This window comes from Bacteroidota bacterium, from assembly GCA_020402865.1.
Lineage (GTDB): Bacteria > Bacteroidota > Bacteroidia > Palsa-965 > Palsa-965.
The window spans coordinates 1-57671 of sequence record JADBYT010000028.1 but is presented as its reverse complement, the minus strand read 5'-3'; the positions used below and the strand labels follow the sequence as shown (position 1 = coordinate 57671).

The window sequence follows — 57671 nt, the reverse complement described above, 5'->3', positions numbered from 1 at the left end:
GAAGCGCATCGCTGTGCCGGTATGCGCACTGTACTTACGGTGTCGCAAAACGGACAAACGCTTTTTTCGCAGCCGCTTACGCTTACCGGCGATCCGTTTTCGACCACCATTCCCGTGCAGCTTGATGCCAAAGCCGTAGGTTTGCAGCGTTACCGCGTTAGTTTGACCGCTGTTGACGGTGAGCAAAACCTGCGCAACAACACGCGCGAAATTCTGGTGGATGTGCTCGACGGACGGCAGAAAGTACTGCTGGTAAGCAATGGGCCGCATCCCGACATCGGCGCATTGAAACAAAGCATTGAAACCAGTCAGAACTACGAGGCCGAGGCCTTCACACTCGACCAGTTTACCCAGCCTGTGGGCCAGTATAACCTGGCTGTATTGCACGGAATTCCGTCGCAAAGCCTGCCCGGCCAAAAGCTGCTGGCTGATCTGGAAGCGGCAAACATTCCGGTGTTTTACATTACCGGTTTGCAGCCGCAATACACGTATTTCAACAACCTCAAAGCCGGTGTGCGCATCACCAGCCGCGGCGAACGGGCCAACGAATGTGAAGCAGTGCCGGTAAACGGTTTTCCGCTTTTCAGCCTCGGCGATAACGTACTGAAATACATTCCGCAGTTTCCCGCCGTGCAGTCGCCGTTTGCCGATTTTCAAAGCTCGCCGGGCGCTACGCCTTTTCTGCGTCAGAAAATAGGCGCACTAAAAACCGATTATCCGCTTTGGGTGTTTGCCCAGCAGGGCGACCGCAAAACGGCGGTGTTTGCCGGCGAAGGCCTGTGGAAATGGCGCCTGCGCGACTTTGCCGATCACGGTAACCACGATATTTTCAACGAAATTGTTTCCAAAACGGTGCAGTATCTGGCCGTGAAGGTTGACAAGAGCCTTTTCCGCCTGAGCACGCGCAACAGCTGGGACGAAAACCAGCAGGTGAGCTTTGAAGCCGAGGTGTATAACGAAAGCTACGAACTCATTACCGAGCCCGAAGTAACACTCTCCATTACCAATGCCAAAGGAAAGCAGTTTCCGTTTACATTCACAAAAACAGCCACAGCCTATCGCTTAACCGCCGGACAGTTTGCGCCGGGCGATTATAGCTACACCGGCCGTGTAACGGTAAACGGCAAGGTATTTACACAAAAAGGCTCGTTCAGTGTAGCTCCGCTCGTGATGGAGGCGGCCAGCCTCACAGCCAATCATCAGTTGCTTTACAACCTGGCGCAAAGCCACAACGGTGCAATGATTAATGCGCGCGAATTAGATAAATTAGAGCAACTCCTGCTGGCGCGCGAAGACATACGCCCCGTAATTTACAATCCGCAGCAGCTCAACGATCTGATTACGCGCTGGTGGGTGTTTGCTGTTCTGCTGCTTTTGCTGGCTGCAGAGTGGTTTTTGCGCAAACGAAACGGGGCCTACTAAGCACACGTATTAATCGTCAAGCCCTTTTCCGCTCAGAATTTTCGGAATACATTTCTCCACACGTTCCACACGCGTTTTAGCTTGTCTGGCCGATGAGAAATGCATCAGATAAGCCCGCTGCCGGCCCGGCGTGAGTGCATCAAAGGCTTTTTTCAGTTTGGGGTTTGCTTTCAGCTGCACGGCAAACTCATCGGCCATGATAAAATCTGTAGTTTTCTTTAAAACTACTTTCTCGCCATTTTTTTCAGCCGTAATTGCTTTTTTGATGAACGACCGGATGTCGGACTCACGTTCAATTATTTCGCTGAGGTGCGTAAACCGCATTTGGCGGGCGGCCTGCACGTTTGGCGTTTGCTGCACAAGTAAACCTTTCGGATCGGGCAGGAGGGCACCATTAAAAAAAAGAAGGGCGCAGTAATTTTTAAAGGTGTGAATTAATACAATGTTTTTTCCTTCAGATACATAACACGGACAGCCCCATTTCAGTTCTTCATTTACCTGCGTTTGCAGTACAATTTCGCGGAGCCTGATTATTTCATCTGTCCAACGTTTTTCCTTCTCGAAATAAAAATGGACTTTCGGATTCATGGCGGCAGTAGTTTGAGTGCTGTTTGTATTTCCGTTGCGCAGGCTGGTAAATTAAAGCACCCGCAAAATAAGCATTACCCGCCATTACGGCCGGTTGATGCTGATAAAGGGAGTAATCCCTTCGTAATCAATGCAATTTGAAAATACGGTGCGGCGTTTTAGGTTTAAATCATCAGGTATTTGTTTATGTGCCAAATTGTGATATACTTGTAAAACCATTAACCGAAAAACCCATTTTAAGTCATGGCAAAACACCTCAGCCGTTTTATTACAGGCAAGTTCATTATCCTCGCACTTTCGTTTGGTGCAGTAACACTTGTAGCAGAAGCCTGCGGGCAAAAGCACGCCTGCGGTTCGAAAAGCCAGAAACGCAAGAAAAACAAACGCGTGAAAAAGAGCACGAATTTTATGACCTATTAACAGGTATGTATATAATTCAAAAGCCGGAGCAATCCGGCTTTTTTGCGTTTATCCCAATATGTTTTTGATGATGCGCAGGTTGTGAGAGATTAACTAAATGTACACGCGTTTAGTCTTTTGTAATTTCGACTTTTTGTCATATTATTTTTGTACACAAACAATTAAAAAAAATAACCATGTCAGAAGACGCAGAAGGTATGAAAGGCAATAGGAGCCGAAATCAAAATGGACAACTTCGAGATAAAAGAGATGATGTTCATATTGGGACTATTGAACAGCAATATGGAAGGAATTTCAATGTTAGAAGTGATATGCACCTCAAAACATTCCTTGAGAAGAATAATATTAAGTCCTTAAGTAAATTAATAAAGGGGAAATATTGAACGCAGATGTAAATTGGAATAGAGTAGAATTTATCCAAGTATATTTTTGATGATGCGCAGGTTGTGCGTATATCCCCCGCGTTCGGGCGTAAAAATGCCGTAATGGTCGAACGGATCGATGCGTACGCGGCCGGAGGCGTGAATGATTTTGTTCTGGTCGATAACCATGCCTACGTGGATGATACGGCCTTCTTCGTTATCAAAAAAGGCGAGATCGCCGGCCTGGGCTTCTTCCACAAAGCTGTGCGCAAGGCCGGGTTCCACCTGCTGGTAGGCATCGCGTTTGAGCTGCATACTGTTGGCCTTAAAAATAAGCTGCACAAAGCCCGAACAATCAATACCCAGCGGTGTGCGGCCGCCCCAGAGGTAGGGCGCATTCATAAACAGCAGGGCCGTTTCAACCAGCGCCTGCCTGTCGGGCACGGCATCCTGCTCAAACGGCTTTATGTTGCCGTCAACCAGAAACACGCGGTCTTCAATCTGGCATTGCCCGCTGTGGTAGTAGGGAAGTGAACTGCCAAGTGTGACCGGAAACGAAATTTGTGTTTCGGTATCGGTAATGATGGTGATAAGATCGGTAGTAACCGGGGCCGGATTGCGGCGGAGATTGTCGAACGTGGCTTTGCTTACGGGCAGGTACTGCTTGCGGTCTATCCAGCATTCGTAGTGATCCCAGGCGGTGATGATGCGGTGCCAGCTTTCGCGTTGTTCCACTACTTCAAACGCATCGCCGAAGAGCAATTGCGTCACCATCTCACTCCGGTCAGAGGATTCGCGGCGGCAGGGAACGGCGCTGAGGTGGCAAACTCCGTACATACGGCACAAATGTATAAAAACGAACGCGGCCGCCATAAAGGCAGCCGCGCTCAGTTTTCAGCATAGTTTTACACGCTTTCGATGACCATGGCGCTTCCGCCGCCGCCGCCGTTGCAAATGCCGGCCGCACCGTAGCGGGCGCCGTTTTGCTTAAGCACATGCAGCAGGGTAACCAGTATGCGGGCGCCAGAGCAGCCGAGCGGGTGGCCCAGCGCCACCGCGCCGCCGTTTACGTTTACGTTCGAGGCGTTGAGGTTGAGCAGCTGCAGGTTGGCCAAAGCCACTACTGAGAAGGCTTCGTTGATTTCGTAAAACGAAATGTCTTCGGCTTTCAGACCGGCCTTTTCAATGGCTTTCGGAATGGCTTTTGAGGGCGTGGTGGTAAACCACTCGGGCGCCTGCTCAGCATCAGCGTAACCGCGGATGATGGCCAGCGGCTTAATGCCAAGTTCCTTAGCCTTGTCGGCGCTCATGAGCACCAGCGCGGCGGCACCGTCGTTAATGGTTGATGCGTTGGCGGCGGTAACGGTGCCGTCTTTCTGAAACACGGGCTTGAGGGTGGGGATTTTGTCGAAGAACACGTTTTTGTATTCTTCGTCTTCGCTGATCACCACTTCGCCCTTGCGGGTGGCCACGGTTACGGGTACAATTTCGTCGGCAAATTTACCCGCCGCCCAGGCTGCCGCCGAGCGTTTGTATGATTCAATGGCGTAGGCATCCTGTGCTTCGCGGCCAATGGAGTAGGTAGAGGCACACAGCTCGGCCGAGTTGCCCATCAGGTTATTGTGATACACATCGGTGAGGCCGTCTTTCACAATGGCGTCGAGCAGCTGACCGTGACCGTATTTGTGGCCATAGCGGCCTTTTTCCACGTAATAAGGTGTGGCCGACATGTTTTCCATGCCACCGGCCACCACCACGTCGTTATCGCCGAGCAGGATGCTTTGCACACCAAACATCACCGATTTCATGCCCGAAGCACACACTTTGTTCACCGTGGTGCAGCGCACATGGTCGGGCAGTCCGGCAAACTTGGCAGCCTGACGGGCAGGCGCCTGACCGAGGTTGGCCTGCAGCACGCTGCCCATAAACACTTCTTCAATCATGTTCGGGTCGATGCCGGCACGTTCTACAGCGCCTTTAATGGCCGCCGCGCCTAATTTGGTGGCCGGAACATCGGCAAAAGCCCCGCCAAAAGCGCCAATGGGTGTGCGCACGGCAGAAACGATATATACTTCTTTCATACGTTGATTTTTTCGCGATTTAGAAAACGGGGCAAAGGTAAGGATTTACTTTGGGAGGAAGCAGGCGAGGTATATCTGCGCAAAACTTCATGCGTAATTGCAAAACAATACAAGCAGATTAATGATAAAGTGGTCAAATTCGACCACTTTAAAGCGGCTTGGCTGGTAAATACCGCTTCACGTCGGCTTTTGTTAAAATTCCCGAATAAACCGCCCTGCCGTTTTCCACTAACCAGGAAGCGTAGCCGCCCGTCACATTTGCCCGCCGTGTTACCGCGCAGCCTATTTCTTTGCGCTAAACAACACCGCTTTATGAAAAAATCAACCCGCTACATCCTCGCCACGGCATGGATTCTCGTTTCCCGCTCGTTTGATGCCTACGCCACCTGGCAGCACACGCCCGATTTGCAGAAAGAAGCCAGTCCGCTGGCCAGCGTTTTTGGCCTGAGCTGGCTGCCCATTTTGCTGTTGCTGGGAGCGGTGTGCGCTTACGTGATGTTTGCCTACTACAAAGCCCTGTTTGGCAAATACCGCATTTTCCCCACCGAAAAAGGCTACAGTTTAAGCCAATTTGCAGGCTACATGGCCACCGGCGCAAAAGCACCGTGGTGGAAAATGTGGGTGCAGTTTCCGAAGAAAGCGGCACACCTGCATGCGTATTTCGGGTATTTAATGGTCATCAGCCTTTCGGTGGCCGGTGTGTTTTCTACGGTAATGTGGGTGTTGATCTGGACTTCGGAGTTTTACCGGAGTGTGCATTCGGCGGGGTTGGTGTATGGGGGGATTTTGGTGAGTGTTAGTGTGGTTTATTATTGGTGGGTGAGGAGGAATTATTTGGGGTATGTGAAGGCGTAAGGAAATTGTAAACCCTTTGTGCAGATTAGTTTAAAGTGGTCGAATTCGATCACTTTATAATCGGGTTTTATTTGAATTTATTACTGTCTTTTATCTGTTGGTATATTAAATCCGTTCTAACTTTTCCAAAAGTGATTTTTGCCGCTTAATAATTTCATCTATCTGATCTATTTGAGAAGTTATTTCCGATAATTTGAAAGAATGTTGTTTTGCTGATCTCAAAACTTTTCCATATTGAACCTTTACCTCTGTTATCTTGAACTCGTAACAATCAATAATGACATCATTATCTTTTTTATATGGCTTTCCCCAAATTCCATGGATGAATAGATTTCTGTTTTTTCTTATGCACGAAATCTTTTCAATTAACCTTTCTACTTCTGTCTTTTCGAAATCTTTATATAGATTCACTTTTTTCAAAAGATCAATATTAAAACTCAGTGAATTTTTTTCAATGATTGGATTGATTAGAAATAGATCATCCGTAATATGACCGCCTAAGAGGGAAACCACATTCGCTTCCATTTCAGCAAACATTGTTGATAGTAAACCTAAATGAAAGTAAAATAATTTTTCATCATCATTGCATGTTTTGTATTCGATTTTCATTTGAAGAATGATATTTATTTAGGTGGAGTCTCTGTTTTTATTTTAATGAAAGTTTCATTTTGGGTCATTTATCTTTTCCCTTCCTTAACTCTTTTTTCTTTTTCGTTTCAGGCAAATAGTTTTCAGATGTTACGACTTGCTTGCCCGTTTCTATTTCCAATGCTTTTCGCGCATCACCTGCAATTTTTCCACCCTGATGAGCAACTTTCTTATTTTCAATAAAGCCAACAGGGTTTTTCTCCTTGACAATTGCAGTAGTTGACGCTTCTCCCAACATCGAAAAAATCAACTCAAGATCAGTCATGTGATCCCGTAAATTCTGACTTTTAAGCCCTTTGACTTTTTTGTATTCAGAAGGTGTAAATCCGAATGTTGCTTTCGAGATTTCTGCTGTGAGAATAGAGTACTCAATCTGTTCTTTTACACCCCTGTTTTCCATTCTTCGGTTAGTTCTTCACGAATGGCAATACTTCTCATTCGTTTTTCAATCCACCCGTCGGGATAACCTTTCTGCTTGTAAAGCGCTCTTGTTCGCTGAGTGGCTAATTCCGGGTTCTCGATTTCCTCCAGCCTTTCTGCTCCAACCTGAGCAAGCCAAAGCTTGAATGGTTCTGCTTTGGGTGAAGGAATGGATTGTATTACACGCAGAAGCCCTTTTGTATCAGCAGCTTGTATTTTACGTCTTTTGCCGTCAGCCGCTTCCATTTCAACCAGGGGACAAATTGTCCCCCAGTTGGAGTTTAGCTGGGCATCACGTTTTTTCATCTTTTTAATGTAGTCCTTTACATTTACGGTATCAGTAAGGACTTCAATTACATCTTGCACTGAAAAGTACCATTTCTGTTCATGCGCGTTCCATTCAGAACGAACCTTTTTGTTCTCAAAAAGTTTAATGCTTCCCATTGGGTTAAGATATGCAAATAAGCAGTTTAATAAATTATATGTAATGAAATTGATAACTCAATAGACTTGCTTTCCACATCCTCACCCCAAAACCGCCCACCGCAACTTAGCCGGTTTCGCCCGCGGATTACTTGCACACTCCGCCGCCGAAGGCCGCACCGGCTCATTAGAAATTTCGGAATACACGCCTTCGCGGAAGAAGCGCTGGAATGACTTCTTTACGCGGCGGTCTTCGCCGGAGTGGAAGGTGAGTATGGCTACACGGCCGCCGGGCTGGAGTGCGCCGGGGAGTTTTTCGAGGAAATTGTCGAGCACGCCGAATTCGTTGTTTACTTCGATGCGCAGGGCCTGGAATACGCGCTGGCAGGCTTTTTTGATGTCGGTGTCCTTGTGCTCGGGCGGGAGGAAGTGCAGGGCTTCGGCAATGAGCTGGCGCAGTTGCTGGGTGGTGGTTATTTGCTCGCCTTTGTGGCGGCGGTGGGTGATGGCGTGGGCAATAACCTCGTGGTGGGGCTCGTCGGCATTTTCGAGGAGGATTTCTTCGAGGTCTTCGCGGCTTATGGTTTTGAGCAGGGCGCTGGCGGGTTTGCCGCGCCAGGGATTGAGGCGGAGATCGAGCGGGCCGTCAACCCGGAAGCTGAAGCCACGGTCGGGATTGTCGATCTGCATGGAGGAAATGCCCAGATCGGCCAGCACAAACTGCAGCGGGCCGGAGAGCGCCACCACTTCATCTATTTGCTCGAAATTGAAGGGCAGGGTGGTGAGCACGTCTTCGCCAAAGCCGGCGGCGCGGAGGCGTTCGGTGGTTTTGGGCAGTTCGAGCGGATCCACATCGGTAGCAAAAAGATGGCCGCCGGGTGTGATGCGTTTGAGCAGTTCGGTGGTGTGGCCGCCGTAGCCGAGGGTGCAGTCCAAGCCGGTTTGCCCGGGCTGTGGTTGCAGCACGTCGAGTATTTCCTGCACGCAAATGGGGCGGTGCGTGCCCGCCGGTGTGTGCCCGCGCGCAATTACTTTGGCGGTGTGGTCGGCATACTGGTCGGGCTGCTGCTCTTTGTATTTTTCTTTAAACGCTTTGGGGTGCGTGCCTTTGTAGCGCGGGCGGCGGCGGGGTTTATCGTGGTTGTCTGCTGGTTCCATCTGGTGTACGAAGGTAGGAAATAGCGCCGCCCTGAATAGTGGCCGGGCAATAATGCTGGCGGTGAATTTATTTTGCCAGGCAGGGACACGCCTCAGCTGCCGCGCATTTCCGCACCAGTATAGCGCCTTTCAGGAATTTACTGCCAGCGGATATTGTACCACGAGGTATTCCAAAACAGCGAAGTTACCAACGCGGCATACGAAATATCATAGCTGAGATCGCCGTTGGCTATTGCGCCATTGGCTACATACGGATCAAAACCGGTTACGTAGTAGGGATAAGGGTCGTTGACTTTCAGGATGAGATTATTTCCTGAATCATAGTAATACCCTTTTATCAGCGCCACATGCTGCGAATTTCCGGGCAATACAAACTGCTGACCGGGATTGATGCCTGCAATAACCGGGCGGTTCTGATTCAACTCATTTACCAGATCAGATGGCTGTAAACAGCCTGAGAGGAAAGTATTGCTTAATGTGCGGTTCTGGTTGTAAAGCTCGCGGCAGGCTACTTTGGGATAATTGGTAAGCATAAAGGTAATCATAGATGCTGAGCCGGCCGGTCTTACGCAATTGCCGCAATTGATATTGCAGGCGTCGCAGGCGCCGTATTGCGCATACCCGACAGCGCCGATAATGCCGCACTGATAATCGCCGCCCGGATTTACGGTGGGCAGGCCATAGTACCTGAAAATCATTTCGCCCACGGCCAGCCAGCACCATACTTCGGTTTCCTGCTGCACGGGGGGAATAACCATTGTGGTTGGATTAAGTATGCCGCAGCCATTTATCACCCCGTCGTAGCGGCACGCGCAGTTATCGGCTATGGTGGCTGTGGCATCGTAGTTTGTGGCCTGAGGATTGAGGCAGCCGGCTTTTTCGCGGCAGTTGCATCCGCTGATCAGAATAAAAAGCGAGAAGCAGGCGTATAGAATGAAACGATTGCGCATGTTGCAGGGTTTTGGAAAGAGGAAAGATGGCAAAAAAAACCGGAACAATCAACCTGCAGGCACAATAGCGCCGAATCTTCTGTTTACTCCTCAAAACCTGCTATCTTCACCGGCTCAACGCCATGCTTAAACGCTTTCTTCATTTCATCCGCAACCGGCATTCGCTGCTGTTTAAAGGTGTGCTGTTTCTGATCAGTCTGGCGCTTATTGTGTACCTGTTTCCGCACAATCTGCGTTTCCGCTACGACCTGAGCAAACTGCAGGGCAAGCCGTGGCCGTACGACAAGCTGGTGGCGCCGTTTGATTTTGCCATCAGCAAAAGCGGGGCCGAGCTGGATACGGAACGCGAGGAGTTGCGCAACAGCCGCAAGCTGTATTTTCGTGTCGATTCGGTGGCCGTGACTCAGGCGCGTAAACTGGCGGCCGGTACTGCTGCAAAGTCGTTTTGCGATTCGGTTTACCGCAAAGGCGTAATTGCCTGGCCGCAGCAAATGCGTGCTGAAGAAGCCATAATGCTCATCAACGGCAGCGTGGCCGAAGAACAGCCTGTTGCGCAGTTTGTGCCGCTTACGGCAGCACGGGCAAAATTCAGAAGCCAGTTTCCAGCCCTGCCGGCCGATTCGCTCATTGTGGCCGGTGTGCGCTACGATCAGGCACTGACAGAACGTTTTCTGAATCAGTCGCTCAGCAATATTTCCTCCACACGCGGCGCCGTAAGCCGCGACGAGCTGCTGGTGGATCGTGGCGAAATTGTGGATGAGAACATTTACCAGCGCCTGCTTTCGCTGCAACAAAACATCAATTCGCGCGGGGCGGGCGATAGCGGCTACCTGCAGCTTATTGGCGGACAATTGCTGCTGGTGGCGTTTTGCCTGTTTGTGCTGTTTCAGTTTCTTCGGCTGTTCCGGCGCGAAGTACTGGCCAACGATGCCTGGCTGCTGTTTATTTTGCTTTTTGTGGTACTCACGGTGTGCATGTCGTACCTGCCGGTGCTGTTTGAAGGCATTCCCATTCTGGCGCTGCCGTTTTGCATTCTGCCCGTAGTGATGCGCGCGTTTTTCGATACGCGCATTGCGCTGTTTGTACACCTGCTCACCATTTTTATCATCAGCATGACGCTGCCCGGCGATCAGTACGAATTTGCCATGATTCAGATTCTGAGCGGTATTGTAGCTATTTTCAGCATTGCCAGCATGCGCAACCGTTCGCAGCTGTTCTTTTCGGTGGTGATTATTCTGGGCGCGTATGCTACGTTGTTTACCGGCTACAAATTTATTACCGAAAGCGATTTGCGGCTGGTTGACTGGCGCGTGCTTACGCAATACACCATCAGTGCGCTGCTGGTGTTGCTGGCGTATCCGCTCATTTTCACGTTCGAGAAACTGTTTGGCTTTGTATCAGATGTAACGCTGCTGGAGCTTTCCGACACCAACAACCCGCTGCTGCGCGAACTGGCCGAACGCGCGCCGGGCACGTTTCAGCATTCGCTGCAGGTAGCCAATCTGGCCGAATCTGCCATACGCAGCATTGGCGGCAGTACGCTGCTGGTGCGCACCGGTGCGCTTTATCACGACATTGGCAAGGCCGACATGCCGCTTTATTTTATGGAGAACCAGACCACGGGCGTTAATCCGCACAACGAGCTGAGTTTCGAAGAAAGCGCGCAAATCATTATCGACCACGTGATCCGTGGCATAGAAAAAGCAAAAGCCGCCAAACTGCCCGATATCATTATCGACTTCATCCGCACACACCACGGCACCACCAACACGGCCTATTTCCTTACACTTTACAAGCGCAACAACCCCGATGTGGTGGTTGACGAAGAATTGTTCCGCTATCCCGGCCCGGAGCCGTATTCGAAAGAAACAGCGGTGCTCATGATGGCCGATGCCACGGAAGCCTCATCACGCAGTCTGGCGCAATATGATGTGGAGAGTATTGATAAATTAGTGGAAGATATTATCGACCATCAGGTGGAACAGAAGCAGTTTAGTAATTGCGACATTACGCTGAAAGATATTTCCACCATCAAAAAAATATTCAAGAAAAAGCTGCGCAGCATTTACCATGTGCGTGTGGCTTATCCGAAGTAATTGCGTATTTTTGAATTGATAATCAACGATATGATTAAGTCGGTTAACCTGAATAATTTTATGAATTACGAGAATTTTTCAAGCGAAAAATTCTCGGGAATTAATGTGTTTATTGGTAAAAATGATACCGGGAAAACCGGCTTGCTGAAACTATTGTATGCCTCGGCAAAAAGTGTGGAAGAGTTTTCACTCAAATCACGCACAAACGATCCGGTACTGAAGAAAATTCTGGCCGAAAAACTTCAAAATACATTTCAGCCCGGCAAAAAAGGCCTTGGCGAATTAGTTAGAAAGCCCGTAAAAGACAAACTTATTACCGATATTGAATTCAGGCACCCATGGACAAATTACCGCGACCGTTTGCATTTTTCATTTGGCGAATCAACCACCACCACGATAACCGATTGTCAGGATAAAATTTCTGAACTCGACTCCAGATGCAAGGTGCTTTTTGTTCCGGCTAAAGAAGTGCTGACAGCTTTAAAAGCCATCCGCGCCACGCGCGATAATTTGCACATGACCGGGTTTGATGATACATATCTTGATTTGATTCGTTCATTGGTGTTGCCTCCTGTTTCCGGTAAAACAACTTTCGAACTTAAAGATGTAAAATCGAAACTCGAAGATTTGTTTGAAGGACATATTGAACCTGATAGTGATGATGATTTTGTGTTTGTGAAAAACAGGAATCAATTCCCGATGCAACTTACCGCAGAAGGCATAAAAAAAATAGGTATTCTTCACGTACTCATCCGAAACAGACAATTGAGCCAAAACTCAATTTTGTTTATGGATGAACCCGAAACTGCTCTTCATCCAAGTGCAATAAGGGAATTGGCCGATATGCTTATGCTTATGTCGAAGGCCGGGGTTCAAATTTTTCTGGCCACACACAGCTATTTTATGCTCAAACAACTGCATCTGTCTTCGAGGCAATTTGAGGTTGACTCATTATGCTATGAACTAAGACAGTCGCAATCGGGTATAGTTTCACAAAGACACGACCTGAGAACATCCATTCCTGAAAATGAAATCTCAGAAGAAGCCATAAAAATGGCCGATCAGCAACTTGATCTCGATCTTAACTCTTGATTATGGCTTTTCTTACTGAAAGCGGAACCACGCTAACTTTTCCTGATGCAAACGGTTTCAGACTTGGTAATTGCCTTGGCTATCAAACACTTAGTGGTAATTATTTTAAAGAAATGGATGCTGGTTGGATTGATACTAATAACAGCCGGGTGCTTCTTTTTGAATTAAAAGACTTCTCTTCTCCCGGTTCAATTTCGGGTAAAATCAACGAACGAATATTCAATCTGACTAAAAAGTTTATTGATGTACTCCAAATAATGCTTTGTGTGCAAAAGCAAGGAGCATTGGCTGCCGATTTTGAAACTTGTTTACCGGCTCCGATAGCAAATTATGAATTAGAGTTTTATGCTGTAATCCACGCTCCCAATCAGGAGGCTGATATTCAGCTTATTCACGATAAATTCAGAACTATTTTTTCACCGTATGCCCGAATTTGGGGAATCAGAAAGTATGCCGTAATGGAAAAACAACAGGCTGTAAATAGATTTACAGGTATTGTATCTTAACAATACTGCGGCAACAGTTTGATTTTACTAAATTTGTCTTTCATTCATTCGCATAAAATAAACCCACTATGGGCCGTATTTTCGAGAAACGCAAACACAAAATGTTTAAACGCTACGCCACCATGGCGAAGCAGTTTACCAAAATCGGGAAAGAAATTGCCATTGCCGTGCGTGCCGGCGGTCCCGATCCCAATACAAACGCCCGTCTCCGCCTGGTAATGCAAAACGCCAAAGCGGTAAACATGCCCAAAGACCGCGTGGATAACGCCATTGCGAAAGCGGCAGGCAAATCGGCCGGCGATGATTACCAGGAAGTGGTGTATGAGGCTTACGGTCCAAACGGTGTGGCCATTGTGATTGAAACCGCTACCGACAATCCGACCCGCACCGTAGCCAATGTGCGCATGCACCTGAACCGCTGCGGCGGCGAATTGGGCAAGTCGGGCTCGCTCGATTTTCTTTTCGACCGTAAAGGCATTTTCCGTATCAACACCACCGGCCACGATATTGAATCGCTCGAACTTGAACTCATCGACGCCGGTCTCGAAAGCATTGAACCCGGCGACGAAAACGATGCGATGGTCTATTGTGCCTTTGCCGATTTCGGCGCCATGCAGAAAGGCCTTGAAGCGCAAAAAGTAGAAGTACTTGAAGCCAAACTCAGCCGCATTCCCACTACCATGAAAGACACGCTCACCGGCGAAAACCTCGAACTCTTCCACAAACTCATTGAGCGTTTGGAAGAAGACGAAGACGTGCAGGAGGTGTTTCACAACATGAGCGAAGGCGACGACGAATAAGCACTGTTCCTTCCATAACACAAGAGGCTGTTCCTTTCATCGGGAACAGCCTCTTGTGCTTTATTCGTTGCAGGTTTATGCGCCAATAAACATGTTGCGGTTGTACACTCCAAACACCTTACCCGTAAACGCCGTGCCTGTAAACGGCGTGTTGGCCGAAAGTGAGCGGATATGCGTTTTATCAAACGTCCAGTTGCTGGCGGGGCAGAAGAAGGTAAGGTTTGCTGCTGCACCTTCTTCCACAACGGGCACAGGCAATCCGGCAATGGTGCGCGGGTTAATGCAAAGCAACTCCACCAGCTTTCCGGTTGAAAGTGCGTTTGTTGTAGCGGCCAGTGCGTAAGCTGTTTCGAGGCCCAGCATGCCGAAATGCGCCAGATCAAACTCCACCACTTTTGATTCGGCATCTTCGGGCAGGTGGCCGCTGGTGATGCAGTCGATGGTGCCGTCGGCGAGGCCGGCAAGCAGGGCCTGGCGGTCTTCCTCGCCGCGCAGGGGCGGATTTACCTTGTAGTTTGTATCGAAATCGGCCAGCGCGGCATCGGTAAGGAAAAGGTTTACGGCATGCACGGCGGCGGTTACCGGCAGTCCTTTGGCTTTTACTTCGCGCACTAACTGCACGCTGCGTGCGGTGCTGAGCGCCATAAGATGCACGGGCGTACCGGCATACTCGGCTAAATAAATGTTTCGTGCCACCATGAGTTCTTCGGCCAGCGCCGGAATGCCTTTGAGGCCGAGCGAGGTGCTCATTACGCCTTCGTGCATTTGCCCGCCTGCCGAAATGGATTTATCGTCGCAGCGCACATGTATGCGGCCGCCAAAGTTGTGCGCATACATGAGTGCGCGCACCAGCAATCCGGCATGATGAACGGGCTGATTTCCGTCGGAAAATGCTTTGGCGCCGGCCAGGTGCATGTCGTAAAGTTCGGCCAGCTCTTTGCCTTCGAGGTTTACCGAAAGTGCGCCGGCGGGCACCAGTTCGGTGGCAAAATGCGCCGAGCGGCGCAGTACATATTCAATACCGGCTTTGGTTTGCGTAACCGGCAGCGTATCGGGCATTACCAGTGCAGCCGTAAAACCACCGGCTGCAGCGGCTGCAGCGCCGCTTTCGAGTGTTTCGCGATGTTCGTAGCCGGGGTCGCAGAGGTGTGCCTGCAAATCCATCCAGCCCGGCGATACATGCAGTCCGGTTACCTCGTGTACAGTGGCGCCGGCATGTTCAATGGCTCCGGCAATGCGCGCAATGCGTCCGTTTTCGATGAGCAGATCAGCTGTTTGCAGGTGGTGTTTACTGCCGGGCGCAACAATGGTTACTTTGCGAAAGAGATGGCTTTGCATAGTTATTATGTTCAAACAGGCTGTGTGCCTGCCGTGGTGGGCGAAACAGGTTTGGGCGATGTATTCCAGAAACGCAGCAGCAGCACTTCGGCCAGCAAAAACGCCAGCGCGAGCCAGATACAGGTTTTCCAGAGACGGATGCCGTAGTCGCGTTCGGTGAGTGTTTGCGTAAGTCCTTTGCCTTCGTCTTTCAGCAGCGAGAAGTGGGTGAGGCCGGCTGCGGCAATGCTTTCGGTCAGCAGTTCTTCGCCGGCGGGCTGCATGTCTGATTCGAGGCGGTTGAAGTTGAATGCTGCGCCGGTAAGTTGTGTGGTGCCCTGCATCACAAGGTAGTTGCCCGATTCGCGCAGGGGCGGAAGATCAAGTCGTGTGCGACCCTGAAACACGCTGTGCGAGGGAATAATATCGAAGTTGCGCGATTTCTCGGTGAGGTGAAAAACCTGATCGCCGCTCACTTTTACATCGCCCAGATCAATTACGGCATTGCTGCCAATGGTGTAGAACAGCGGGCGCCGGGCCTGACTGAACAACGCGGCCTGATAGAGTGTGGGCACAAACACGGCATGGCGCGGAAAGTTGCTCCACGCGCTGCTCAGCGGCACCGCGCAAAGATAAACCATGCCCGAACCGGAGGAAGAAGCCGCGCAAAACACTTCGCCTGTGCGCAGGCGCAGCAGTTCGGTCTGGGTAGTGCGTACGGCGTTGCCAATGCGGTAATGATCGTTTACCATGGGCAAATCAATGTTCTGATCGGTGCGGGTAAATACGCCCTGATAAAGCGGATGCGCGTAATTGATGCGGTCAACCGCAGTGCGCACGGTGTCTTTGCCGCCCAGCGTGTTTGCACCGAGGCTGGTGAGCAGCTGGTTCCAGCTTTCTACCTCGGCATCGGTACCCGGAAAGGCAAACAGGCTGCCGCCATTGTCCACAAAGCGTTTCAGCTCAACCGCCAGACCGGTGGAAATGGTGTTGAGCGAGTTGAGGATGATGAAACGTTGTGCTTGCAGCGAACCGTAATCGAGCTGTTTTTCGCTGGCGGCGGTGTAAATAAACGAGGAGTCGCTGCCGAAGAGTGTGCCGAGAAATGCGGCGCCTTCGCTCTGCAGTTCGCTGCCTTCGGGTGTGTTGTGTATAGCCAGCACGGGCATGCGGGCAGCCACATCAAACGAAAACCAGAACCGGTCGTCGAATGTAACCGGGTAGTCGTTTATTTCAATAAGCCCCTGCTGCAGGCCGGTTTCGCGCACGGTAAAGGCTATTACCGTGTCTTTTGTGCTGCCGGCCGCAATGCTGAAACTTGAGGGTGTGCGTGCTTCGCCGTTGATATACAGGCGCATGGGCACGTTTTCCATGTCTTGCGTGCTGCGGCTGCGCAGGCGCACATGAAGTTGTTCGGTTTGTCCGGCGCGGCGCACCGGCGTATCAAACCATACTGAATCCACATACACGTTGTTGCGGTTTTGCGCCACCACAGGCAGCAGGCGCACGCGCAGCGAGGTATCGGCATTTATGCGTGGTACATCGCTTATGCTTTTCTGGAAATCGGAAACGAGAAAAGCCTGCCGGTTTCCGCTGGCAATGCCGGCAACGCCCATGAGCACATCCTGCTGGCGGGTTACTACTTCCGAAAGCTGCCGCACAGCCGGCGAAGTCTTTACTTCGTCAAGCAGCTGCAAAAACTCATCGCGCGAAACAAGACGCTGGTGGCGGCCTTCAAAATCGTTGGTGAGGAGCTGGAACCTGTCGGCTGGCGTATAGGCAAGCGCAATATCGCGGGCATTTTTCTTTGCTTCGTCAAGCAGGGTGCCGCTTTTGTTTACGGCATCCATGCTGAAGGAATTGTCGATCCAGATACTTACCAATTTCTGACCGGCACGCAGGTTCACATTTTCTTTGGGCAGAAAAGGCTGGGCAAAAGCCAGCACCAGAAAAGAAAGCGCGAGTAAGCGGCAGGCCAGCACCAGCAGGTGTTTCAGTTTCGATTTCGACTGTGTTTCGAGCTGTACTTCGCGCAGAAAGCGCACATTGGTAAAGTAAACCCGGCGGAATTTCCGAAAATTGAAAAGGTGAATAATAATCGGAATAGCTAAAGCCGCAAACGCAAAAAGGAAATACGGGTTAACAAATTTCATGTGTTGCAAATATACTCAACTTGCCTGCTTGGTAAAGTAGCCACCGCTGAAAAAGGCTGTTCCTTTTTTAACGGGCTTTTCATATTGCCTAAGCGTTTGGTTTTCAAGCGGCTTTTGCCTGGCGGCTAATTGCGTACGTTAGTTAAGGAAATACCCAGTGTGTTGTCCTTCATTTGAAATGAGCGGGTAAATATTAAAAAAGGCTTACAGTAAAACATAGCTTTCATTCCCCGAGCTTGTCGCCCCCGCAAAGCGTAGTTTGCTTTTGTTCCCTGAGCTTGTATAAGTCAAAAGCTGAAAAGCGTAGTTTGCTTTTGTTCCCTGCGCTTGTATAAGTCAAAAGCTAAAAGCGTAGTTTGCTTTCATTCCCCGAGCTTGTTGCCCCCGCAAAGCGTAGTTTGCTTTTGTTCCCTGAGTTTATCGAAGGGAACAAAAACAGCAAAAGCGATGCAGTAACCCCGAGCTGCATCGCTTTTTGCTTAGTACCTGCACCGGGCGGTGCAAGAATGAGACAAATTTATAACCGCGGATATGCTTTGTCAAGCCTTTTGGTCGAAAAAACGAAAAAATAATATGAAAGGTCGGTTAATAGTGTGAGTTCATCGAAAGGTGTGATGGGCGGATCGTTGATGCGGTAAGCTATAAATCAACCTTTTGTGTAAAACGGACGCCTTTTTCATCGGTGAAGATGAGTTCGTAGCGACCGGCCGGCAAATTTGATTTTCCGTCGTGGCCTGATTTTATGCGTCGCGGATCCTGTTTCAGTATTAACCATTCCCGAAATGAGTTTGCTTCCGCTGTGTCTAATCGGGTAGAAAGGGTTTTCCTGTTCAGGCCGGCTTCACAGGTGTCTTTTACCTCCAGCAGTATCAGGTTGTCGTTTTCCGGACATAATTGTATGGTTACTGTTCCGGCTTTCGGAGCTACCCAGCTAATGGTCATTTCGGAGAACGAGGTTTGATTTTCGTTTCTGTTTGTGGTTTGGTTTAAATAGCTGATAGTATTATAGTTAGATAGTTTCACCGAATTAATAAGTTGAAGGTCTCCGATGTATGCTTTGTAAATAGAACGCCCGTGTGTACCTATCAGAATTTCGTGCTCGCGGGGGTGAATCACAATGTCGTGAACGGCCACGGCAGGCAGGCCGCCGTTCATGCGCATGGTGGTGAGGCCACGGTTGAGTGAGCAGTAAAGTCCGTTGTCTGTGCCGATGAAAATCAGATCGGGGTTTACCGGATCTTCGCGAATTACATTAACCGGTTCGTGCGGCAAATCGGTGGCAATTTGCTTCCATGTAGCCCCAAAATCTTCCGACACAAATACGTAGGGCGCAAAATGATCCCACTGGAAACCACTCAGCACCACATATACCCGGCTTTTTACATGTGCCGAGGCAATTACGCGGTTTACGCGCAGGTGTTGCGGCAGGGCATCGGAAATGCGTGTCCAGGTTTCGCCGCCGTTTTTTGATACGTGTACCAGCCCGTCATCGCTGCCGGTGTAGAGCAGGCCAAACTGCACCGGCGATTCGTGTATGGTGCTTAAAGTGCCGTAAGGTACATCGCCGGTGCGGCCTCCGCGTGTGAGGTCGCCGGAAATGGCGGTGAAATCATCGCCTTTGTTCATGGAGCGGAACAAACGCTGGGCACCCATGTATAAAATATCGGGGTTATGCACCGAAAGCCAGATGGGCGCCTGCCAGTTGAACCGCAGCGGCGGCTCGCCCAGCACATTTTCGGGCCGCACTTCTGCCGTTTCGCCGGTAAGGCGGTTCACCCGGCCATAATGCCCGAACTGATAACCGGTGTACACGGTCACATTGTCGCGCGGGTCTATCATTACCTGCATGCCATCGCCTCCGTAAATGAACCGGTAAGGATATTGCCCGTAGTCGTACCAGCTCAAACTGGCTTCGTAATTGGAAGGGCCGTACCACACACCGTTGTCCTGCAGGCCGCCATATACATTGTAAGGCGTAGCCATGTCCACATTTATGGCGTAAAACTGCCCCACGGCGGGCGTATTGGCTTTGAACCAGCTCAGGCCATTGTCCCACGAAATATTTACCCCGCCATCGTTGCCGTTGATTAAATGCCCGCGGCGTTTGGGGTTTATGTATAAGGCGTGATGGTCGCCGTGCTGGTTGGCGCCGTCGGTGGGCGCAAAGGTTTTCCCGCCATCGGTGCTGTGCAGGAGTTGCACGCCGGCCACCCATATTTCGTTGGCGTCAAACGGCGAAATCCAGATTTTGCCGAAGTAATAGCCGTAGGTATAGAAAAGATCTTTCAGGTTTTCGTCGCTGCCGGTGAGCTGCCAGCTTTGTCCGCCATTGTCGCTGCGGTAAATCTGGGCGCCGGTAATCGGGCGGTTGAAAAGATCGGCATTGGCGTCAGACACAAAGTCGGCCAGGGCCACGGGTTTTAGTGTGCCGCTTTGTACCTGCGCTTTAATTGAGGCGGCGGTGTGCTGTGCGGGAAATTCGTTACTGCGCAGCCAGGTTTCGAGCTCAGTATCGTTGAGCGCCAGAAACTCGCTGTTGCTCATGGTGCGGAAACGGGCAGGCGAGAGGCGCTTACTGCTGGTCTGCGCAGCGGGCTTCAGTGTTTGGTTATCCACCACGGCATACATGATTTGTGTATTGCCGTGGAAAATACTCAACCCGATGCGGCCGATGTCGTTGCCCTGCGGAAAACCGGAAGCTGCGGTGGTGATGATGTTCCATGTTTTACCGCCGTCGGTGCTTTTGTAAATGGCGGTGCCGGCTCCGGCTTCTACAAAATTCCATGCCCGGCGCTCCCGGTGCCACGCCGTGGCGTAAAGTACATCGGGGTTTTGCGGATCGGCGGTAAGATCAATTACGCCGGTGTTTTCGTCGATGTAAAGTGCTTTGCTCCAGGTTTTACCGCCGTCGGTGGTTTTATACACCCCGCGCTCGGCCGAGGGTGAGTATAAATGGCCGATAGCCGCCACCCAGGCCGTGCCGTTTTGAGAGGGATGCAAAAGCACTTTGCCGATGTGGTGTGTTTCGTGCAGACCACGGTTTTGCCAGGTTTTACCGCCGTCGGGGCTCACATACACGCCTGTGCCGGCGTATGACGAGCGGCTGGAGTTGGCTTCGCCGGTGCCTACCCAGATTTCGGGTCTGGCCGCGTTGTTCCAGTTCACGGCAATATCGCCAATGGTAATGCTGGTTTCCTGCTCGAACACGGGCGAGAACGTGGTGCCGTTGTTGCCGGTAAAAAACACCCCGCCCGAGGCGTAGGCCACATAAAAGCGGGTCGGGTCGTTCGGATCGGCATCTATATCAGTCACACGGCCGCTCATAATGGTGGGGCCTATGTTGGTAAAAGCAATGTTGCTTACCAGCGAGCGTTGTTCGGCTGCTTTCCGCTTTTCGAGCGCAGCCATGCGTTCGGCGGCTGGTGTGGGTTTGGGCTCGGGGGCGGCGGGGGGCTGATTGTTTTTTTGAGCTGCAGAAGGCAACACAATTGCAGTCAGCAAGAGCAAGGCAAAAAGACGTTTCATAATCGGAACCGTGAGCAGGTGAAAGAATGTGCAAGATACAATTCCGCCTGCGAGGAAAACAGATCAGGTGGTAAATGCACAAAAGCCGTTACGAACGGCCTTTGTGAGAGATAAATATAATTTTGATGTTACTTCTGCGAACGTTCTTTCAGGGCCCGTTCCAATGCAAACATTTCATCGCGCAGGCGGGCGGCTTCCATAAAGTCCATTTCCTTAGCGGCGGTTTCCATGGCACGGCGTGTTTTGCCAATGGCTTTTTCAAGCTGCTCGTTGGTCATGTAAAGCACCACGGGCTCGGCGGCAAGTGTCGAAGTGGTTTCGGGTTCGATATACGGTTTTGGTCCTTCTTTTTCTGCCGCTTTGCGTTTGTCGTTTTTACCGCGCGTTTTTTCGAGCACCATGGCCAGCGAATCTTTGTCTTTTACAATTTGCGTAGGCGTAATGCCGTGCTCAAAGTTGTATTCAATCTGCTTTTTACGACGACGCTCGGTTTCATCAATGGTCTTTTGCATCGAGTCGGTAATTCTGTCGGCATACATAATTACCCGGCCGTTTACGTTACGCGCCGCGCGCCCCACGGTTTGCACCAGCGAGCGTTCGGAGCGCAGAAAGCCTTCCTTGTCGGCATCCATAATAGCCACCAGCGATACTTCGGGCAAATCAAGTCCTTCGCGCAGCAGGTTAATGCCTACCAGCACATCAAACATGCCTTTGCGCAGGTCGGTCATAATTTCCACCCGTTCCAGCGTATCCACGTCGGAGTGTATGTACCGGCTGCGAATGCCGAGGTTGATGAAGTACTTGGTCAATTCCTCGGCCATGCGTTTGGTAAGCGTGGTTACCAGTACGCGCTCATCGCGCGCCACCACTTTTTCAATTTCATCCAGCAAATCGTCCACCTGTTTATCGCTCGGCCGCACTTCAATAATCGGATCCAGCAAACCGGTGGGGCGAATAAGCTGTTCCACCACCACGCCTTCCGATTTTTGAAGCTCATATTCCGCCGGAGTGGCGCTTACACAGATAAGCTGCGGAATCATGGTTTCAAACTCATCAAATTTCAGCGGACGGTTATCCATGGCAGCCGGCAGGCGGAAACCAAATTCCACCAGCGCCTCCTTGCGTGAGCGGTCGCCGCCGTACATGGCGCGTATCTGCCCAACGGTAACATGGCTTTCGTCAATTACCATCAGGAAATCATCGGGGAAATAATCAAGCAGGCAAAACGGTCGGGAACCGGTTGCGCGTCCGTCGAAATAGCGCGAGTAGTTTTCGATTCCCGAACAGTAACCCAGTTCGCGCATCATTTCCATATCATAGGTTACGCGGTCTTCGAGGCGCTTGGCTTCCAGGTTTTTGCCTATTGATTTGAAGTATTCCACCTGCTTCACCAGATCGTCCTGAATGCTGCGGATTGCGCCTTTCATGGTATCCTGCGAAGTCACAAAAATATTTGCAGGATAAATATTCATGTCTTCAAACTTCTCAATTACCCGTCCGGTAGAAGTTTCAAACGATTCAATTTCCTCAATTTCATCGCCCCAGAAATACACACGTACAGCATAATCGGCATAAGCCAGATACACATCCACCGTATCGCCCTTCACCCTGAAGTTTCCCCTGAAAAAATCGCCTTCCGTGCGTGAATACAGGGACCCCACAAGCTGATGCAGAAATTTATTGCGGCTTATGGTCTGTCCTTTTTTTATTTTGATTACGTTTTGCGAGAACTCATCGGGATTGCCAATACCATAAATGCAGGAAACCGACGAAATCACCACTACATCCCTGCGTCCGGAGAGCAGGGCAGAGGTGGTAGAAAGGCGCAGCTTTTCAATTTCTTCGTTTATGGAAAGGTCTTTTTCAATGTATGTATCGGAAGAAGCAATGTAGGCTTCGGGCTGGTAATAGTCGTAATAGGAAACGAAGTATTCCACCGCATTATCCGGGAAAAAAGACCTGAATTCGCTGTAAAGCTGGGCGGCCAGTGTTTTATTGTGGCTGAGAATAAGCGTGGGGCGCTGCACCTGCTGAATTACATTGGCAATGGTAAACGTTTTGCCCGAGCCGGTAACACCAAGCAGGGTTTGGCAGGGAGTACCGTTGTTTATCCCTTCGGCAAGCTGCCTGATGGCTTCAGGCTGATCGCCGGTGGGCTTGTATTCAGAAATGAGCTTAAAATTCATTTTGCAAAAATACGCCGCTTTAGGCTACTGAATCCATTCAGTGCATTCATCTTTTATTTGCTGTTGACAAACTGTTGTCAGCAGCATTAAAATTTGTTTGTTTACTTGCTTTGTGTGATTACATTTGCGGCAAAATTAACACTGCGGAAGCGCCTAAACATTAGGTTTTTCGCGTCATTCAAAAGAAAACCATGAAAACAGTTGTTACAATTTTTATGCTTGCTTTGGGCACCCTGCTTCACGCTCAGGCATCTCCTTACGAGGTTGGTACAAACGTGGTAAGCCTGGGTGTTGGTGTGGGCAGCAGTTGGGGATTTAATTCAGCCCGTCAAACACCGGCTTTTAACCTGCAATACGAGCGTGGCATTGCCCAGCTCGGACCTGGTGTGCTGAGCCTTGGAGGCTATCTTGGTTACAAAGGCTTCAGTTACCGTTATAACTATCCCAACGGCTTTTATTACGAGCAAAACTGGCGTTACACCATTTTTGGCGTTCGTGCTGCCTGGCACTTACAGGAACTCGATGGCCTCAACCTCGAAAAGTGGGATCTTTATGGTGGTATTATGATTGGCTTTAACAATGTAGGCTACACCTATAAAGATAATGATCCCGCTTTTGACTATTCATCAAACAACTACGGCAGCAGTGTGGGCTGGTCATCTTTCCTTGGTGCACGTTATTTCCTTTCCGAAAAATTTGCCCTTCAGGGTGAACTCGGTTACGGTATTTCTTACCTGAGTGTGGGTCTAGCATACAAGTTCTGATTTACACTGCAAATCATACCGGCGCTGGTTTCGTTAAGAAACCGGCGCTTTTTTTTGATGGCGGTTGCGGTTCCGGGTTTGCCAAACAAAATTATCTTTGCGCCATGATTTTAGGTAAGAAACTGGTAATTGTGCTCCCGGCCTATAATGCCGAACTCACCCTGCGCCGCACGTATGACGAAATTCCGTTTGATATTGTGGATGAAGTGGTGCTTGTGGATGATGCCAGTAAAGACCGGACTTCAGAGCTGGCCCGCGAAATCGGCATCAATCATGTCATCCGTCACGAAAAAAACCGTGGCTACGGCGGCAACCAGAAAACCTGCTACAACAAAGCCGTTTCATTGGGTGCAGACATTGTTATTATGCTGCATCCCGACTATCAATATACGCCCAAGCTCATTCACTCCATGGCTTATCTTATTGCCAATGAGGTGTATCCTGTTGTACTTGGCTCGCGTATTTTGGGCAAAGGTGCTTTGCGCGGCGGAATGCCCATGTATAAGTACATTTTTAACCGCTGCCTCACGTTTGCGCAAAACGTACTTATTAATCAGAAGCTTTCGGAATACCACACCGGCTACCGTGCCTTTTCGGGCGAGGTGCTGAAGAAACTCAATCTCGACGCCAATTCCGACGATTTTGTGTTCGATAACCAGATGCTTTCGCAGGTGGTGTATGCAGGTTATGAAATTGCCGAGATTACCTGTCCAACCAAGTATTTTGAGGAAGCCTCCTCCATTAATTTCCGCCGAAGCCTGAAATATGGTTTTGGTTGTCTGGGCGTATCGCTCAAACACCGGCTGAACAAGTGGGGAATGATGAAATCGGAAATGTACAAGACTATTTAACCGGTACGGCTGGATCGCGCATCCAGAATACAAAACCGTTTTTGGTGTTGGTTTTGATGAGCCAGGGGTAATAGGTTTTCACTTCTTCTTCGCGGGTAATTTTGCACACGAAAAATGCCGGCCGGTCAATATCGCCTTTCAGCATCCATTCGCGCTGGAGTTCGGTTTCGAATTCAGAACGTGATTTGCCTGCGGGAAGCGGGCGTTCCACACTGTTTCGCCATTTCAGGTAAGCCGGATTATTTTTTACGGCAGGCTTTGTTTGTGCATAGAAGTAATGGGCAAAGCTTTTATAGCCGATTGTTTCTACATACACATCCTGCCCGGCTTTGCTTTTCCAGAATTGCACGGCCGCATCCTGCGAGTATTTTTCGACGCGGGGCGCAAACAAAGCTGCCGCCAAAGCCGTAACCAGCAACGTACTGCCAAAAAGCAGATACACCGCTGTTTGCATACGGCGGCGCATAAGTACCAGCGCAGCCACAAGGCAGATAAACAGCAACACCCCGGCCAGAAACTCCACACCCGTCCAGCCACCGTCGGCCTGTAAATTGCCCGTCGCAAACGCATCGCGCACCGAACCCGATTCAAGCAGCGCGGCCTTAAACTTGTCGATAAAAGGCAATACCGCCAGCGCCGCACTCAGCAGCAGACCCGGCACCGCCACCAGCACCAGCACCCAGCGTTTCAGCGCAAACTGGCCGCCAAGCAGTTTGTAAAGACTGTAGGCCGCCAGCCAGGTAAGGGGAAAATAGCAGAGCGAACTGTAGTGCACAATTTTTGTTTTTACAATAGAAAACAAAATGAGCACTACCCAGAACATGATCCGCATCCAGCGCAGCTGGTGTCGCTCGTAAGGCGTATCGGCAGCGCGTTTAAACATAGCCTGCACCGCAAAGCCTGAGGCCGGAAAGCAGCCTGCCAGCAGCACAATCCAGTGATAAAAGAAATTGCCGCCATGCCCCGCATCTTCGGTGCTGAACAGGCGAATCTGGTACAGAATAAACTCCAGTACCAGATGTCCGCCCCCGCGCACCGCAAGCATAGCAAACCATGATCCAGCCACCAGCGCGGTAATTCCGGCATATACCATAAAGTGCGGCCAGCTCATGATCCGGCGGCGGTTGATGAGCCGGTAAACCACAAAACAAAGTCCGAAAACAAGCAACGCCACAGGCCCTTTGGTAAGCACCGCCAGCCCCATAAACAAGGCCGAAAGCATGATGTTGCGGTCCCAAAGCTTATGTGCAGCACTTTCAGAAAAACGGCTGGTGTATTCGAGAAACTGGTAAATACTGAGAAAGATAAACAGGTTGAACCAGGGATCGATAATGCCGGAGTGGAAGTAGAACTGGGGCAGGAGCGAGCCGGCATACGCCAGCACCCAAAGTGCGGCAAAGCGCCGGTCGAAATGCCTGCGGCCCAGCCGCCAGAGCACCAGCAGTGTAACAATACCGCCTATGGCATTGGGCAAACGTGCGGCAAATTCATTTACGCCGAACATTTTCATGCACAGCACCTGCATCCAGATAAACAGCGGAGGCTTTTCCCAAAACGGCTCAAAGTTGATTTGTACGGTGGTATAATCACCCGTCACTATCATTTCGCGGGCACACTCGGCAAAGTTGATCTCATCCCAGTCGAACAATTGCGAGTGCCCCAGAAACGGCACCACCAGCGCCAGCGAAAGCGCCACAATAAGCAGTGAAATAACGGGCAGATTACGCATTACAACTCGGCGCGGGTGGGAATTTTAAACTTCATGTACCGCTGTGCCAAATATACCACAAGCACGGCAGTACCAGTGCCAATAAATGAGCCGGCCAGCACATCGGCCAGAAAATGCTGCGACAAATACATGCGCGAATAACCTACGCCGGCCGCCAGCAAAAAGAAGCCTGTTTGAAGCAGCGGATGGCGGCGGGCAAGTATGCTCAGCGAACAGAAAAAGGCAAATGCTGCGGTGGTGTGCCCTGACGGGAATGAATTGAAATAAGCATTTTCAACAAACGGCACTTCACGTATCAGCGTATTCATTCCCTGCTGGTGAAACCACGTAATCGGCCTCACCACATCATCAAACACAAATTGTTTGAGCAGCTGAGTAATGAGTGATGCCACAATGCAGGAAACCGAAGTAATCAGCCCCGTGCCCCGGTGCCAGGCAAAAAGCAGCAGGCAAAAAATCACATAGGCCACCCCATCGCCAAACCAGGTCATGAATTTGAAAATGTGGTCGGCTGCATCCGACCAGTGTCCGCTGATGAAAAGATGGGCACCCGCCTTACCGGCAATTACTAAAAAAATAAGGCCGGCAGCCAGAAAAACAAGCCAGGGAAGAAGGAAGAAGCGTAGTTCTTTCAGCAGCGCACGCAAAGCTGTCATTCGTTACTGATAAAGCGGCTTAAGCTGCGGTTAGTATGTGCCCATCGACTTGATGAGGCGTTGTATCTGGGCCTGCCAGAGCTGACGAGAGGTGCGGATATCATCATCACCATCCCCAAAATCAGTTACCATGAGCGATATTTCGTTTGTAAGCTCATCGGCAAGGATACGGAACTCAAAATAAGTGCCATCGGGCTTATCGAGCCAGTGCAGGCGGATGAAATTATCGAGCTTGGCAGCCACAATTTTTGCATGCTGCTTGCTTCCGTCCCAGTCGAACGTATAAATATCGTTTTTCAGATCCACGTCGTCGGCAAACCATTCGGCCAGTCCGCTAGGCGTGGTAAGAAAATCATACAAAAGCCCGATGGGCGCATGCAGAATAAACTCCATTTCAAACTTACCGGCGGGTTCTTTCTTTTTGGCCGCTTTTTCGGGTTCAATGGGTTTGTCTTTTATAATATGCGGGTTGATGGTCTCGGTTTTTACCAGTCGTTTGGTGCCGGGAGCTACTTTTCCTTTGGGGCGTTTGTAGTGAATATCTGAGGGGAGGATAGGAAGTTGTTCAATGGGAATGATTTCCGGAACGGGTTCATCCTCATCACCTTCGGTTTTCTTTGCCTTTTTCGATGAAGGTTTGCCTTCAGACTTGGGTGCAACGGGCTTGGCCTGAGGTGCTTTAGCGACTTTTTCGGCTGGTTTTTCGGTTTTGGCTGATTTGGGTGCGGGAGCCGTTTTCGGGGCCGGCGCAGCTTTAGGAGCGGGCGCGGCGGGCTTATTCACAGGTTTTGCCGTTTTTGTAACCGGCTTGGCCGGTGCTTTGGAAACGGGTTTAGACTTATTACCAGACACTTTGCCTGTGCCCGAAGATTTGGATGCTACAGGAGGAGTTGCTTTTTTCGGGGCAGCTTTCGGGGTTGGTTTAGCCTTTGCCTTATCTTTTGATGAAGCCGCTTTCGCTTTTGATGCGGCAGGCTTAGCATTGGGCTTACCTGTTGATTTTTCCGGTTTTTTAGTCGTCTTTTTCGCCATGAATGAATGTGAAACGGATACTTAACTCACAAATCGAGGGGAAAAGTAGAAAAAAAACTATTACACGCAAGCCCGCTCATCATTCTGTTCATCTACTTGTCTTGTTAATAACTCGGCTCAAGCCCGAAAACTACAATTAATTTATTGTGAATTAATAGTTTGGGAGGGCGGATTAAAGTGTTAAAGAAAGACAAAAGCTAAAAAAAATGCGTGTCAATTGACCGGAAGAAGAAAAATACTACATTTGCGCTCCGTTTTCAATAATTACGGACAGGGCGAGATAGCTCAGTTGGTTAGAGCGCAGCACTCATAATGCTGAGGTCCCGAGTTCGAGCCTCGGTCTCGCTACCAAAAGCCGCTTCTTTTTCAGAGGCGGCTTTTTTATTTTAAATTCAGATTAAACGCACAACTTTATTGTTTTTGTTCCGTCATATCGATACGTATCTGTATTTAGTAATCCCTAAAAGTGTATTTTTGAGAGACTAGCCTATGCACCTGATTTTTCGTTTTTTATGTGGTTTATTGTTTCTGCCGCTGATTGTTTCTGCCCAGAAGCCCGATCAGCAGTTGCCGTATCGGATGAATGTGCGACTTGAAGGCTCAGTGCCGCACGGATTGAGTAACAAGGCTTTCAGGCGGAGTTTTACGGGCGTGTATGAATTGCAGTTTGCTACTTCGGTAGAACTGTTTTCAGGTTTTTCGCTTGGCGTTTCCTATCGGAATGCGCTCTGGAACACGCCTGATAACAAAATTCAGGGCATCAACACCAATATGCAAACCAATGGCGTAGGCCTTCAGCTTGGCTACGACAAACGGCTTTCGCGCACAGCTATTGCCTGCGCATCGTTAACTGCCGGGCGCGCCTTTACGCGTTTTACCGGTCTGGTTTATGAAACCGATTCGGCACTTGCGGCTGATCCGGCCGGGGTAGTGGACAGCTATTCGTACAATTATGGTGAAATGCGTTTTGGTGTATATTTTTTCACGGAAGGTAATTTTGCCATCGGGCTTAACACGGGGGTTACGTTTACCAACTTCGGTTTCGATCCCTACGAACTTGAACTCGACCAGCATAAAGCCTATATTGAATCAGATCTGAATGGAAATCTGGTTCAGCTTAACCTCGGCATTCATGTGCTTTTTGGGTTTATTAAAAAGCAGGGGGCTGCAGAAACCGGCACCGGAGAGTAAGTTCAGCTTTTTGCCAGCCAACAGTATTTTCGTGCTGCCTGCCGAATCTTTTTTGAGGTTCTGCCAATCAGTTTATCTTTGAGCAGCTTCTAACAACACGCTGCATGAAAAAGATCTTACTCAGCCTTGGCCTGCTAACCGGCCTCTCCCTGATTCTACCGGCTCAAACCTACACCACCACTACGCTGGTTCAGGGTATGGACTATCCGGTTGCGTTCGACATAACACCTGACGGACGTTTCTTCTGCACCCTCAAAGGTGATAACCAGACACCGGCAAGTCCGGGAACAGCAAAAGTAGAAGTCTATTCGGCTGGCGGTGTGCTGCTGGGCACATTCTGTGACCTTTCCGATTCCGTGAATGCCGATTTTGAGCGCGGCCTGCTGGGCATTACGCTCGATCCGAATTTCACCACCAACAATTATGTGTATCTGTTCTATAATCATCGCTACAATGGCGATGAGCGTATCCGCGTGGTACGTTTTACCGAAGTAAATAATGTGGGGACAAATCCCGCCATTATTTTCGATCTGGATGTAGCCAATAATATTGCGGGAAACCACGTGGGCGGCAACATTCATTTCATGCATAACGATACCACGCATCTTTTTCTCACTATCGGCGATCTGGCATACCAGCAGGGCAATCCCACGCTTAATTATGCCAATAAGCTCACCAATCCGTACGGAAAACATCTTCGTATCAATAAAGACGGTACTGTACCGATGAACAATCCGTTTTACGACGATGGCAATCCGCTTACCGGCAACTGCGACTGGATCTGGAGTTACGGCCACCGCAATCCGTTCGATTTTTGCTTCAGTCCGGTGAATGATTCCATGTATTCTTCCGAAAACGGCTGGAATGCGTCGGATGAAATGAACCAGGTTTCGCCCGGCAAATTTTACGGCTGGGCTGATTGCGAAGGATTTTTTGTAAACAGCAGCACATCTACACCTTGTGCCGCCGCCAATGCTACTGCGCCCATTGAAGACTGGCTTTCGCCGCTGCCTGCGCTTACCGGCATTTTGTTCTACAGCAGCCAGGTAATGCCCGAATTCGATAACCACGTGCTGGTGGCCGACAACGACTATGGCCGCATTTACGACATTACGCTGGGCAATGCACCTGCCTACGATTCGTTTGTGAGCCGCACGCAGTGGATGGATGTGGTTTCAGAAAGCGGCGGCCTTACCACCATTAAGCAAGGCAGCGATGGCTGCATTTATGCCATGAAAGGCGGATATACCACCAACGGCAAAATCTACCGCATCTGTCCGCAGGGGCTTGCTACCGAAACCACTGCCCCCGAAACCCAAACCCTGCAACTTACTCCCAATCCTAACGCAGGCATTACCACACTGGCATTCACTACCCAAACCGCACAGCAGGCCGAGGTATTTATTACCGACATTACCGGCCGTAAAGTGGCTGAAATGCAGGTAAACGCCACCGGCGCAGGCAAACAGCAGCTCGAAATTTCGGCGCAGACACTCGGCCTTTTACAGGGCACCTATTTCGTTACTGTAATTACCCGCGAAGGGGTAAACAGCATACCGATGGTGATTGCCGAGTAAACGGATACAAGCCACTTATTGGCGGCTAAATGCCAGTTGTGTGAATTAATGCAACGGCCAAAACATTGCAGTCGTTTTCAGTGTATTCTTCGTGTATTTTAACCTTACACAAGAATATTATGATGCGACTGCTTTTTTATTTTACCGTTTTTCAGTGGCTCGGTGGCTTGCAAATAGTTAATGCGCAGGGGCAAAACAACAACTGGTATTTTGGCACACTGGCTGCGGTGAGTTTTAATTCTGGTACACCGGTTTCCATTAGCGGCAGCGCCATTAATACCAACGAAGGTTGTGCTTCGGTAAGTGACGCCTCAGGAAACCTGTTGTTTTATACGGATGGCTCGCTGGTGTGGAACCGGAATAACCAGATTATGAATGCGAATAATGTGGTATTGCTTGGCAACGGCTCTTCTACACAGTCGGCAATAATTGTTCCCAAGCCCGCAAGCGCCACTGAGTATTATGTATTCACAGCCGATCAGGGCGGATACGGCGGACCCAATCTGGGTGTGCATTATTCTATTGTGGATATGGCGCTGAACAGCGGACTGGGCGGCTTAACCACTACCAATGTACTGTTGCTTGCTCCGCCGGCTACAGAAAAACTAAGCGCCTGCCGCCACAACAACTGTTCTGATTACTGGGTGTTGACTCACAGCTTTGGCGATAATCAGTTTCAGGCATTTCAGGTTACAGCAAACGGCGTGCTGCCGCCCGTTGTTTCAAACGTCGGTACACCGCACCTTAACACTTCGGGGCAGTTTAACGAGACCATCGGTCACCTGAAAATTTCGCCCGACAGAAGTAAGGTAGCTGTGTCCGTTTATGGCACACCGGGTTTTGCGGAGGTATTTGATTTTGATGCTTCTACAGGTATTGTATCAAATCCGATAGCCACATTAAATTCGAACACACAAAATGGATTCGACAGTTTTTACGGATTGTCTTTTTCGCCTAACAGCAATTTGTTGTATGTGGGTTTTACCGGCATTGTGGCACAACCCAACGAAGTAAGGCAGTATGACCTTACCGCAGGCTCATCAGCAGCCATTCAGGCGTCGGTGCAAATTGTGGCTACGTCACCAATAGGCGGAACAAGTATTTACGGCGCATTGCAGCTTGGCCCTGATGATAAAATTTATATGGTTGATTTAACCAATCAGCTCAGTGTAATTAATAATCCGGATGTGCCCGGCGCCGGTTGCGGTTTTCAGGCAGGCGCTGTTACGCTCAGCTTCGGCTCAGGCACATTCGGGCTGCCTAATTTAATTGACGACAGCGATGGGGCAACGTTAAATGCATCGCTTGGTAACGATACCTTGTTTTGCGCGGGAGCTGTAAACCTTACCCTGAATGCCCCGGCATCACAGCAATATACTTATTCATGGTCAACCGGCAGTAATGCGCAAAGCATTGTGGTATCTGGGCCTGGCAGTTATGTGCTTACTGTAAACGATACCGTTTGCAACTTAACCGACAGCGATACGCTTATTGTTTCGCAATTGCTTCAGGGCAGCTATCCGCAGGAAATTTTTTCGTGTATTACTCCCGCAGGAATAGCACCGCAATCGCCAATGGCTCCAGGGAGTTCATTCAACTGGAACAACGGCGATACTTCTTCAGTTATTCAGGTAAGCACCGCAGGCGTATATACTGTAACCATAACCAATGGCTCGTGCGTGGTTAACGATACCGTGCGTGTTGATTTCGGCACAGGCGGCAGCGCTGAAAATCTTAACGTATTTACACCCAACGGCGATGGCATAAACGATGCTTTTGGCTTTACCAATGCTGCGGCCAGCGGTTTCGATATGGAGGTATTCAGCCGCTGGGGCAATTCACTCTTCCGCAGCAGCAATCCGGCGCAGGGCTGGGATGGAACGTTTAATGGTTCGCCTGCTGAGGAGGGTGTGTATTACTGGCGTTTGCGTACTACCGATTGTTTGGGAAATGCCGAAGAAAAGGCTGGCTTTGTTACGCTGATGCGCTGATTACTTTTTCGCCTTCACTTCTTCCGCTTCAATTTCAGGGTTGCCTCCGGCATTATTCACCCGCACATTGCATGCGCCCCACGCACAGCCTGCGTTACTGTAAGCCTGCCAAAGCAAAACTGCACTCAGTATTCCTGCAAGAATATCCTGTCCGTGAAAAGCCTGTATGCCCATAAAAACGCCCAGTCCGAAACGCATAATACGCAAGAGGCTGAGCTTTGACACTAAATTCATCAACTGGTTCTTCATACGTCCATGCCATTTACATCGAGCCAGCTGCCGCCGTTGTAGCAGTCAATACCTTCGCGGCTGAGGAAGGCTGTGGCACTGCCGCTGCGGCCTCCGCTGGCACAGCAAAGCACAATGGGCTGCGGCATGGCGCGTATTTCTTCCACGCGTTCGTCAAGTTCGTTGAGCGGAATGTTGATGCTTCCCGCCACGTGACCACCCATAAATTCGGCAGGCGTGCGCACATCAATTATTGTTTTCGGTGTTTGATGCATGGTCTGATTTTGTATTGAAACTATTGACTAACAATACACCCATAAGTACGCCATAAAGCGTGCTGTTGAGCGGTTTTGATGTAATGGCGCAGGAGCCGCTGCTGCAGCCTACAAAATAGTAGTAGGCGTATCCGCCAACCGCCCCAAGCAAGGCGCCAAGTATTGATTTGCGGTATTTCAGAAACAGTTTTTTCATTACAGCATGGTAGTGGGGCACACATACTCGGTTACGGGTAGTTTGCCGGTAGCTTTGATGGCGGCAAAACCTCCGGCCACATTTACAAGATTGGTAAAGCCGCGTGTTTCGAGAATCGATACAAAGATCATGGAGCGGTAGCCGCCGGCGCAGTGTACATATACGGTTTCGTGGCGGTTTACTTCGTGCAGGTGTTCGTTGATGTAATTGAGCGGGAGATTGGCGGCACCAATGATGTGCTCGGAGTTGTACTCGCTTGCTCTGCGCACATCGAGAATAACAGCATTCGGGTTGTTCTGTACAGTGGCAGCAAATTCTTCGGCGCTTATGCTTTTTGTTTGTGCCAGTTCCTTGCCAGCGTTTTTCCAGGCTTCAATGCCTCCCTGCAAATAGCCAATGGCGTGGTCGTAGCCTACGCGGGCAAGGCGTGTTACGGCTTCTTCCTCGCGGCCGGGTGCAGTGATAAGCAGAATAAGTTGTTTGATATCGCTGATGAGTGTACCCGCCCAAACGGCAAAATCGCCGCCAATGCCAATGTTTATGCTGTCTGGAAGGTGTGCGGCAGCAAATTCTGCGGCATCGCGCGTGTCGAGCATTACGGCGCCGGCTTCGTTGGCGGCTGCTTCAAACGCTGCGGCCGAAAGCGCCTGTGTACCCCGGCTCAGCACATCTTCCACCTTGTCGTAGCCCTGCACGTTCATGAGCACGTTTTTGGGAAAGTAGCCGGGAGGCGGTGTAAGGCCGTTGAGCAGTTCGGCCATAAATTGTTCCTTGCTTAAACCGGGGCGCAGCGCATAGTTGGTTTTCTTCTGGTTGCCCAGCGTGTCTGAGGTTTCCTTGCTCATGTTTTTGCCGCAGGCACTGCCCGCGCCGTGGGCCGGATACACAATCAGGTGATCGGGCAGGGGCAGAATTTTGTGTTGCAGCGATTCATAAAGATGCGCGGCTAATTTTTCCTGCGTAAGATCGGCAATTACATGCTGCGCCAGATCAGGACGCCCCACATCGCCTATAAACAGCGTGTCGCCGGTAAAAATGGCCTGTGCATTGCCCTGCTCGTCGCTGAGCAAAAAGCAGCAGCTTTCCATGGTATGGCCGGGTGTGTGAATGAGCTTAATGGTTACATCGCCCAATTCAAAAACCTGCCCGTCGAATCCGATCACGGCATCGAAACCGGTTTTAAGCGAGGTAGGTCCATACACAATAGCCGCACCGGTTTTACGCGCCAGATCTACATGGCCGCTCACAAAATCGGCATGAAAATGTGTTTCGAAAATGTATTTGATCTTCGCACCACGCTTCTCTGCCATGTCAATATAAGGCTGCACCTCGCGCAGCGGATCAATAATTGCGGCCTCGCCGTTGCTTTCTATATAATATGCGCCCTGTGCAAGGCATCCGGTATAAAGCTGTTCCACTTTCATAATTCACTCCTTTTGTATTGTTGATGCAAAATTAGACCGGCAATTCTGCGCGTACAGTTACTTTGGTCACATAAGCGCAGATGCAGATTGTGCGGGTTGTGTTTAGCGGCAAGTTTAGTATGAATGTGACAAATACACACTGATGTTTATCAGGTGGTGGGGCGGGCATCGGCAATAAAATGTTCGGAGAGTGCCGAATTTACTAAATCCGATGTGTGTAACTTTCCCAATCAGTCCATTCCCGCTGAATTTTTTCAATCAATATTATTCCTCCCACAGTAACTGTCCTGTCGTGTGAACAAAAAATGAACCAGGTGGCCTGATCATCACAAAAAACATCATCATGATTTGTAATTGTCACCTCATTAATGTCGATTGTATAATCGCCACTTGAGGCACTAAGAACATGTACAGTACTTTCACCGAGACGCTGAAGAATTTCAATCGTTTTATCTGTTCCCAAATAGTTGTTATAATCATCGAGCAGGAAACATATCGCGTGTTCATGTTTTACATCGCTGTAGGTTGGATAATAGTAATTAAAATGACCGAATTGGTTGTCAAGACGATTTCTTAACTCCCGGTTGAGTTGCGTGGGGTTTTCTAACGAAAACAACCATTTAATAATTTTGTTGAGAAAGTCAGCTTTCACTTATTGGTAATCATTATTTATTTCCCGTGAATAATACGGAGTACACGATTATTTTGAGCATTCAGAATAATCAGGAACACACCACCTAAAGAATATTCTTCGTTAAGTGTACCCCAGATTACCCAATATTTTTGAGTGTTATAAACCTGATAGGGACGTTGTTGCTTGATATTCTTTTCTCCGTAAATGTTAAATAGTATTGGTTCAGCAGCTTTAATGGCTGAAGATTCATCAGTGACCTTACCGGTGAAATAAAATTGACTATCCTGAAGAGTATCTTTAAGTGCCAATTTCAACTCTTGTTCTGCATACTCACTATTTTTTTTATTGTCACATTGAGCAAACTGAAATGTGATCACAGCTGTGAGTAGAGGTAATAAAAACCTTATCAATTGTCTGTTCACTGGCTTATGCTATTTATTTGCACAAGAACAGGGCAATTTTCTAAATTTTTAGCTTGGTTCAGGGATGAGCAACTTTCCGCAGCTTAAAACGGATACACACTGATACTGGTCAGTTGCACAATTGACACTGAGCAAGCTGAAAGCCGGAACAGGATGAAGTTTATTTGCGTTATTACAGCGTGATTTCGCCGCTGATATTCAGTTCGCCAGTATACAGGTAGGAGAGCAGCAATATCAGCATTAATACCTCAACAATAAACAGTATATAAAACACCAGTATGCGCCAGCTGTAGCCGAATATGCGGTAATGCGGGGCTGCATAGCGTACATAAAAAAACAAGGGTGTAAGAAAAACCAGCCAGCCAAAACCAATGCCGAGGTATGAGAAAAGCGAATAATTACCAAGCAGCAGGAAAAGATTGGCAATGAGTGCCAGTGTTAAAGCAGCCACCATGCAAAATCCGGCGGCTACTGCATGTTCGGCGTAATTGTGTTTTTTACGGCGAAACAGAAGAAATGTATTAAGCGCCATAAACGGAATGAAGGTGAGTACAATAAACTTCATATTTCCCGCAGCAAACGTAAATACAGTGCTCACATCGCCCGAGTATTTCACCGCAGTATCGGGTAAAATGCGGTGTTTGTAAACCACCGCTACAATATTTAAACTAAGCAGGATAAGCGAGAGGTAAAATACATTGTAATAACGGATGCGTTTGCCCGAAATGTAATCGAGCGCGGTCTGTCCGCGGTGCCTGAGCACCTGAATAACCGTGAAAAACAATCCCTTTTCGATGTGCAGCGTACCGTGAAGCACATCGTGCATAAAAAAGTGTTTGGGCGTAATGCGGTGTGTATCGGCTTTCTGACCGCAGTTTATACAATAGCGGCCCGTAAGGGTATGACCGCAGTTCAGACAGTTATGGGGATGCTCAGACATCATTACGGGGCAATTTATTGCAAAAAAGGAAAACGGGGCTGCGCATTGCTAAAGATTAATACCGGTTAATCAGGTTTTATTCTGTTGACGATAAATTACTGCTGCACCGCCAGCCGCTGCATCTGCACACCTGAGGCGGTTTCAACTTTCACAAAATATAAACCCGACGAAAGCTGCGCGGTGGAAAGCCAGAAATCCTGCTGCAATCCGGCTGAGGCGGCCAGCTGATGCTGCTGCAGCATTTTCCCCTGCATGTCAAGCAGCGAAATGCGCAGTACCTCGGTTTGCGTGGTTTTTATGCGCACACAGGCCTGGCCTGCGGCCGGATTCGGGAAAATACGCATAAACGCAAGGCCCGCATGCTGTTCGCCGGCCTGCAGCAGCAACTGATCGGGCGTAATCCACACGCGGTACACGGTGTCCACCGCCACGGTAGTGGGCGAGAGGTTGGGCAGTTGCGACTGTATGCCGCCATACAGGTAGCCGGCCAGCACACGCCCTGGCATACGGCGCAGATTAATTACATCGTTTGCATACTGCATGGCGGGCGCAGCGGCAATAAACTTTGCATTGGAGCCTTGCAGTCCGTTCATGCGCAGTGGCAATACACTTTGCGCCAGCTGCCCGTTTGCATACTGTGTAACCACGCCAATATCGCTCACAAACGGCACCAGCGAATCATAGTCCCACGCATTGCTGCTGGCGTTGTAGGTGTACCAGCCCATGCCACCCATAAACACCGTGTACATATCGCCCTGCAGCGAATCAAACACGGGCACCATGCCGCAGGTGTAGTTGTTGAGCAACTGCGTAAAGCCGGCCTGCAAAGTGCCGCCGCTGCTGTCGATGAGAACCGGCGCGGGCCAGGGCAGGTTTACGTTTTTCTGGAATACGCCGCTGAACGCCATCAGCGCCTCGCTGCCGTTTGGTTTGATAATGTGGCCGAGATTCAGGTCGCGGCGGTGAAAGTGGGCCGTGTCTGTAAAGGCCGTGTAATTGGCAATTTGCAGCGAAATGCCGTTATCAACAATTTCGAAGCGGCGAATCTGCTCGGTGTAACGTTGTATAAATGTGGGCGTGGGCGGATCAGAATAACGCCCGCTGAAATTGTGACCGAAGCAGAGGTAAAATTCATTGCCCAGCAAAGCCATTTCGCCCCCGCATACGCGCATACTGGTATCCACAAGCTGGCGGATGTGCGGCGCAAGCGGCGTGCTGTTGATTACCGCGTCAATTACACTGTCAACCCGCAGCGCAGTAAGCGTGGGAAAGGTGCGGTAGCCATTGGCAATACTGTCCCAGCCAAAGCCGCCGGTCATGTACAAATAGTTGCCGCGCTGTGTAAACTGCATGTTGGTGCTTCGCAGCGGATCGGCCATTTGCAGGCCCAGCGGGTAAACCGGACTTTGATACACCTGCCAGGTGGCGGTATCAATTACAATGAGGTTGCCATTGGCATACTGCACCGGGAAATTATCGTTGGTCGAAAACCCGTGCAGCCCGTTTATACGTCCGCCCGCAAACAACCAGCGCGAACCATCCTTTGCAAAGGCAAACGAATGCAGCCCCGGCAACGGTTGCGGCGTAGCCACGGCTTCAAACTCAATGGTAAACGGAGGCTGCGGGCCGGGCTGGGCAAACAGCGTGAAAGAAAACAGGCAGGGCAGAATAACGGCTATGACAGAGCGGATCATGCCTTAAAGATGCAAAATGAAATTGAGCAATACGGCTACGCGGCCGACTTTTTCCGGCGGCTGTTTTGGGCCAGTACTGCCGTGCGGTGTTCAACGCCCCATTCTACCATTACATCCAGCACACGCTTAAAGGAAATACCGGAAGGCGTAAGCGAGTATTCGATGGTAACGGGAAACGAATCGTAAACCGTGCGGTTAACCATGCCGTTTACTTCAAGCTCGCGGAGTTCTTTGGAAAGCATGCGTGGATTGATGCCGGGAATTTCGCGTTCAATTTCGCTGAACCGTTTTTTACCCACAGAAAGCGCACCCATAACCGGCACTTTCCATTTGCCCTGCAGCACATTAAGCGTATCGTTAAGCGCAAGCATGTATGTAGCGGTGCAGCGCTGCGTAAGTTCGAGCGAGTAGGGGAGTTGGTGCTTCGGCTTTTTCATACTATACTTTTGTATAGCACTATACTAATGTATAATGCTTCCTTTTGTATAGCAAAGGTAAATAGTTTTGCCTTTGTAAAATTATTCATCACTAAAAAACGCAATATGATTCTTGTAACCGGTGCCACCGGCCATCTGGGCCAGGCTGTAATTGATCAACTGCTCACCCGAATTCCCGCATCAGAAATTGCTGCGCTGGTGCGCAATCCTCACAAAGCCGCATCACTCCACGCCAAAGGCATAAGCATTCGCGAGGGCGATTACCACAATAAAGCTGCGCTGCTGGCAGCAATGCAGGGTGTGGACAAACTCCTGTTCATTTCGTCGAGCGATTTTAACGATCGTCCGGGGCAGCAGCGCAATGTGGTGGATGCGGCCAAAGAGGCCGGTGTGAAGCACATTTTCTACACCAGTGTGAGCATGAACAATGCAGGCAATTCGGCCATAGGCTGGCTCATGGCCGATCATTTTACTACCGAGGAGTACATCAAAGCCAGCGGACTTACGTACACGTTTTTGCAGCACGGGTTGTACATGGAAGTGCTGCCCATGTTCCTCGGCGAAAAGGTGTTTGAAACCGGCGTGTTTTTCCCGGCGGGCGAAGGCAAAACAGCACTTGTATCGCGGCTTGATCTGGCCGAGGTGGCGGCCAATGTACTCACCGGCAGCGGCCACGAAAACAAAGCCTATCCGCTGGCCGGCAGCCGTGCCCACAGCTTTGCCGATGTGGCTGCCAGCCTGAGCGCGCACAGCGGCAAAACAGTTGCCTACACCGATGCGCCTGCCGATGTGTTTGAAAATGTACTCAAAGGCGCAGGCCTGCCCGATCACGTCGTGGTCATGTCAACCGGCTTTGCCGCCGCCATGAAAAACGGCGATTTCGATAATGCAGGCGATACGCTTGAACAGCTGCTGGGCAGAGCGCCTAAATCAGTAAGCGATTTCCTGAAAACTGCATATTAGTCTGGCAAAGCAAATCGGTCTGAATGAATGTTCAGGCCGATTTGTTTGTCTGCTATTTTCTCAATACAACTAATTACCGGATAAGCGTCACTGCTCCGCGGCGGTCAACTACTTTCCCTCCTGTGCAGGCGCTGGAGTAAGAAAACAGATATACATACACATCACTCTCGGCGCGCTGTCCGGCATAATTTCCATCCCAGCCGTCTGGGTCAGGGGTTTCAAAAATCAACTCGCCCCAGCGGTTAAAAATTACGAGGTGGTAACTGGTAAAGTCTTCACCAACACCGCTGAACCGGTCGTTTAAGCCGTCGCCGTTGGGGGTAAAACTGTTGGGGATGTAAACATTTCCTTCGCCCACGCTGCCGGTTACTTCAATGCTGTCGGTAATGATGCAGTTTGCGGTTGTAAACGTTATGCTGTATATGCCCGGCTCATTTACTGTAATGGCACGGGAAGTATCGCCAGTGTTCCAAAGGTAAGCTGTGCCTGAATTTCCGGCATCAAGAATAAGACCAGTTAATGAACCGCAAAGCGTAGCGGCAGCGGGCAATTCTGAGCCGGGAAGCAGTGTAACCGAAATACTGTCGGTTGCGATGCAGCCTTGTGCATTCACACTTACCGCATACAGGGCGGTTTGATCAACGGAAATGGTTTGAGTAGTAGCTCCGGTGTTCCAACTGTAAATGTTTCCGGGGTTTCCGGCAGTAAGCGTAAGTGTTTGACCGGGACAAAGAATGGTATCGTTGCCGAGTGATACTGCAGGAGGTTGCAGCACCTGAATAAGCAATGTGCTGGTGTCTCCCGCACCTGCACATCCTGTAACTGAGGTAACCAGCGTTACCGTATAAATCCCGGGTGTGGTATATACATAAAACGGATTGCTGCCCGTGGCTGTATCTGAGTTCACAGCCGGATCACCGAAGTCCCATTCAAAAACGAGTCCCGCATTAGCACCGGAAGCCGAAAATGGCATCGAAAAAGGAGCGCATCCTGTACTGTCGGCATTTACGGTAAGATTTGCAATTATACCGCCTCCGGAGCATTGTGCATCCGGCTGATATCGCCAGAGCAAGTTGGTGCCTGAGCCTGCACCAGATTGTAAAAGACCACCAAACAGCCACAAATCGCCTTGTGCCGATACAAATCCGTTTGAACCTAAAATCCCGTCCGGATAATTTGCAGGAGCCGGAACACCCTGTGTGCCGTAAACAGCCGGAGGCGAATTGGATAGTGTACCCGTTACCCAGGTAAATTGCAGGTTGGTTGGGTCAAAAAACCAGAGGTGCGAATAATTGCCGGAGATCCCGGAGGTTGACATCGACCAAAATCTTCCACATGCATCTGTCCAGCACGCTCTGTCTTCCAGTGTTCCTGCCGGAACGCCTCCGGGTAAACAGGTTGATGTGAAAGTGGGAGAAAATGAGGTCGTTGACGTTCCCGCCATCCAGGTCCAGAGCAAGGTTGTTGGATCATACATCCACATATCAGCTGTATTGTTTAGCGGACTTCCCGCAACCGGATAACCGCCAAACATCCAGAACCGGCCCTGAGTGTCTTGCCAGTGCGCGTATGCCTGACGGGTTCCCGGTGTATTTGCCGGCGAGGGAACTCCAAGTATGCCGTAATTAGGCTGGGTAAACGAAATTGACGGGTTCGGTGTCTGACCGCTCATCCAGGTCCATGTGTTTGTTGCGATGTTGTAGCGCCAGACATCATCATAACTATTTACAGGTGGTAAAGATAGTCCTCCATATGTCCATAGATCCCCATTTCCATCAACCCAGGAAACCGATGTTTCGCACTTTCCGGGAGGCCAGTTTGAAGGAGCAGGTACACCTTGCGTACCAAAGTTTCCCGGTGAATTTCCCGTAAGCGATCCGCCCATCCAAGTCCATTCATTGGTGGTAATGTTATACATCCACAATTCATTGAGATAGGTATCGGAACCGTTACCGTCAAGACCGCATCCGCCAAAAAGCCAGAGATTGCCGGCAAGGTCAGTCCAGCTTACAGCACCAAAGCCTCTCCCCGAAGGATAATTGGCTGGAGAAGGCACGCCCTGAGTGCCAAAAACACTTGTGGCTGAAAATGACGAAGGGCCTTTCATCCACGTCCAGTTGTTCGTTATCGGGTCAAAACGCCACAGTGCCGAATTATAGACTCCGCCGCTGCTACCCGTCAGAATGCCGCCAAAAATCCAGAAGTTCCCGTTCAGGTCTGTCCATTCAGCAGCTTCATACAATGCAGGTGGTTCATTAGCCGGAGAAGGTACATTTTGTATTCCGTAATTACCGGGAAAATCGGGTACAGTGGTTCCCTTCATCCAGGTCCACACTCCATTTTGCCCGTTCACAGGCGTTGGGATAGACTGAAAAAGAATGATAACAACTATGTAAATCCGGATGCTGCTCATCAGTGTTTCAAAACGGATTTTATACGGGTTTTGTTTACGCAGCGAATAGAATTAACAGGGGATTCTATTTTCTTTACCGGGATTTAGAGGCTGTTCAAATTTCATCCTGCAGCATTGCCGATGTGGCTGCCAGCCTGAGTGCGCACTGCGGCAAAACAGTTGCCTGCACCGATGCGCCTGCCGATGTGTTTGAAAATGTACTCAAAGGCGCAGGCCTGCCCGATCACGTTGTGGTCATGTCAACCGGCTTTGCCGCCGCCATGAAAAACGGCGATTTCGATAATGCAGGCGATACGCTTGAACAGTTGCTCGGCCGCAAAGCCACCGGACTGGATGCGTTTGTGAAAGCGACTTACTAAGTCCGCTTTGCCGGTTATGTAATTTGCCGCACCATTTCTGCATGGCTTTTTGTGCAGGATGGTGCGGTTTTTTATATTCGGTGAAATTCTAACCCCATGCTTCAGGCATCGCGCATTCATCTTGCAGTAGTTTTATTTTGGTTTTGCGCAATGGGCGCGTCAGCGCAAAAACAAGCGGCTCGGTTTTACCTCGACGAAAATCCGCAGGATGAACTCGATCACCTTCCGTTTAATGATTACCTGCAATGGTTTGTGAATGGTGTGGCTCTACTCCCGGGCGATTCAGCGAAGCTGATCGCAGTTCATTGGCCACGATTTGATACGGTGGTTGTGAAAGATAAAGACCGGCCCGACCGGGTGATTTTAACACGGTTTCAGCCTGATTCCGGTTATTTCTTTTTCCCTTATCAATGTTGCGACGATTTGGGGTTCTCAGGAACGGTAAATTACACCCCTGAGCAAAAGAAATTGCTTGATTCACTTTCGCCACTAACATATCAACTTCCATTTCTGTATTGGAAAGGTATTGATGACTCCATTCACATAAATCATCTTGAACGGGGTGTGGTGAAATTCAGGGTAATTAATGCCCGCAAAACGGATACACTTATTGGAACTTTTGGGGACGAACATATTACCTGGACTACCGGGGTGTTTATTCGAGGCGATACCTTCAATACAGCCGGAAGGCCATTCCATTTATTAATGGGTTCCGGTTATTGTTTTGATATACGTGTAGGGCATTCGTCTGTAACTACCGAAACGGATTCGCTCTTTGAAAAAGGGATTATTTTCATTGAGTCCCCGGAAAAAGTTACATATATCATTACCAAACAATACTTCCGCATCGAATACCGCTTCCTGCGCCCTGAAACACTATACATTACGCTCGATGCGAAAACAGGGAAAGTGAGTATGGAGGTGGAAAGTAATTGAACTTCACAACTGCTTTGCGGCGCTATTGTTTGTCACAGCAAAAGGTAAAAACTCCCGCAAACCGCCGCTCCAATAATTATCGCCCACGAAAGTATATCTTTGAATGCATTGTTTTTATGCATCAGAAACAGCACGTGCAAAACCAGGTGAATAATCATAAACACGCTGAAACGCTGCATAAATACAGCCTGATTGCTGCTGCCAAGTTGCATGAAAATCCATACAAACAGCGGCACATGTGCAAGAATAAAAATGAGCTGCCCGGTTTTATCGCTCAGCAGCGAGAGGCCGGGGAAGATGCGCCATTCGCGGCAACGCATGGCGTCCAGTTCGTGCACGGCAAGCAGGGCAAGGCCGGTGTAAAAGAAAATTTGTCCGGGCATTTTGCAACAGTAGTTTACTGCAGCAAAGCTAATTCATACCAACGTCCTGCGTTGTACGCTTCCGTACAGCGGCGAATTTAACGGTTGTGTAAATCAGGCCTGGTTTTCGGGCAATGTGTCTGCCGGCTTTTTACGCAGTGTTTTCCAGCGTTCGCGCACGGCCAGCATCGTTCCAAAAAACATCACCAGACAGCCAATCCACAGAATATTGATGGCCGGGAAAATGGTGGCTTCCATTACAATGAAATCGCGCTTTACGTTGTTTTGCTCGGAGGCGTACACATCAATGCGGCCGTTTTGCGGATTTACCTTGTAGAATGTGAGTTTCAGGCCGAGGTCATTATCGCGGGCATCAATTTGCCGTGTGCGGCCGGTGGCGGTGTCGGCTACGAAATAGCCGGTTAGCGTGGTGGTTTTCAGATCGCCCTCGGCATTGGAGCGGCCTGTAACGCGGAAGCGGGCGGCAATGGCTACTTCGGACTGTGCAAGGTTGAGTTCGCTGTTGTTGCGTACCGAGTAAATGGAATCGAGCACGGCAATGCTGTTGTCGGCAGCAATGGTATCGCCGGGCACCACGGTGTGGTTTTTGGGTGTGCTGTAATCGCTGTTTTCGTCTTTGCCGGGAGGCTGCAGCGAGGTCATGGGCACAAATTTGATAAAGGTGTAAATGTCTTTGTGCAGGTAGTGGCGCGTATCGGGCTCGGCGGCATTGCCCATACGCTCGTTGAGCTGGATGAACGGGCGTAGGGTAAAGGCGTTTTCAAGCTGACCTGCCGCATCCTTTTTCATGTAATCCACATTGAAATACACATAAGGCGTGCCGTCAACCAGCTTGTATTCGCGGCCGGTGTAGCGCACCATGTAATCGCCCATCGGCATTACATCGCCACGGCGCAGGAAAATATTGGCCGCATTGTCGCCGCTCTGATCAATGGAGCGCACATCAATATCCGATGTGTTCTGCGAAATGGTGTCTTTCTTTGAGGTCGAAATAAGCGCGCCCAGCAGCAGCAAACCAAAACCGATGTGCGCAATGGAAGCACCTGCGCTTTTGATGCGGCCTTTCAGGATTTTGTACCAGTAATCGCTGTTCGAAAGCACCGCAAACACCGAGGCAAACAGCAGCAGCGCATTCATTATGCTCATGTATCCGCGATCGAAACCGGGCTCGCTCCAATCGGCATTGAAATACAAAAACACCATCAGGGGCAGCGAAATGGCTGCGCTGATAAAGAACGAGCGGCGTATCTTTTTCGCAAACACCCCGAATTCATCTTTTTTGTATTTGAAGTATTGCGTTACTGCCACCAGCAACACAATGAGCACGGTAAACGGAATGGTCCACCGGTTGTAAAAATCCACCACATCGTTGCCCGGCGCCATTTTAGCCTCGGCAAGCTGTTTGAGCATACCGTTGCCGGGCGCCAGATCATACAGCCAGTGAAACATATCGTGCACAGGCCCGATGCGCAGGAAGCGGTTAATTACCGGCGATGAAGTGTACACAATTACAATAACTGCCACAAACGTAAGCAGCAGCGACCCGATAAACATCCAGAACTCGCGCGACCAGAGTTCTTCTTCCTCGCCCGGTTGCTTAAACTGCTTGCGGTAGCCGTAAATAAGACCGGCCAGCGAAATAATCAGAAAAACCAGCATGGCCGGCGCAATCATATTCATTGCAAACAACACCCCGAACATCACCGCTGCGCCCGAATAAATCATTCGTGAAATACGGTTTGGCAAAAACAGCAAGACTGAGAGCCAGAGGAAAAACGACATAAACCACACCAATTCGTGATTCAGTCCGTCTTCGGTAAACGCATGTACCGATGTTTCGGAAAGTACGCCGCTTTTGGTGAGGAAGGTGGAATACACAATGAGCAAAAAGGAAATAATGCTGAGGAAAAGTGTGGTAAACAGCGATTGTCCTTTGATGCGGTAAATGAGCATTACGTGCGCGGCGCCTACCAACGTTAGCCAGGGCACGAGCGACGCATTTTCAACCGGATCCCACGCCCAGAAACCGCCAAAGCTCAGCGATTCATACGCCCACGCACCGCCCATAAGAATGCCGATTCCCAGAATGCCCACACCGGTAAAGGCCCAGGGCAGGGCAGGGCGCTGCCAGTCGTTCCAGCGCTTGAGCCAGAGCGCACTCAGGGCAAACGCAAAAGGAACGGTTACCAGCGCAAAACCCAGAAACAGCGTGGGCGGGTGAATGGTCATCCAGTAATTCTGCAGCAGCGGATTAAGTCCGCGCCCGTCGGCAAATGCGGGAATGGTAGTGAGGTAATCGGCTTTGAAGGTCCACGGCAATCCAATGTTTTCTTCGCGCTCGCGGATGAGTGTAAACGGACTGCTGCCCACATGTACATCGCCAAAATACCAGCCCAGCAGCATCATGGCTAAGAAAACCTGCACCAGCGAAACCACTGTAATTACAGGCGCTTCCCATTCTCTGGCTGTACGTATCAGTATAAGTCCGATTACCGCATGCCACAAAAGCCAGAGCAGCGTGCTGCCTTCCTGTCCTTCCCAGAGGCAGGCCAGGATATAGTTCATGGCCATGTCGCGCTTGGAGTGCTGCCATACATACTGATACTCGAAACGGTGGTTCCAGATCATAAGCAGCAGCGTAAAGAAAATGCTGGCTACGGCGATGAAATGGGTGTAATAGATAATACGTGCCGGTTTCCGCCAGTTGTCCTCGCCCAGCTTATCGCGTGTGCGCAGGAAGTTTACAATTGCCGAAAAGAGAGCCGTTACAAAAGCCAGCACCACGCTGCAGTGCCCTACAATTCCCCACAATGGCTGCTCGCCGATGTACTCCATATTCCTTGTGCTGCTTATTTATTGGCCATTTCGCCTTTACCGTCGTTGTATTTCGACGGGCATTTCATCAATACATCCTTGGCCACAAATTCATTGCCTTTCATGGAACCAATGGCTACTACCTGCGGTGTGCGCTCAAAGTCCTGCGGTTTTGATTTGAGCAGCACCACTTTGCGCTCCACGTTGTTGCGGTCTGTCATATAAAACACAAAGCGGTTGGGATCAACCTGCGGGTTGTATTCCATAGGCTTTGTGCGCACTAATTGGCCGGCTACGTGTACGTCTTCATCGGGGCCAAGTTTTGCGGCCTCATTAAAATCGGCGTAGGTGCTTGAGTTGCTGAGCATGCTCACCAGAAATACAATGGCGGCTGCAATAATAATAATGCTTATGATGTGCGTCTTTTTCATGACTGCCTGGCTTGTTGTTCTTTTTCGAGTTTTGATACTTTGCGGTCGAGGCGGATAATGGCAATGAGCAGGCCGATAAGCACAATGCCAATACAAACCAGCACGACGTTAAACGATCCATTTTCCTGCAGCGATCGGGCAATTTGCTGATCGGCATTTTGTGCAGTGGCTGTGTGAGCCGTTAACAATGCCGGAGCGAGAAAAAGTAAAAAGCGTTTTATCATTTTGCGCATGTTTATGCGTGATGTATTTTTTCGGAAAGTAAACGGATGCGGAAACGGATCGTATAAACCCAGAAGCCGAGTAAAATCCAGCCCATACAGGCAGCATAAAACACAGCGCGCAAATGGCTGTCGAGATCATACTGTCCGAAAGCGGGGTTGCCGCCGTTGCCGGGATGCAGCGAGTCGTTGCCACTAAGCCGGGGCAGCACGCCAATAAGCACGAGCATCATTACAAACGCAAAAATGCTGTACACGGCCGATATGCGTGCGCGCTTCTGTTCATCGTCAACCGCGCCGCGCAGCACCACGTAAGCCATGTAGGCCAGCATGGTTATGGCGGTGCCGTTAAGTTTAATATCATCCACCCACCAGCTGCCCCATGTAGCTCGCGCCCAGAGCGAACCGGTAAGCAAGCCGAGTACGCCAAACAAAAGACCTGCGTTTACGGCTTCGGCGGCCATCATATCATGCTTCAGCTGCCCGCCGCGCAGGTAGCGGATGTTGTTAAACACGGCCCAAGCCATTAACGCAATCATGGCAAACCACATGGGTACGTGGAAAAACAGGTTGCGGATGGATTCGTAAAGGATGTGCTGGAAAGGGAAAGCGAAGTAATCTTCATCCACGTTTTTAACCTTAATCCGGCTAACGGGGCTTATGGCCGAAACGCTGTCGGATGTGGCTATGGCGCTGGCCATTACCATTGTGCCGTCGGCATCATCGTTTATGAAAAGATCAAAAAGCGGGTTTTTGAGCGGGGCGAGGGCAGGGAAGGTAAGTTCGGCTTCTGTTTCGCTGAGGGCTTTGGCGGTGGTGGCGGCCACCTTCGTTGTATCGTTGAGCAGCCAGGCCTGAAGGCTTTGCTGGTTGGAAGCAAAGCGGGTGTTGTAGCCGGTAATTTTTACCGTAAACGGCGCTGCGGCGGTGGAAAGGTTATCGGGCGAAACGCGGAGAATGCCCGGCGCCATCGGCACAAGCAGGCCGGCGACAAAGGTGTAGATCAGCAGCACAACACAAGCCCATTTCCACCAGGATAGTTTCATAAATACAGTTGCCTTTTTTAATCGCGCCAAAGGTACGGAAATAACAGGCCGGAAAGCGTGACAACGATCACGTTTAACGCGATTATTATCCCCAGATACATGGCTGCGCCATCCCAGCCCGTCCCATCGGCCGCCATTTTCGAAGCGCGGATAATGGCCAGCAGCATAGGCAGCACCACCGGAAAGCCCAGCACCGACATAAGCGCAAAGTTGTTGCCCGCTTTTGACGCAATGGCCGAAATGAGCGTAAACGTGCCCGCCAGCCCCGTACAGCCCAGCACCAGCGTGAGCAGAAACTGCGGCGTATCGGCCACCGGATAGTTTACCACAATGCCAAACACGGCCAGCCCGGTAAGCCCCAGCACCACCATTAAAAGCGAGTTATAAAGCAGTTTGGCAAACAGCACGGCACGCGGATCGGCCAGGGTGTAGAGGTAGAGCATGCGTCCGCTGCTTTCCTGCGCAAAACTCCGCGCCACCGCAATTACCGAGGCAAAAAGCAGAATAATCCAGAACAGCGCATTCCACGTAGGCACATCGCGCACCACGCGAAAGCTGTAGCGGCTCACAAACACCGTAGCCACCACATACAGCAGCACCCCGAAAAACGCATACTTGCGGCGCTGCTCGGTAAGCAGCTCGCGACGAAAAAGGCTCAGGGTTTGTGCCAGCACCATAGGCCGCAAAGTTAACACGAATTCGCAGCCACACATCCGAACATTTCCGCTTTACGTATGTTTGTAAACAGGAAAAACATCCGGAAATGAAACACATTCTCGTTATCGCGGCCTTAGCCGTTACAGCCTACGCCATGCAAACACCACAAACTGCCACAAAATCATTGTACGATTTCAAAGCCAACAGCATCGACGGTAAGCCGTTCGACTTCAGCACGCTGAAAGGCAAAAAAGTATTAATTGTAAACACCGCCTCGGAGTGCGGACTCACCCCGCAATACAAACAACTGCAGGAACTTTACGATACCTATGGCAAAGACGGCAAGTTTATGATTGTGGGCTTTCCTGCCAACAATTTCATGCACCAGGAGCCCGGCACCAATGCCGAAATCCAGACCTTTTGCCAGAAAAACTACGGCGTAACGTTTCAGATGATGGAAAAGATTGACGTAAAAGGCGAAACCATGCACCCCATTTACCACTGGCTCACCGAGAAAGCACAGAATGGTGTGGAAGATGCGCCGGTTAAATGGAATTTCCAGAAGTTTATGATTGATGAAAACGGGAAATACTTAGGCCATGTGGGCCCGCAGGAAAGCCCGATGTGTGATCAGATTGTGAATTGGTTGAAGAAGTAAGGGTGAAACAGATGAAGGAAAAACCGCCTGAAGACGTTTGTTTTCAGGCGGTTTTTGTTTGGTTATTTTTTGAAGTAGGTATCTGCAAAAGTGTCGTAAGGATTAACTCTATTCACAAAGTTATCTCTGCTAAAATAGATTTGATAGTCAATTTTTAATTGTCCGTTCGGGAGTGTATAGTCTGTATTCCCGATGTTCTCTCTATAGTAATAAGGTATGCTTAGTATAATTTTGCTATGGGGTAATTTATATTTAATAGTATAGCCTCCATTGGAAAATGTAGCACGATTTGGAGGTGATTGACCGGCGATTTTACAATTTGTAAATGAGCGCAGGAAGTATGCAAATCTCAATGCAGCTGATCCGGTTCCTTCATTTACCAGAAGTAGTATTTCTCCTTCAAATTGATTTTTTTGAGGTGCCATTTTGAAAATTGAATCAGTAATGCATTCATAACCCCAGTCTTTTGCTGGGATAAATTGTCTATTTACTTTTAAATTAAGTTCGCTTAGGTTAGTATTATTCGATTGAAATGTTCTGATAGCTATTTCGAATAGCGGAATTTTTTTAGTACGTATTTTTTCTTTTTTTACAACATTAACATTATCGGCAGTGAAAAAAGATCGTAGTTTAAGTTCATGATGGTCATATCCTCCTGCATTATCTCTTAAGTCAATAATCAATTTTTTTATTTGCTTAAGACAGATAAGTTCCATTGAGTTTTCCAGAAAATTGTCAAAGTTATTACTTACATAATTATAAGGTTCGAATGAAGTAAGTGTAAGTTTAGCTACTCCAAGAGAATCATCAATAACACAGTCGTTTTGATAGTTTAGCTGATGGAGCCCCCCATCTGAAATTGTATTGAAGCTTCGAAAATAAGTTCCGGATTGCCTTATACTATCTGAAAATAATTGTAAACTGATATTTTTTTCGTCACTGTAAGCGATATAATTTAAATAGGCCAGCTTGTTTCTCAAACAATATCTTTGCGCAGAAACAGGGAGGTCGGTATAAATATACTTATCCAATTTCTCAATTCGGCGCTCTATTTTTTCTCCATTAATTGTAAGTATTTTACCACCCGTACAGTTACTTTGAAAGTTGTCGTTATAGAAAATATTCTGATGTGTGAAGTAAAGTGGGATAGGCATAAAATTTGCGCATCGGGTCAGACTATCAATTAAGGTGCTACTGAGTTCAAAATTCGTGTGTGAACACGCAAACTGATCAAGAAAAGGTGCCGTTTTCCGGTAGAAATCAAGTGTAGAAAGTGGCGATGAAAATGTACTATTCATACTGTCCATAAGCTGATTCACTCGATTGGTAGAAAATCGAAGGAGCAGATCTGGCAGCATTTCTGTTATCGTTTTGCGGATTATAAAGAAGTCTTTTCTCTGTTCTTCCACAGACAAAATTGGGTTACAGAGATCTTCATATTGTGCAATTCCATCTTTACAGTTGTTGCACATTTTTTTCATACCGGGTATAGAAACCTCATTACCGGAATTATTACATCCAATTAGGAAAAATAAACAATACAAAGTATTTAAAAGAGCTTTTAAATACCTCATAATATTTCTGTTTGTTATTCGAATTGTTTTCATAATTCTCACTTCCCGATCCCATTCCACACATCCACCACCAGCTTGTAACCACTGTCGGGCTGCATGCGCCACACGTGCACAAACTTGTCGTTCTGCACCCACACTGAATCATTCATATTGATAGTAGTAGTGGCCATGCCGGTTTCGTAAAGCACCTCGCGTGTGCCTTCGAGTGAAATGGTGGTGAACGTAATGTTGTTGAGCATGGCTACGCTTTCTTTCCACCAGTTTTCGATGGCGGTCTGGCCGTTTACGTAGGTGTCGTTATCGGGGCAGAGGCGGGCGGCTTTGTCGTAGTGCGCGGCAATGAGGGCGGCGTTTTTATCCTGTATGCCTTTGGTGGTGGATGCGTTAAGTTGTTCGATTACGGGTTGCACGCTTACCGGGTCGAACGGGGGCGGAGGAGGTGTTTCGGTTTTTGGGGTGCAGGAGGTGAATATGGCCGGAAGAAGTATGTAAAGCAGATATTTCATTTTGCTAAGTTACATGGTGTGAGTAAAAATTATGGAAGAATGTGGGTGTACGTATATTTTTTGTATATTTGTACGTATAAGAGGAATAAGATGGAAAGCATAGACACAAAACTCACGCTTAAACTGGCTGAGCCGGTAATTGCAAAGGCAAAGCAATATGCTTATAAAGAGCGTGTTAGCCTTTCTTTTATTATTGAAACCTATTTAGACAGGCTTACAGCGGGTATTGAACCTGATGAGGTTTCGCCACTTGTAAAAAGTTTATCGGGGGTTGTAAATGCCGAGCAATTGGAAGCCGACAAGGTTTCATACAAAAAACATTTGAAACGCAAATACTCCAAATAATATGATTGAAGTTTTTGCAGATACTGATGTGTGCTTAGATCTGCTTACCGGACGACAGCCTCACAATGCCGCCGCAGAGCGGCTTTTTACTTTTGCCGACAGAGGGAATCTGCGTATTCATGTATCGTCGCTTACCTTTTCGCATATCGACTATATTTTGCAGTCGCAATACAAACGCCGTGATTCGCGCATGATTCTGGCACGATTTAAAACACTTGTGAATGTGTTGCCGGTTGATGATAAAGTAATTGAACTTGCCATTGCCAGCGATGTGCGAGACTTTGAAGACGCAATTCAATATAACACGGCCATACAAAATAAAGTACAGGTTCTGCTTACGCGGAATATAAAGGATTATAAGAAGGCCGCCATTTCTGTTTCCACACCGGAAATCTATATCACCGGTATCACTTAACTGTTTGGAGGCAATTCCCTATTTTCGTAGCGACCCAATTCAGTTTTACGCTTGACCACCGAACTGCCCCCCCCGCAAATAAACATCGTTGTGCCATTGTACAACGAAGAAGCCTCGTTCCCGGAGCTCGTAAAACGGCTCACCGCGCTCATGGACAACGAGCCGATGCGCATTACGGCTATTCTGGTGGATGATGGCAGCCGCGATGCCACGCCGCTGCTGATGCGCCAATTGGCCATGAGCGACGAACGCTTTCACGCAGTTTTCCTTTCGCGCAATTTCGGGCACCAGCTGGCGCTTACGGCCGGACTGAAGCAGATAGACGCTACGGAGGCCGTGCTTATTATTGACGGCGATTTGCAGGATCCGCCCGAACTGCTGGGCCGGTTTTACGCAGCACTGAAAAACGGCTACGAAGTAGTGTATGCCGTGCGCGAAAAACGCAAGGAAAACATCTTCAAACGCACCGCATACAATACGTTTTACAAACTGCTGAAACGAATTTCCTACATCGACATTCCGCTCGATTCGGGCGATTTTTCTCTCATTTCGCGGCAGGTGGCCGATGAACTGAACCAGATGCCCGAAGCCAGCCGCTTCATTCGCGGCATGCGCAGCTGGGTGGGCTTCAATCAGATCGGTATTCCCTACGAACGCACCGGCCGCACGGCAGGCGAATCAAAATACACCCTGCGCAAACTCATCGGCCTTGCACTCAACGGCATTTTCAATTTCAGCGAATATCCCATCAAGTTCATTACCACACTGGGTATTCTCACCATTTCCTCGTCAGTCATTTACTTCCTCGTTACACTCATCAAAAAATTAGTGTACGATACTGTGCCCGAAGGCTTTTCGGCGCTGCTGTTTGTAATTATCCTCTTTGGCGGCGTGCAGCTCATTGCCATTGGCATTATCGGCGAATATATTCTGCGCATTTTCTTTCAGGTGAAAAACCGTCCGCTGTTTATTGTGCGCCACGTAATTAAAAACAGGCAGCAGCAAAATGGATAAGGCCTACTACAAAGCCTATTACCAGCTGGAGCGTGAGCACTGGTGGTTTACGGCGCGGCTGCATATTTTGCGCAGCTTTGTAAACAGTCATTTTGCCAAAGACGGAAAGCCGCTGCGCATATTGAACGCCGGTGTGGCCACAGGCGCCACATCGCTTATGCTTAACGAGTTTGGCGACGTCACTTCGGTTGAATACGATCAGGACTGCTGCGAATTTTTGCGCGAAAATGTATTGCCCGGAGTGGTGCAGGCTTCACTCACCGCACTCCCGTTTGCCGATGCCAGTTTTGATCTGGTGTGCGCCTACGATGTGATAGAGCACATTGAAGACGATGTGCAGGCCCTGCGCGAAATTAAGCGTGTGCTTAAGCCCGGCGGGCATTTTCACGTTACCGTGCCCGCGTTTCAACTGCTCTGGAGCAGCCACGATGTGGTGAACCATCACTACCGCCGCTACCGCCGCCGCCAGCTGCTGCAACACCTCAGCGCCGCCGGACTGCAGGCAGACTATGCCTCGTATTTCAATGCGTTTTTGTTTTTGCCGGTTGCTGCGGTGCGCGTGCTTTCGCGTTTGACTGAAAAACTGCGTGGTAAAAAGCAAGAAGCCACGTTGCAGTCGGATTTTGACACTTACAAAACCGGCGGTTTGAGTGGCAAACTGTTTTACCGCATTTTCAAATCGGAAACGGCTTTGCTTTGCGGTAAGGTGAAACTGCCGGCGGGTGTTTCGCTGATGGCGGCCGGACAAAAAAAGGGATAGCATGATTATCGCTTCAATAGCATTTAATACACTATTATTGTGGCTTACGCTGCATCTTTTTTATTGCACAGGAATTGCCATTTTGTCGCTACGCCAAACAGCTAAAATGCCTTCATTTGCATTACCTGCTATACTTGGCATGCTGCTTTGGATTGCTGGTTACGCCATTTTACAAACCGGCGGCAAAACCGTAACGTGGCTGTTGCTGCCACTGTTGCTGGTTTCGGGAAGTATGCGCCCCCAAAACTTTAAGCTGCATTTACGCGAGGCGTTTCGCGCGCTGCGCAAATACTGGCTTCCGGTTTTGATTCTGAGCATACTCTTTGCCGCCAAAGCCGCCCTGCTTTTCGATTACGAAAGCATTATCCCGGACAATGCCTTTTATGCGCGCATTGCAGACGCGCTTTCGCGTACGGGACAGGAAAACGAATACCATTTTCTGGCCGGTCTGGACGATGCGTACAAAGGTGTATCGCCCTATCACTACGGCGAGCTCTGGCTGGCTTCGGCGGCGCATTTATCTGGTGGCATGCGGGCATTGCTGCTGTTTGCCACGCCGCTCATTTCTGTATTGCTGGTGCAGGCGTTGTATGAACTGATTTGTAAAGGCAATGAAGCAAAGCTGCCTGTGCTGCGCAATTATGGTTTGGCATTACTGGTGGCTGGCAGTTCGTGGTTGTTGCTTTGGCCGCTCAGTAGCCTGCCGCAGTTGGGGCAATACGACTATGTATTTCATTCGGTGTTTTGCTTCAACACGGCCAAGTTTGGTTTTCCGGCATTGCTGGCGGCGGCGGCTTTTCTGAGTTACCGGCAAAGCGGGCGTTTCAGGCTGGCGGGTGTGTGGCTGTGCAGCATAGCGGTGATTTCCTATACCACATTGCCGGCGGTATGCGGTGCCTGGCTGCTGTGTGTGGTGTGGCATCATTTTTCGCTGCGGCGTTTTCGGTTTATTACGCTGCACTTTTGGGCCGATTTGCTGCCGCTGCTTATTCCGGCAGGTGTTGTGCTGTTTTATGTGGTGATGCCGGGCACGGAAGTTTCGCGCGAAGGGGTGAATGTGGACAGTTTTCGGGCGGGCAGCGGTATGGCGATGATGCTGAAGATTTTTGCGGCCGGTTTGGTGGCTGCCGCGGCTTTCCTGTTGCCCTTTGTGGGGGCTGTGGGCATGGCTGTGTGGCCGCAACGCCGTAAGTTGCCCGCGTATGCGATGCAGGCGGCGGTATTTGCGTGCGGAGCACTGGGCGCGGGTGCCGCCGCCTGGGGCTTGCTCAACACCGCACTGAATTCGGTGCAGCTGATGTCGGTGTGCAGCGGTTTTCTGGCGGTGGCGGCTGCGGTGTGGATGGGTGTAGTGATGGATTCGCCCACTACGCGGATTGTGTTTGCCGTGAGGCTGGTGATTTTTGCGCTCATTTTGGCCGGATGCGTAAATACGGTTTCTACCATTTCGCAGCACAGAAAACTGATTTTAGCCGGAAAACCCGATGATACCTTCATTACCTCAGCCACGCCCCGAGTAGAGTATGAGCAGGCTGTAGGATTCATCTGGTCGCCCGAAGCCTATCAGGATCCGTTTCACTGCTATCCGCATTTCAGCATTTCTTTGTTAAGCACAATTCCCGCCTTGCAAAACTGCCAATTGATCGGCGTGGGCGAAATGAATCGCAAAACAGCAAGCACACCGCAACTTGAAGCACAATGTCTGGCGGGTGTAAAAATGGGTTTACTCTACAATTACACCAAACGTCACAGCCCTGATCTTTCCCCAAAAGACAAACTTACTCCGCAAGAGTACATGCGCTTCTTCAGGGAATTCAGAATCAATTATGTATTTGCCTCACGCAATGCGGTTATTCCGGCCGAAATGGGCAAATACGAATGGGTGGCAGAAGATAAAAATGCCGGACTACGTTTGCTTCGTTTCCGGTATCCTGATTAAACACCCGGAAACTTGCATCACTGCGTGCACATTTCCTCACGTATCCACTACCTTTACCGCAAATGAGCAATACAGACATTCTCGCCATTGGCGTTCACCCCGACGATGTGGAACTGAGTTGTGCCGGCACGCTGGCCAAACATGTGTCAATGGGTCACCACGTAGGCATACTCGATCTTACGCTTGGCGAATTAGGTACACGTGGCAGCGCGGAACTACGCACCATTGAAGCCTCCAATTCGGCCATCATTCTTGGCGTTGCGTACCGCGATCAGCTCACCATGGCCGATGGCTTTTTTGCCAACGACGAGCGCCATGTGCGCATGCTTATTCAAAAAATCAGGCAATACCGTCCGCGCATTGTACTTGCCAACGCCATAAGCGACCGCCATCCTGATCACGGCCGCGCCAGCAAGCTTATTTCTGATGCTTGTTTCTACAGCGGTTTGCGCAGAATTGAAACCGAACTCAACGGGCAGGAGCAGGAGGCGTGGCGGCCGGAGGCTGTGTACCATTACATTCAGGACCGCTACATCAAGCCCGATTTTGTGGTAGATGTTTCGGCGTTTGTAGAGAAGAAGTTTGAAGCGATAAAAGCGTTTAAGTCGCAGTTCTGGGACGCTAATTCGCAGGAACCTTCCACGCCTATTTCACGGCCTGATTTTTTGAGTGTGGTGGAAGCGCGGATGCGTGTGTTCGGACGTGATGCGGGGGTGGAATTTGCGGAAGGGTTTACCGTGGAGCGTGTGCCGTTGGTGGGGGATTTGTTTGGGTTGAAGTGATTTTTGGATGTGGTGATTTTTTTTTGTGGATCTTCGATCCGTTTTTGAGGGTGCTGCGGCGAGTCTGTGACTCGCTGCTTTTTGTTTGGGCATTGTGGCTGGGCGCGAGCGTCGCGCCCTTACGGGAATCGGTATGGGGATGTGTGCCTCGCGGGCTCGGCATGGGGATGTGTGCCTCGCGGGCTCGGTATGGGGATGTGTGCTGCGCTCGCTTTGGGGGATGTGTGCCTCGCGGGCTCGGTATGGGGATGTGTGCTGCGCTCGCTGTGGGGGATGTGTGCCTCGCGGGCTCGGCATGGGGATGTGTGCTGCGCTCGCTGTGAGGGATGTGTGCCTCGCGGGCTCGGCATGGGGATGTGTGCTGCGCTCGCTGTGGGAGATGTGCGCCTAGCGGGCTCGGTATGGGGATGTG

At 49.7% G+C, this 57671-nt stretch carries 55 protein-coding genes, 1 tRNA gene and 1 pseudogene (1 of these 57 running past the window's edge); 25 read left to right on the top strand and 32 right to left on the bottom strand.

The genetic code is table 11. The annotated features are described in order from the left end of the window. Positions 1-1422, top strand: the 3' portion of a protein-coding gene (locus IM638_17430) for a hypothetical protein (protein MCA6364819.1). 669 nt of this gene lie to the left of the window's left edge; the window shows 1422 of its 2091 coding nt (coding positions 670-2091); the start codon falls outside the window, past its left edge; it ends in the stop codon at positions 1420-1422. Positions 1423-1431: 9 nt separating this feature from the next. On the opposite strand, the gene IM638_17425 is transcribed toward IM638_17430, so the two are convergent. Further along, complete coding sequence (locus IM638_17425) at positions 1432-2010, bottom strand: YdeI/OmpD-associated family protein (GenBank protein MCA6364818.1); 579 nt, start codon at positions 2008-2010, stop codon at positions 1432-1434. Positions 2011-2253: 243 nt separating this feature from the next. On the opposite strand from IM638_17425, the gene IM638_17420 reads away from it, so the two are divergent. Next, the gene (locus IM638_17420) at positions 2254-2430 is read left to right on the top strand and encodes a hypothetical protein (protein MCA6364817.1); all 177 of its coding nucleotides are present in this window, start codon (positions 2254-2256) and stop codon (positions 2428-2430) included. Positions 2431-2627: 197 nt separating this feature from the next. Next, positions 2628-2813, top strand: coding sequence for a hypothetical protein (locus tag IM638_17415; protein MCA6364816.1), 186 nt, complete (start codon positions 2628-2630; stop codon positions 2811-2813). A gap of 30 nt (positions 2814-2843) precedes the next feature. Here IM638_17415 and IM638_17410 read toward each other — a convergent pair whose 3' ends face one another. Both IM638_17410 and IM638_17405 read right to left on the bottom strand, forming a co-directional pair. Beyond that, a complete protein-coding gene (locus IM638_17410; GenBank protein MCA6364815.1) occupies positions 2844-3629 on the bottom strand; it encodes a C40 family peptidase in 786 nt (261 codons plus the stop codon). 68 nt (positions 3630-3697) lie between these two features. Then, a complete protein-coding gene (locus tag IM638_17405; protein ID MCA6364814.1) occupies positions 3698-4873 on the bottom strand; it encodes an acetyl-CoA C-acyltransferase in 1176 nt (391 codons plus the stop codon). A gap of 312 nt (positions 4874-5185) precedes the next feature. Between IM638_17405 and IM638_17400 the strand changes: the two genes are divergently transcribed. Continuing rightward, positions 5186-5728 (top strand): hypothetical protein, encoded by a 543-nt coding sequence (locus IM638_17400; protein MCA6364813.1) that lies wholly within the window; start codon positions 5186-5188, stop codon positions 5726-5728. A gap of 105 nt (positions 5729-5833) precedes the next feature. Here the strand turns inward: IM638_17400 and IM638_17395 are convergent, their stop codons facing one another. From IM638_17395 to IM638_17380, 4 genes and pseudogenes are all read right to left on the bottom strand, one after another. Continuing rightward, the gene (locus IM638_17395; protein ID MCA6364812.1) at positions 5834-6337 is read right to left on the bottom strand and encodes a hypothetical protein; all 504 of its coding nucleotides are present in this window, start codon (positions 6335-6337) and stop codon (positions 5834-5836) included. A 64-nt stretch (positions 6338-6401) separates the two neighbouring features. After that, positions 6402-7240 (bottom strand): annotated as a pseudogene (locus IM638_17390) (phage antirepressor protein). 81 nt (positions 7241-7321) lie between these two features. Then, a complete protein-coding gene (gene rsmH, locus IM638_17385) occupies positions 7322-8377 on the bottom strand; it encodes a 16S rRNA (cytosine(1402)-N(4))-methyltransferase RsmH (GenBank protein MCA6364811.1) in 1056 nt (351 codons plus the stop codon). Positions 8378-8514: 137 nt separating this feature from the next. Then, the gene (locus IM638_17380; GenBank protein MCA6364810.1) at positions 8515-9327 is read right to left on the bottom strand and encodes a hypothetical protein; all 813 of its coding nucleotides are present in this window, start codon (positions 9325-9327) and stop codon (positions 8515-8517) included. A 122-nt stretch (positions 9328-9449) separates the two neighbouring features. Here IM638_17380 and IM638_17375 point away from each other — a divergent pair, with 122 nt between their 5' ends. The 4 genes from IM638_17375 to IM638_17360 all read left to right on the top strand — a co-directional run bounded on the left by IM638_17375 (position 9450) and on the right by IM638_17360 (position 13821). Continuing rightward, a complete protein-coding gene (locus IM638_17375; GenBank protein MCA6364809.1) occupies positions 9450-11423 on the top strand; it encodes an HDIG domain-containing protein in 1974 nt (657 codons plus the stop codon). 30 nt (positions 11424-11453) lie between these two features. Continuing rightward, a complete protein-coding gene (locus tag IM638_17370; protein MCA6364808.1) occupies positions 11454-12515 on the top strand; it encodes an AAA family ATPase in 1062 nt (353 codons plus the stop codon). A 2-nt stretch (positions 12516-12517) separates the two neighbouring features. Next, entirely contained in the window at positions 12518-13021 is a 504-nt protein-coding gene (locus tag IM638_17365; protein MCA6364807.1) for a hypothetical protein, read from the top strand. Positions 13022-13089: 68 nt separating this feature from the next. Beyond that, positions 13090-13821, top strand: coding sequence for a YebC/PmpR family DNA-binding transcriptional regulator (locus IM638_17360; protein MCA6364806.1), 732 nt, complete (start codon positions 13090-13092; stop codon positions 13819-13821). A 75-nt stretch (positions 13822-13896) separates the two neighbouring features. Here IM638_17360 and IM638_17355 read toward each other — a convergent pair whose 3' ends face one another. From IM638_17355 to uvrB, 4 genes are all read right to left on the bottom strand, one after another. After that, a complete protein-coding gene (locus IM638_17355; GenBank protein MCA6364805.1) occupies positions 13897-15159 on the bottom strand; it encodes a dihydroorotase in 1263 nt (420 codons plus the stop codon). Positions 15160-15170: 11 nt separating this feature from the next. Beyond that, complete coding sequence (locus IM638_17350; GenBank protein MCA6364804.1) at positions 15171-17291, bottom strand: BatA and WFA domain-containing protein; 2121 nt, start codon at positions 17289-17291, stop codon at positions 15171-15173. A 639-nt stretch (positions 17292-17930) separates the two neighbouring features. Continuing rightward, on the bottom strand, positions 17931-20816 hold the full coding sequence (locus tag IM638_17345) for a glycosyl hydrolase (GenBank protein ID MCA6364803.1): 2886 nt from the start codon (positions 20814-20816) through the stop codon (positions 17931-17933). Positions 20817-20944: 128 nt separating this feature from the next. Next, positions 20945-23002: an excinuclease ABC subunit UvrB gene (uvrB, locus tag IM638_17340; GenBank protein MCA6364802.1), complete on the bottom strand. Its 2058-nt coding sequence runs from the start codon at positions 23000-23002 to the stop codon at positions 20945-20947. Between the two features lie 191 nt (positions 23003-23193). Between uvrB and IM638_17335 the strand changes: the two genes are divergently transcribed. Further along, entirely contained in the window at positions 23194-23766 is a 573-nt protein-coding gene (locus IM638_17335) for a hypothetical protein (protein ID MCA6364801.1), read from the top strand. A 104-nt stretch (positions 23767-23870) separates the two neighbouring features. Next, positions 23871-24617, top strand: coding sequence for a glycosyltransferase family 2 protein (locus IM638_17330; protein MCA6364800.1), 747 nt, complete (start codon positions 23871-23873; stop codon positions 24615-24617). On the opposite strand, the gene IM638_17325 is transcribed toward IM638_17330, so the two are convergent. The 3 genes from IM638_17325 to IM638_17315 are packed head-to-tail and all read right to left on the bottom strand — an operon-like array spanning position 24610 to position 27785. Next, on the bottom strand, positions 24610-26346 hold the full coding sequence (locus IM638_17325; GenBank protein ID MCA6364799.1) for a glycosyltransferase family 39 protein: 1737 nt from the start codon (positions 26344-26346) through the stop codon (positions 24610-24612). The two genes, IM638_17330 and IM638_17325, sit on opposite strands and share 8 nt — an antisense overlap. Beyond that, on the bottom strand, positions 26346-27002 hold the full coding sequence (locus IM638_17320; protein ID MCA6364798.1) for a phosphatase PAP2 family protein: 657 nt from the start codon (positions 27000-27002) through the stop codon (positions 26346-26348). Before IM638_17320 ends, IM638_17325 begins: the two co-directional genes overlap by 1 nt. 30 nt (positions 27003-27032) lie before the next feature. Continuing rightward, positions 27033-27785 (bottom strand): hypothetical protein, encoded by a 753-nt coding sequence (locus IM638_17315; GenBank protein ID MCA6364797.1) that lies wholly within the window; start codon positions 27783-27785, stop codon positions 27033-27035. 25 nt (positions 27786-27810) lie between these two features. Between IM638_17315 and IM638_17310 the strand changes: the two genes are divergently transcribed. The 5 genes from IM638_17310 to IM638_17290 all read left to right on the top strand — a co-directional run bounded on the left by IM638_17310 (position 27811) and on the right by IM638_17290 (position 32793). Continuing rightward, entirely contained in the window at positions 27811-28059 is a 249-nt protein-coding gene (locus tag IM638_17310; GenBank protein MCA6364796.1) for a hypothetical protein, read from the top strand. A gap of 249 nt (positions 28060-28308) precedes the next feature. After that, a tRNA-Met gene (locus IM638_17305) sits at positions 28309-28385 on the top strand. Positions 28386-28523: 138 nt separating this feature from the next. After that, a complete protein-coding gene (locus IM638_17300; protein ID MCA6364795.1) occupies positions 28524-29225 on the top strand; it encodes a hypothetical protein in 702 nt (233 codons plus the stop codon). Between the two features lie 104 nt (positions 29226-29329). Then, on the top strand, positions 29330-30802 hold the full coding sequence (locus tag IM638_17295; GenBank protein MCA6364794.1) for a PQQ-dependent sugar dehydrogenase: 1473 nt from the start codon (positions 29330-29332) through the stop codon (positions 30800-30802). 119 nt (positions 30803-30921) lie between these two features. Further along, a complete protein-coding gene (locus IM638_17290; protein ID MCA6364793.1) occupies positions 30922-32793 on the top strand; it encodes a gliding motility-associated C-terminal domain-containing protein in 1872 nt (623 codons plus the stop codon). Here the strand turns inward: IM638_17290 and IM638_17285 are convergent, their stop codons facing one another. From IM638_17285 to IM638_17245, 9 genes are all read right to left on the bottom strand, one after another. Next, complete coding sequence (locus IM638_17285) at positions 32794-33042, bottom strand: hypothetical protein (GenBank protein MCA6364792.1); 249 nt, start codon at positions 33040-33042, stop codon at positions 32794-32796. After that, positions 33039-33296, bottom strand: a complete 258-nt coding sequence (locus IM638_17280; protein ID MCA6364791.1) for a rhodanese-like domain-containing protein — start codon at positions 33294-33296, stop codon at positions 33039-33041. The genes IM638_17285 and IM638_17280 overlap by 4 nt, the downstream gene beginning before the upstream one ends. Next, on the bottom strand, positions 33268-33492 hold the full coding sequence (locus tag IM638_17275; GenBank protein ID MCA6364790.1) for a hypothetical protein: 225 nt from the start codon (positions 33490-33492) through the stop codon (positions 33268-33270). The genes IM638_17280 and IM638_17275 overlap by 29 nt, the downstream gene beginning before the upstream one ends. Continuing rightward, the gene (locus IM638_17270; protein ID MCA6364789.1) at positions 33492-34916 is read right to left on the bottom strand and encodes an MBL fold metallo-hydrolase; all 1425 of its coding nucleotides are present in this window, start codon (positions 34914-34916) and stop codon (positions 33492-33494) included. The genes IM638_17275 and IM638_17270 overlap by 1 nt, the downstream gene beginning before the upstream one ends. Positions 34917-35118: 202 nt before the next feature. Further along, positions 35119-35568, bottom strand: coding sequence for a hypothetical protein (locus IM638_17265; protein ID MCA6364788.1), 450 nt, complete (start codon positions 35566-35568; stop codon positions 35119-35121). 17 nt (positions 35569-35585) lie between these two features. Next, entirely contained in the window at positions 35586-35927 is a 342-nt protein-coding gene (locus IM638_17260) for a YbbC/YhhH family protein (GenBank protein ID MCA6364787.1), read from the bottom strand. A 217-nt stretch (positions 35928-36144) separates the two neighbouring features. Beyond that, the gene (locus IM638_17255) at positions 36145-36915 is read right to left on the bottom strand and encodes a DUF3667 domain-containing protein (protein ID MCA6364786.1); all 771 of its coding nucleotides are present in this window, start codon (positions 36913-36915) and stop codon (positions 36145-36147) included. Positions 36916-37007: 92 nt separating this feature from the next. Then, entirely contained in the window at positions 37008-38606 is a 1599-nt protein-coding gene (locus tag IM638_17250) for a T9SS type A sorting domain-containing protein (protein ID MCA6364785.1), read from the bottom strand. A gap of 35 nt (positions 38607-38641) precedes the next feature. Then, complete coding sequence (locus IM638_17245; protein MCA6364784.1) at positions 38642-39043, bottom strand: helix-turn-helix transcriptional regulator; 402 nt, start codon at positions 39041-39043, stop codon at positions 38642-38644. A gap of 105 nt (positions 39044-39148) precedes the next feature. Here IM638_17245 and IM638_17240 point away from each other — a divergent pair, with 105 nt between their 5' ends. Then, positions 39149-40006: an SDR family oxidoreductase gene (locus IM638_17240; GenBank protein ID MCA6364783.1), complete on the top strand. Its 858-nt coding sequence runs from the start codon at positions 39149-39151 to the stop codon at positions 40004-40006. A 73-nt stretch (positions 40007-40079) separates the two neighbouring features. Here IM638_17240 and IM638_17235 read toward each other — a convergent pair whose 3' ends face one another. Further along, positions 40080-42419 carry a gliding motility-associated C-terminal domain-containing protein gene (locus tag IM638_17235; GenBank protein MCA6364782.1) on the bottom strand — a complete coding sequence of 780 codons (2340 nt, stop codon included), beginning with the start codon at positions 42417-42419 and terminating at the stop codon, positions 40080-40082. Positions 42420-42541: 122 nt separating this feature from the next. On the opposite strand from IM638_17235, the gene IM638_17230 reads away from it, so the two are divergent. Both IM638_17230 and IM638_17225 read left to right on the top strand, forming a co-directional pair. Next, positions 42542-42778, top strand: a complete 237-nt coding sequence (locus IM638_17230) for a hypothetical protein (GenBank protein ID MCA6364781.1) — start codon at positions 42542-42544, stop codon at positions 42776-42778. Positions 42779-42874: 96 nt separating this feature from the next. Beyond that, positions 42875-43714, top strand: coding sequence for a hypothetical protein (locus IM638_17225; GenBank protein MCA6364780.1), 840 nt, complete (start codon positions 42875-42877; stop codon positions 43712-43714). A gap of 32 nt (positions 43715-43746) precedes the next feature. On the opposite strand, the gene IM638_17220 is transcribed toward IM638_17225, so the two are convergent. The 6 genes from IM638_17220 to IM638_17195 form a co-directional block, all read right to left on the bottom strand. Further along, positions 43747-44097, bottom strand: a complete 351-nt coding sequence (locus IM638_17220) for a hypothetical protein (GenBank protein MCA6364779.1) — start codon at positions 44095-44097, stop codon at positions 43747-43749. A gap of 93 nt (positions 44098-44190) precedes the next feature. Beyond that, positions 44191-46932: a cytochrome c biogenesis protein CcsA gene (gene ccsA, locus IM638_17215; protein ID MCA6364778.1), complete on the bottom strand. Its 2742-nt coding sequence runs from the start codon at positions 46930-46932 to the stop codon at positions 44191-44193. A 14-nt stretch (positions 46933-46946) separates the two neighbouring features. After that, the gene (locus IM638_17210) at positions 46947-47342 is read right to left on the bottom strand and encodes a cytochrome c maturation protein CcmE (GenBank protein MCA6364777.1); all 396 of its coding nucleotides are present in this window, start codon (positions 47340-47342) and stop codon (positions 46947-46949) included. Next, a complete protein-coding gene (locus IM638_17205) occupies positions 47339-47566 on the bottom strand; it encodes a CcmD family protein (protein ID MCA6364776.1) in 228 nt (75 codons plus the stop codon). Before IM638_17205 ends, IM638_17210 begins: the two co-directional genes overlap by 4 nt. 11 nt (positions 47567-47577) lie before the next feature. Beyond that, positions 47578-48264, bottom strand: a complete 687-nt coding sequence (gene ccsA / locus IM638_17200) for a cytochrome c biogenesis protein CcsA (GenBank protein ID MCA6364775.1) — start codon at positions 48262-48264, stop codon at positions 47578-47580. A gap of 362 nt (positions 48265-48626) precedes the next feature. Further along, on the bottom strand, positions 48627-49286 hold the full coding sequence (locus IM638_17195; GenBank protein MCA6364774.1) for a heme exporter protein CcmB: 660 nt from the start codon (positions 49284-49286) through the stop codon (positions 48627-48629). 86 nt (positions 49287-49372) lie between these two features. Here IM638_17195 and IM638_17190 point away from each other — a divergent pair, with 86 nt between their 5' ends. Beyond that, entirely contained in the window at positions 49373-49924 is a 552-nt protein-coding gene (locus IM638_17190) for a glutathione peroxidase (protein MCA6364773.1), read from the top strand. Between the two features lie 62 nt (positions 49925-49986). On the opposite strand, the gene IM638_17185 is transcribed toward IM638_17190, so the two are convergent. After that, positions 49987-51603, bottom strand: coding sequence for a hypothetical protein (locus IM638_17185; protein ID MCA6364772.1), 1617 nt, complete (start codon positions 51601-51603; stop codon positions 49987-49989). Next, entirely contained in the window at positions 51537-52004 is a 468-nt protein-coding gene (locus tag IM638_17180; protein MCA6364771.1) for a hypothetical protein, read from the bottom strand. Before IM638_17180 ends, IM638_17185 begins: the two co-directional genes overlap by 67 nt. 90 nt (positions 52005-52094) lie before the next feature. Here IM638_17180 and IM638_17175 point away from each other — a divergent pair, with 90 nt between their 5' ends. From IM638_17175 to bshB1, 6 genes are all read left to right on the top strand, one after another. Continuing rightward, complete coding sequence (locus tag IM638_17175) at positions 52095-52349, top strand: hypothetical protein (GenBank protein ID MCA6364770.1); 255 nt, start codon at positions 52095-52097, stop codon at positions 52347-52349. A 1-nt stretch (position 52350) separates the two neighbouring features. Next, positions 52351-52764 (top strand): PIN domain-containing protein, encoded by a 414-nt coding sequence (locus tag IM638_17170; GenBank protein MCA6364769.1) that lies wholly within the window; start codon positions 52351-52353, stop codon positions 52762-52764. 63 nt (positions 52765-52827) lie between these two features. After that, positions 52828-53778 carry a glycosyltransferase family 2 protein gene (locus IM638_17165; protein ID MCA6364768.1) on the top strand — a complete coding sequence of 317 codons (951 nt, stop codon included), beginning with the start codon at positions 52828-52830 and terminating at the stop codon, positions 53776-53778. After that, on the top strand, positions 53771-54538 hold the full coding sequence (locus IM638_17160; GenBank protein ID MCA6364767.1) for a class I SAM-dependent methyltransferase: 768 nt from the start codon (positions 53771-53773) through the stop codon (positions 54536-54538). Before IM638_17165 ends, IM638_17160 begins: the two co-directional genes overlap by 8 nt. Before the next feature lie 106 nt (positions 54539-54644). Next, entirely contained in the window at positions 54645-56477 is a 1833-nt protein-coding gene (locus IM638_17155; protein ID MCA6364766.1) for a hypothetical protein, read from the top strand. Between the two features lie 62 nt (positions 56478-56539). Then, positions 56540-57259, top strand: coding sequence for a bacillithiol biosynthesis deacetylase BshB1 (gene bshB1 / locus IM638_17150; protein MCA6364765.1), 720 nt, complete (start codon positions 56540-56542; stop codon positions 57257-57259). The last annotated feature ends 412 nt before the right edge of the window (positions 57260-57671 follow it).

Coding starts and splice junctions, on each gene's coding strand:
- IM638_17330 (MCA6364800.1), top strand. CDS start 23,871: ATGATTTTAGGTAAGAAACTGGTAATTGTGCTCCCGGCCTATAATGCC.
- IM638_17245 (MCA6364784.1), bottom strand. CDS start 39,043: ATGAAAAAGCCGAAGCACCAACTCCCCTACTCGCTCGAACTTACGCAG.
- ccsA (MCA6364778.1), bottom strand. CDS start 46,932: ATGGAGTACATCGGCGAGCAGCCATTGTGGGGAATTGTAGGGCACTGC.
- IM638_17255 (MCA6364786.1), bottom strand. CDS start 36,915: ATGATGTCTGAGCATCCCCATAACTGTCTGAACTGCGGTCATACCCTT.
- IM638_17290 (MCA6364793.1), top strand. CDS start 30,922: ATGATGCGACTGCTTTTTTATTTTACCGTTTTTCAGTGGCTCGGTGGC.
- IM638_17365 (MCA6364807.1), top strand. CDS start 12,518: ATGGCTTTTCTTACTGAAAGCGGAACCACGCTAACTTTTCCTGATGCA.
- IM638_17360 (MCA6364806.1), top strand. CDS start 13,090: ATGGGCCGTATTTTCGAGAAACGCAAACACAAAATGTTTAAACGCTAC.
- IM638_17205 (MCA6364776.1), bottom strand. CDS start 47,566: ATGATAAAACGCTTTTTACTTTTTCTCGCTCCGGCATTGTTAACGGCT.
- IM638_17180 (MCA6364771.1), bottom strand. CDS start 52,004: ATGAAATATCTGCTTTACATACTTCTTCCGGCCATATTCACCTCCTGC.
- IM638_17275 (MCA6364790.1), bottom strand. CDS start 33,492: ATGAAAAAACTGTTTCTGAAATACCGCAAATCAATACTTGGCGCCTTG.
- rsmH (MCA6364811.1), bottom strand. CDS start 8,377: ATGGAACCAGCAGACAACCACGATAAACCCCGCCGCCGCCCGCGCTAC.
- IM638_17250 (MCA6364785.1), bottom strand. CDS start 38,606: ATGATCCGCTCTGTCATAGCCGTTATTCTGCCCTGCCTGTTTTCTTTC.
- IM638_17285 (MCA6364792.1), bottom strand. CDS start 33,042: ATGAAGAACCAGTTGATGAATTTAGTGTCAAAGCTCAGCCTCTTGCGT.
- IM638_17170 (MCA6364769.1), top strand. CDS start 52,351: ATGATTGAAGTTTTTGCAGATACTGATGTGTGCTTAGATCTGCTTACC.
- IM638_17355 (MCA6364805.1), bottom strand. CDS start 15,159: ATGCAAAGCCATCTCTTTCGCAAAGTAACCATTGTTGCGCCCGGCAGT.
- IM638_17155 (MCA6364766.1), top strand. CDS start 54,645: ATGCCTTCATTTGCATTACCTGCTATACTTGGCATGCTGCTTTGGATT.
- IM638_17175 (MCA6364770.1), top strand. CDS start 52,095: ATGGAAAGCATAGACACAAAACTCACGCTTAAACTGGCTGAGCCGGTA.
- IM638_17280 (MCA6364791.1), bottom strand. CDS start 33,296: ATGCATCAAACACCGAAAACAATAATTGATGTGCGCACGCCTGCCGAA.
- IM638_17395 (MCA6364812.1), bottom strand. CDS start 6,337: ATGAAAATCGAATACAAAACATGCAATGATGATGAAAAATTATTTTAC.
- IM638_17405 (MCA6364814.1), bottom strand. CDS start 4,873: ATGAAAGAAGTATATATCGTTTCTGCCGTGCGCACACCCATTGGCGCT.
- IM638_17270 (MCA6364789.1), bottom strand. CDS start 34,916: ATGAAAGTGGAACAGCTTTATACCGGATGCCTTGCACAGGGCGCATAT.
- IM638_17400 (MCA6364813.1), top strand. CDS start 5,186: ATGAAAAAATCAACCCGCTACATCCTCGCCACGGCATGGATTCTCGTT.
- IM638_17190 (MCA6364773.1), top strand. CDS start 49,373: ATGAAACACATTCTCGTTATCGCGGCCTTAGCCGTTACAGCCTACGCC.
- IM638_17415 (MCA6364816.1), top strand. CDS start 2,628: ATGAAAGGCAATAGGAGCCGAAATCAAAATGGACAACTTCGAGATAAA.
- IM638_17380 (MCA6364810.1), bottom strand. CDS start 9,327: ATGCGCAATCGTTTCATTCTATACGCCTGCTTCTCGCTTTTTATTCTG.
- IM638_17335 (MCA6364801.1), top strand. CDS start 23,194: ATGAAAACAGTTGTTACAATTTTTATGCTTGCTTTGGGCACCCTGCTT.
- IM638_17320 (MCA6364798.1), bottom strand. CDS start 27,002: ATGACAGCTTTGCGTGCGCTGCTGAAAGAACTACGCTTCTTCCTTCTT.
- IM638_17300 (MCA6364795.1), top strand. CDS start 28,524: ATGCACCTGATTTTTCGTTTTTTATGTGGTTTATTGTTTCTGCCGCTG.
- IM638_17325 (MCA6364799.1), bottom strand. CDS start 26,346: ATGCGTAATCTGCCCGTTATTTCACTGCTTATTGTGGCGCTTTCGCTG.
- uvrB (MCA6364802.1), bottom strand. CDS start 23,002: ATGAATTTTAAGCTCATTTCTGAATACAAGCCCACCGGCGATCAGCCT.
- bshB1 (MCA6364765.1), top strand. CDS start 56,540: ATGAGCAATACAGACATTCTCGCCATTGGCGTTCACCCCGACGATGTG.
- IM638_17420 (MCA6364817.1), top strand. CDS start 2,254: ATGGCAAAACACCTCAGCCGTTTTATTACAGGCAAGTTCATTATCCTC.
- IM638_17370 (MCA6364808.1), top strand. CDS start 11,454: ATGATTAAGTCGGTTAACCTGAATAATTTTATGAATTACGAGAATTTT.
- IM638_17235 (MCA6364782.1), bottom strand. CDS start 42,419: ATGAGCAGCATCCGGATTTACATAGTTGTTATCATTCTTTTTCAGTCT.
- IM638_17240 (MCA6364783.1), top strand. CDS start 39,149: ATGATTCTTGTAACCGGTGCCACCGGCCATCTGGGCCAGGCTGTAATT.
- IM638_17350 (MCA6364804.1), bottom strand. CDS start 17,291: ATGAAATTTGTTAACCCGTATTTCCTTTTTGCGTTTGCGGCTTTAGCT.
- IM638_17295 (MCA6364794.1), top strand. CDS start 29,330: ATGAAAAAGATCTTACTCAGCCTTGGCCTGCTAACCGGCCTCTCCCTG.
- IM638_17375 (MCA6364809.1), top strand. CDS start 9,450: ATGCTTAAACGCTTTCTTCATTTCATCCGCAACCGGCATTCGCTGCTG.
- IM638_17220 (MCA6364779.1), bottom strand. CDS start 44,097: ATGCCCGGACAAATTTTCTTTTACACCGGCCTTGCCCTGCTTGCCGTG.
- IM638_17210 (MCA6364777.1), bottom strand. CDS start 47,342: ATGAAAAAGACGCACATCATAAGCATTATTATTATTGCAGCCGCCATT.
- ccsA (MCA6364775.1), bottom strand. CDS start 48,264: ATGGCCAGCGCCATAGCCACATCCGACAGCGTTTCGGCCATAAGCCCC.
- IM638_17425 (MCA6364818.1), bottom strand. CDS start 2,010: ATGAATCCGAAAGTCCATTTTTATTTCGAGAAGGAAAAACGTTGGACA.
- IM638_17410 (MCA6364815.1), bottom strand. CDS start 3,629: ATGTACGGAGTTTGCCACCTCAGCGCCGTTCCCTGCCGCCGCGAATCC.
- IM638_17195 (MCA6364774.1), bottom strand. CDS start 49,286: ATGGTGCTGGCACAAACCCTGAGCCTTTTTCGTCGCGAGCTGCTTACC.
- IM638_17225 (MCA6364780.1), top strand. CDS start 42,875: ATGCTTCAGGCATCGCGCATTCATCTTGCAGTAGTTTTATTTTGGTTT.
- IM638_17160 (MCA6364767.1), top strand. CDS start 53,771: ATGGATAAGGCCTACTACAAAGCCTATTACCAGCTGGAGCGTGAGCAC.
- IM638_17345 (MCA6364803.1), bottom strand. CDS start 20,816: ATGAAACGTCTTTTTGCCTTGCTCTTGCTGACTGCAATTGTGTTGCCT.